Origin of the sequence: Bernardetia aquimarina, assembly GCF_042180575.1 — a bacterium.
Lineage (GTDB): Bacteria > Bacteroidota > Bacteroidia > Cytophagales > Bernardetiaceae > Bernardetia.
Genome location: NZ_CP170094.1, coordinates 1,557,130 through 1,614,800, shown reverse-complemented (window position 1 = coordinate 1,614,800; position 57,671 = coordinate 1,557,130). Strand labels below are relative to the sequence as shown.

49 protein-coding genes and 1 pseudogene (1 of these 50 running past the window's edge) are annotated in these 57,671 nt (G+C 31.9%); 32 read left to right on the top strand and 18 right to left on the bottom strand.

Annotated features, from left to right (window positions below; translation table 11 throughout):
• The first annotated feature begins 342 nt into the window (after nucleotides 1-342).
• The 12 genes from ACE193_RS06795 (at nucleotide 343) to ACE193_RS06740 (ending at nucleotide 12,580) form a co-directional block, all read left to right on the top strand.
• Complete coding sequence (locus ACE193_RS06795) at nucleotides 343-3,066, top strand: T9SS type A sorting domain-containing protein (RefSeq protein ID WP_375562252.1); 2,724 nt, start codon at nucleotides 343-345, stop codon at nucleotides 3,064-3,066.
• Between the two features lie 528 nt (nucleotides 3,067-3,594).
• Entirely contained in the window at nucleotides 3,595-4,224 is a 630-nt protein-coding gene (locus tag ACE193_RS06790) for a peroxiredoxin (protein ID WP_375562251.1), read from the top strand.
• A gap of 80 nt (nucleotides 4,225-4,304) precedes the next feature.
• The gene (locus ACE193_RS06785; RefSeq protein ID WP_375562250.1) at nucleotides 4,305-5,276 is read left to right on the top strand and encodes a hypothetical protein; all 972 of its coding nucleotides are present in this window, start codon (nucleotides 4,305-4,307) and stop codon (nucleotides 5,274-5,276) included.
• A gap of 81 nt (nucleotides 5,277-5,357) precedes the next feature.
• Nucleotides 5,358-5,627, top strand: a complete 270-nt coding sequence (locus ACE193_RS06780) for a hypothetical protein (RefSeq protein ID WP_375562249.1) — start codon at nucleotides 5,358-5,360, stop codon at nucleotides 5,625-5,627.
• Between the two features lie 20 nt (nucleotides 5,628-5,647).
• Nucleotides 5,648-6,580 carry a mechanosensitive ion channel family protein gene (locus tag ACE193_RS06775; RefSeq protein ID WP_375562248.1) on the top strand — a complete coding sequence of 311 codons (933 nt, stop codon included), beginning with the start codon at nucleotides 5,648-5,650 and terminating at the stop codon, nucleotides 6,578-6,580.
• 134 nt (nucleotides 6,581-6,714) lie between these two features.
• Entirely contained in the window at nucleotides 6,715-7,971 is a 1,257-nt protein-coding gene (locus ACE193_RS06770) for an ABC transporter permease (RefSeq protein ID WP_375562247.1), read from the top strand.
• 306 nt (nucleotides 7,972-8,277) lie between these two features.
• Complete coding sequence (locus ACE193_RS06765) at nucleotides 8,278-9,102, top strand: hypothetical protein (protein WP_375562246.1); 825 nt, start codon at nucleotides 8,278-8,280, stop codon at nucleotides 9,100-9,102.
• Between the two features lie 227 nt (nucleotides 9,103-9,329).
• On the top strand, nucleotides 9,330-9,806 hold the full coding sequence (gene greA, locus ACE193_RS06760; RefSeq protein WP_375562245.1) for a transcription elongation factor GreA: 477 nt from the start codon (nucleotides 9,330-9,332) through the stop codon (nucleotides 9,804-9,806).
• A gap of 51 nt (nucleotides 9,807-9,857) precedes the next feature.
• Nucleotides 9,858-10,247, top strand: coding sequence for an HIT family protein (locus ACE193_RS06755; protein ID WP_375562244.1), 390 nt, complete (start codon nucleotides 9,858-9,860; stop codon nucleotides 10,245-10,247).
• A 302-nt stretch (nucleotides 10,248-10,549) separates the two neighbouring features.
• Nucleotides 10,550-10,882 carry a tRNA-binding protein gene (locus ACE193_RS06750; RefSeq protein WP_375562243.1) on the top strand — a complete coding sequence of 111 codons (333 nt, stop codon included), beginning with the start codon at nucleotides 10,550-10,552 and terminating at the stop codon, nucleotides 10,880-10,882.
• A 59-nt stretch (nucleotides 10,883-10,941) separates the two neighbouring features.
• Nucleotides 10,942-11,361 carry a hypothetical protein gene (locus ACE193_RS06745; RefSeq protein WP_375562242.1) on the top strand — a complete coding sequence of 140 codons (420 nt, stop codon included), beginning with the start codon at nucleotides 10,942-10,944 and terminating at the stop codon, nucleotides 11,359-11,361.
• Nucleotides 11,339-12,580 carry a hypothetical protein gene (locus ACE193_RS06740; protein WP_375562241.1) on the top strand — a complete coding sequence of 414 codons (1,242 nt, stop codon included), beginning with the start codon at nucleotides 11,339-11,341 and terminating at the stop codon, nucleotides 12,578-12,580. The genes ACE193_RS06745 and ACE193_RS06740 overlap by 23 nt, the downstream gene beginning before the upstream one ends.
• Nucleotides 12,581-13,070: 490 nt before the next feature.
• On the opposite strand, the gene ACE193_RS06735 is transcribed toward ACE193_RS06740, so the two are convergent.
• Nucleotides 13,071-19,271 carry a M43 family zinc metalloprotease gene (locus ACE193_RS06735; RefSeq protein ID WP_375562240.1) on the bottom strand — a complete coding sequence of 2,067 codons (6,201 nt, stop codon included), beginning with the start codon at nucleotides 19,269-19,271 and terminating at the stop codon, nucleotides 13,071-13,073.
• Nucleotides 19,272-19,585: 314 nt separating this feature from the next.
• Nucleotides 19,586-21,277, bottom strand: coding sequence for an alkaline phosphatase PafA (pafA, locus tag ACE193_RS06730; RefSeq protein ID WP_375562239.1), 1,692 nt, complete (start codon nucleotides 21,275-21,277; stop codon nucleotides 19,586-19,588).
• A gap of 420 nt (nucleotides 21,278-21,697) precedes the next feature.
• Here pafA and ACE193_RS06725 point away from each other — a divergent pair, with 420 nt between their 5' ends.
• The 5 genes from ACE193_RS06725 (at nucleotide 21,698) to ACE193_RS06705 (ending at nucleotide 27,347) form a co-directional block, all read left to right on the top strand.
• Nucleotides 21,698-22,597 (top strand): hypothetical protein, encoded by a 900-nt coding sequence (locus ACE193_RS06725; RefSeq protein WP_375562238.1) that lies wholly within the window; start codon nucleotides 21,698-21,700, stop codon nucleotides 22,595-22,597.
• Complete coding sequence (locus tag ACE193_RS06720) at nucleotides 22,594-23,466, top strand: hypothetical protein (protein WP_375562237.1); 873 nt, start codon at nucleotides 22,594-22,596, stop codon at nucleotides 23,464-23,466. The genes ACE193_RS06725 and ACE193_RS06720 overlap by 4 nt, the downstream gene beginning before the upstream one ends.
• 145 nt (nucleotides 23,467-23,611) lie before the next feature.
• The gene (locus tag ACE193_RS06715; RefSeq protein WP_375563345.1) at nucleotides 23,612-24,535 is read left to right on the top strand and encodes a DUF58 domain-containing protein; all 924 of its coding nucleotides are present in this window, start codon (nucleotides 23,612-23,614) and stop codon (nucleotides 24,533-24,535) included.
• 396 nt (nucleotides 24,536-24,931) lie between these two features.
• The gene (locus ACE193_RS06710) at nucleotides 24,932-26,347 is read left to right on the top strand and encodes an ADP-ribose polymerase (RefSeq protein ID WP_375562236.1); all 1,416 of its coding nucleotides are present in this window, start codon (nucleotides 24,932-24,934) and stop codon (nucleotides 26,345-26,347) included.
• Between the two features lie 127 nt (nucleotides 26,348-26,474).
• On the top strand, nucleotides 26,475-27,347 hold the full coding sequence (locus ACE193_RS06705; protein ID WP_375562235.1) for a hypothetical protein: 873 nt from the start codon (nucleotides 26,475-26,477) through the stop codon (nucleotides 27,345-27,347).
• Between the two features lie 111 nt (nucleotides 27,348-27,458).
• On the opposite strand, the gene ACE193_RS06700 is transcribed toward ACE193_RS06705, so the two are convergent.
• Both ACE193_RS06700 and ACE193_RS06695 read right to left on the bottom strand, forming a co-directional pair.
• The gene (locus ACE193_RS06700) at nucleotides 27,459-27,632 is read right to left on the bottom strand and encodes a hypothetical protein (RefSeq protein ID WP_375562234.1); all 174 of its coding nucleotides are present in this window, start codon (nucleotides 27,630-27,632) and stop codon (nucleotides 27,459-27,461) included.
• Nucleotides 27,633-27,744: 112 nt separating this feature from the next.
• Complete coding sequence (locus ACE193_RS06695) at nucleotides 27,745-28,386, bottom strand: SAM-dependent methyltransferase (RefSeq protein WP_375562233.1); 642 nt, start codon at nucleotides 28,384-28,386, stop codon at nucleotides 27,745-27,747.
• A 446-nt stretch (nucleotides 28,387-28,832) separates the two neighbouring features.
• Between ACE193_RS06695 and pyrH the strand changes: the two genes are divergently transcribed.
• The 5 genes from pyrH (at nucleotide 28,833) to ACE193_RS06670 (ending at nucleotide 32,082) form a co-directional block, all read left to right on the top strand.
• Nucleotides 28,833-29,570, top strand: a complete 738-nt coding sequence (pyrH, locus tag ACE193_RS06690; RefSeq protein ID WP_375562232.1) for a UMP kinase — start codon at nucleotides 28,833-28,835, stop codon at nucleotides 29,568-29,570.
• Nucleotides 29,571-29,682: 112 nt separating this feature from the next.
• The gene (locus tag ACE193_RS06685) at nucleotides 29,683-29,967 is read left to right on the top strand and encodes a hypothetical protein (protein ID WP_375562231.1); all 285 of its coding nucleotides are present in this window, start codon (nucleotides 29,683-29,685) and stop codon (nucleotides 29,965-29,967) included.
• A 75-nt stretch (nucleotides 29,968-30,042) separates the two neighbouring features.
• A complete protein-coding gene (locus ACE193_RS06680) occupies nucleotides 30,043-30,366 on the top strand; it encodes a hypothetical protein (protein ID WP_375562230.1) in 324 nt (107 codons plus the stop codon).
• Between the two features lie 137 nt (nucleotides 30,367-30,503).
• The gene (locus tag ACE193_RS06675) at nucleotides 30,504-31,529 is read left to right on the top strand and encodes a CAP domain-containing protein (protein WP_375562229.1); all 1,026 of its coding nucleotides are present in this window, start codon (nucleotides 30,504-30,506) and stop codon (nucleotides 31,527-31,529) included.
• A gap of 55 nt (nucleotides 31,530-31,584) precedes the next feature.
• The gene (locus ACE193_RS06670; protein ID WP_375562228.1) at nucleotides 31,585-32,082 is read left to right on the top strand and encodes a hypothetical protein; all 498 of its coding nucleotides are present in this window, start codon (nucleotides 31,585-31,587) and stop codon (nucleotides 32,080-32,082) included.
• An 8-nt stretch (nucleotides 32,083-32,090) separates the two neighbouring features.
• Here ACE193_RS06670 and ACE193_RS06665 read toward each other — a convergent pair whose 3' ends face one another.
• From ACE193_RS06665 to ACE193_RS06640, 6 genes are all read right to left on the bottom strand, one after another.
• On the bottom strand, nucleotides 32,091-33,401 hold the full coding sequence (locus ACE193_RS06665) for a DEAD/DEAH box helicase (protein ID WP_375562227.1): 1,311 nt from the start codon (nucleotides 33,399-33,401) through the stop codon (nucleotides 32,091-32,093).
• A 126-nt stretch (nucleotides 33,402-33,527) separates the two neighbouring features.
• On the bottom strand, nucleotides 33,528-34,829 hold the full coding sequence (locus tag ACE193_RS06660) for a GlmU family protein (RefSeq protein WP_375562226.1): 1,302 nt from the start codon (nucleotides 34,827-34,829) through the stop codon (nucleotides 33,528-33,530).
• Nucleotides 34,830-34,961: 132 nt separating this feature from the next.
• Complete coding sequence (locus ACE193_RS06655) at nucleotides 34,962-35,714, bottom strand: DUF434 domain-containing protein (protein WP_375562225.1); 753 nt, start codon at nucleotides 35,712-35,714, stop codon at nucleotides 34,962-34,964.
• 109 nt (nucleotides 35,715-35,823) lie between these two features.
• Nucleotides 35,824-36,939, bottom strand: coding sequence for a DUF4837 family protein (locus tag ACE193_RS06650; protein ID WP_375562224.1), 1,116 nt, complete (start codon nucleotides 36,937-36,939; stop codon nucleotides 35,824-35,826).
• 216 nt (nucleotides 36,940-37,155) lie between these two features.
• Complete coding sequence (locus ACE193_RS06645; protein ID WP_375559008.1) at nucleotides 37,156-38,277, bottom strand: transposase; 1,122 nt, start codon at nucleotides 38,275-38,277, stop codon at nucleotides 37,156-37,158.
• Between the two features lie 286 nt (nucleotides 38,278-38,563).
• Entirely contained in the window at nucleotides 38,564-41,845 is a 3,282-nt protein-coding gene (locus ACE193_RS06640) for a WG repeat-containing protein (protein ID WP_375562223.1), read from the bottom strand.
• Nucleotides 41,846-42,024: 179 nt separating this feature from the next.
• Here ACE193_RS06640 and folB point away from each other — a divergent pair, with 179 nt between their 5' ends.
• On the top strand, nucleotides 42,025-42,390 hold the full coding sequence (gene folB / locus ACE193_RS06635; protein WP_375562222.1) for a dihydroneopterin aldolase: 366 nt from the start codon (nucleotides 42,025-42,027) through the stop codon (nucleotides 42,388-42,390).
• A gap of 11 nt (nucleotides 42,391-42,401) precedes the next feature.
• On the opposite strand, the gene ACE193_RS06630 is transcribed toward folB, so the two are convergent.
• Nucleotides 42,402-42,830 carry a DUF1801 domain-containing protein gene (locus ACE193_RS06630; RefSeq protein WP_375562221.1) on the bottom strand — a complete coding sequence of 143 codons (429 nt, stop codon included), beginning with the start codon at nucleotides 42,828-42,830 and terminating at the stop codon, nucleotides 42,402-42,404.
• Nucleotides 42,831-42,933: 103 nt separating this feature from the next.
• Complete coding sequence (gene frr, locus ACE193_RS06625; protein ID WP_375562220.1) at nucleotides 42,934-43,491, bottom strand: ribosome recycling factor; 558 nt, start codon at nucleotides 43,489-43,491, stop codon at nucleotides 42,934-42,936.
• Between the two features lie 289 nt (nucleotides 43,492-43,780).
• Here frr and ACE193_RS06620 point away from each other — a divergent pair, with 289 nt between their 5' ends.
• The 3 genes from ACE193_RS06620 to ACE193_RS06610 all read left to right on the top strand — a co-directional run bounded on the left by ACE193_RS06620 (nucleotide 43,781) and on the right by ACE193_RS06610 (nucleotide 45,322).
• Complete coding sequence (locus ACE193_RS06620) at nucleotides 43,781-44,218, top strand: GNAT family N-acetyltransferase (RefSeq protein WP_375562219.1); 438 nt, start codon at nucleotides 43,781-43,783, stop codon at nucleotides 44,216-44,218.
• 21 nt (nucleotides 44,219-44,239) lie between these two features.
• Nucleotides 44,240-44,812 (top strand): TetR/AcrR family transcriptional regulator, encoded by a 573-nt coding sequence (locus ACE193_RS06615; protein WP_375562218.1) that lies wholly within the window; start codon nucleotides 44,240-44,242, stop codon nucleotides 44,810-44,812.
• Nucleotides 44,813-44,875: 63 nt separating this feature from the next.
• A complete protein-coding gene (locus tag ACE193_RS06610; RefSeq protein WP_375562217.1) occupies nucleotides 44,876-45,322 on the top strand; it encodes a hypothetical protein in 447 nt (148 codons plus the stop codon).
• 122 nt (nucleotides 45,323-45,444) lie between these two features.
• Here the strand turns inward: ACE193_RS06610 and ACE193_RS06605 are convergent, their stop codons facing one another.
• The gene (locus tag ACE193_RS06605; RefSeq protein WP_375562216.1) at nucleotides 45,445-45,900 is read right to left on the bottom strand and encodes a peroxiredoxin; all 456 of its coding nucleotides are present in this window, start codon (nucleotides 45,898-45,900) and stop codon (nucleotides 45,445-45,447) included.
• A gap of 548 nt (nucleotides 45,901-46,448) precedes the next feature.
• Here ACE193_RS06605 and ACE193_RS06600 point away from each other — a divergent pair.
• A complete protein-coding gene (locus tag ACE193_RS06600) occupies nucleotides 46,449-47,264 on the top strand; it encodes a leucine-rich repeat domain-containing protein (RefSeq protein WP_375562215.1) in 816 nt (271 codons plus the stop codon).
• A gap of 93 nt (nucleotides 47,265-47,357) precedes the next feature.
• Here ACE193_RS06600 and ACE193_RS06595 read toward each other — a convergent pair whose 3' ends face one another.
• Nucleotides 47,358-47,618, bottom strand: coding sequence for a thiamine-binding protein (locus ACE193_RS06595; protein WP_375562214.1), 261 nt, complete (start codon nucleotides 47,616-47,618; stop codon nucleotides 47,358-47,360).
• Between the two features lie 66 nt (nucleotides 47,619-47,684).
• Here ACE193_RS06595 and ACE193_RS06590 point away from each other — a divergent pair, with 66 nt between their 5' ends.
• Nucleotides 47,685-49,310, top strand: a complete 1,626-nt coding sequence (locus tag ACE193_RS06590) for an AMP-binding protein (RefSeq protein WP_375562213.1) — start codon at nucleotides 47,685-47,687, stop codon at nucleotides 49,308-49,310.
• Nucleotides 49,311-49,316: 6 nt separating this feature from the next.
• On the opposite strand, the pseudogene ACE193_RS06585 reads toward ACE193_RS06590, so the two are convergent.
• The 4 genes and pseudogenes from ACE193_RS06585 to ggt all read right to left on the bottom strand — a co-directional run.
• Nucleotides 49,317-49,883: pseudogene (locus ACE193_RS06585) on the bottom strand (IS630 family transposase); the annotation flags it as partial.
• Between the two features lie 31 nt (nucleotides 49,884-49,914).
• On the bottom strand, nucleotides 49,915-50,358 hold the full coding sequence (locus tag ACE193_RS06580; protein ID WP_375558679.1) for a helix-turn-helix domain-containing protein: 444 nt from the start codon (nucleotides 50,356-50,358) through the stop codon (nucleotides 49,915-49,917).
• A gap of 171 nt (nucleotides 50,359-50,529) precedes the next feature.
• Nucleotides 50,530-51,120, bottom strand: coding sequence for a T9SS type A sorting domain-containing protein (locus ACE193_RS06575; protein ID WP_375562212.1), 591 nt, complete (start codon nucleotides 51,118-51,120; stop codon nucleotides 50,530-50,532).
• Nucleotides 51,121-51,754: 634 nt separating this feature from the next.
• On the bottom strand, nucleotides 51,755-53,596 hold the full coding sequence (gene ggt, locus ACE193_RS06570; protein WP_375562211.1) for a gamma-glutamyltransferase: 1,842 nt from the start codon (nucleotides 53,594-53,596) through the stop codon (nucleotides 51,755-51,757).
• A gap of 155 nt (nucleotides 53,597-53,751) precedes the next feature.
• Here ggt and ACE193_RS06565 point away from each other — a divergent pair, with 155 nt between their 5' ends.
• From ACE193_RS06565 to carA, 4 genes are all read left to right on the top strand, one after another.
• Nucleotides 53,752-54,345 (top strand): C40 family peptidase, encoded by a 594-nt coding sequence (locus tag ACE193_RS06565; RefSeq protein ID WP_375562210.1) that lies wholly within the window; start codon nucleotides 53,752-53,754, stop codon nucleotides 54,343-54,345.
• A 52-nt stretch (nucleotides 54,346-54,397) separates the two neighbouring features.
• Entirely contained in the window at nucleotides 54,398-54,814 is a 417-nt protein-coding gene (locus tag ACE193_RS06560; protein WP_375562209.1) for a hypothetical protein, read from the top strand.
• A 441-nt stretch (nucleotides 54,815-55,255) separates the two neighbouring features.
• Nucleotides 55,256-56,632 (top strand): cystathionine beta-synthase, encoded by a 1,377-nt coding sequence (locus tag ACE193_RS06555; RefSeq protein WP_375562208.1) that lies wholly within the window; start codon nucleotides 55,256-55,258, stop codon nucleotides 56,630-56,632.
• A 166-nt stretch (nucleotides 56,633-56,798) separates the two neighbouring features.
• On the top strand, nucleotides 56,799-57,671 hold the 5' portion of the coding sequence (gene carA, locus ACE193_RS06550) for a glutamine-hydrolyzing carbamoyl-phosphate synthase small subunit (RefSeq protein WP_375562207.1). Its footprint extends 237 nt past the window's final position; the window shows 873 of its 1,110 coding nt (coding positions 1-873); its start codon is at nucleotides 56,799-56,801; its stop codon lies off the right edge, out of view.

Sequence of the window (57,671 nt, the reverse complement as noted above, 5' to 3'; positions counted from 1 at the left end):
AATGTAAAGGTATAACAAATTGTAATAATTACAGCAATTATATAAATATTTTTTTTACTCCTTCCCCTCCTATCAAATCGTATGCCACTATAAAATCTAATTAAAAAGCCTTTAATAGCGTTATTTAAGGGGGTGGTAATTATTAGTAAAAAAATAATGCAAAAAAAGTGCTGTACTATTTGGAAGTGATTCTTTTATTTTGCTACCTTTGCAATGTAATATATAAGCAGTTTAATAAATCCTTATGGTATTGCAATTTTATTAATTTTTCATTAAATAAATTACAAATAGTCTTAATCAATCAAATACAGCCATTGATTAATCCTTTAAATTTTACAAACTATGACCCATCAAAAAACGGGCAACAGTACTGGTAATACTGCGCCCGCTGAATTTGTTCCTAGACAGAACACTTCAAATTCAGCAAACATCGTGCGAAAAGCTGTTTTATCGCTTTTCTTGTTATTTATTATGTGTACTTCTTATGCACAAAATACTATTTCTATTGTTTCTCCTACTGGTGCATATTATTGTGGTTCAGTTGTTACTTTAGAAGCTCCTCAAACAGGAAGTAATAATTTTTTTTCTTGGACTGCAGATGGAGGAGTTCGCTTACGAGAAGTAGGAACTACTGGAACAGGTACAAATGCTTTATTTGTAAATTCTGAAACAAAAGTAGAGGCTATTATTAATGGTGAAGGTGAGGTTAGAGTAATCTGTAGCTGTGGCATCTTCCCTCTTCCTATTACCCTCACTCCCTCTCCAGCCACACTAAACAATGTAACATTTAGTGCAACTACTCCTATCAATCAGCCTAACGGCATCCAAACTACAAAAGGATGGATTTGTTTAAGTAATGATGGTAGTACAGAAACGATTACACTTACTAACCCTAGTCCACTCAATATTTTTTGGGTAGTTTCTGGTGGTGCAGTAAAGGTAAGCGAAACGCAGTCTTCTGGTTCTTCTCCATTTACAGCAAGTGTAACTATTGCTACTTCTGGTGCAGGTGCTGGCAAGGGTTTCATCCGTGCTTTTGTATCTGATCCTTGTGGTACGCTTACATGTGATCCTGCTTTGGATATTGAGATTTTGAAAGACTTGCAGCCTAATGAAATTGCAGGTCCTACTTGTTTGCGTAATAATAACTTAGATGTCAATCCTATAACAAATATTGGAACAGTAGTATATAGTATTACAGATGAGTTTGCTGGCAATGCTATTTTTGATTGGGAACTTCTTCAAGGTGGTGTACCTGTTACTAATTCTAATTTTGGTATTCGTTCTCAGGTACTTTATGGCAACTCTGCTACTATTGAATATAGAAATGGAGTAATGCCAAGCGATTTGGGTAATTTTTCACTTAGAGTAACTAATGCTTGTGGTGGTAGTTTTACTAGAGATATTACTGTAAGTCCTGCTAAGCCTGTTTTAGCTCAAACTACATATTGTGTATCTAATGCAGTACCAACAGTAGAAACCATTACTCTTCCTGCCTTACTTAATGGACAGACTTATTCAGTAACCCCACAAGGGAGCGTAAACTGGACAACTTCATTAGTTGGCAATCAATTAACAGTTACTTTTGATGATGCCGTAAGTGGTGCTATTGAGGTAAGAGCAGCTAGTAGTAGTGATCCAGGGTGTACAAGTGAAGGTACACTTATCTACTTCAACCGTGAAGGTGGAACACCAACAATTACAGGTCCTACTTGTGTTACACGTAATACAACAGATGCTTTTTCATTTACAGCAAGTCCTTTTGGGCAATATACTTGGACGGTAAGTCCTGCACTTCCTGCTGATTTCGTTACGTCTAGTGGTGGTAATGTATTTACAGTAAGTCCTCCTGCTGGTGGAATCAATGTATCTGGTAGTTATACAGTTACGGCTACTTTAGCAGGTTGTTCTTCCGTTCAAAATGCTACTTTTGATTTTGAGATTGGACCAGAAAAACCGACTATTACAAATGGTCTTACTTGTTTGGGTTCTGGTGCAACTACTAACTATACTGTTACTTCTGCTGGAGCAGTTTATTATATTGCTACTGTTACTCCTAATGGTGGTAGTCCAGTAGTTTCTTCTCCTTTCCCGATTGCTACTCCATATAGTTATACAGGAACAAGCCAAGATGCGAGTATTTCTATTACATCTTATTCTTCAACAGGTTGTGCTTCTTTGCCTACTGTGATTGATGTAAAAGCAAAACCTTCTGTAACTGCTATTAATGCAGATAACTTATGTATTTCATTCGGAGAAACTCCTACTGTTACTTTTACAGCAGTTAGTACAGGAACTATAAGTGATTATACTTGGACTAAACCTGCTGGTTGGAATTTCCCAGCTGCAAATACAGGTGGGGTTTATGGAGGAAATGGCTACAATTTTATTACATTAAAATTAGATGCCAACACAGCTGGTGATGTATGTGTTACACCTAGCAATGGTACATGTTTAGGTGAACAGTTTTGTTTGAATATTCCTCGTAATGCATTAGCTATTACATTAGTACGCACAGGAGTTCCAAATACTCCTTTTAGTACAATCACAGCTACTGCAAATACAAATTTATTGATGGATTGGAGATATGGACAAGATCAAAGTCAAGTAACAAACTGTGGTGGAACACTATATGGTGCTTTGGCTACTGGTGCTGGTACTACCACTTCTTCTTATTTTTATGTAGCAAGTCCAAATCCAAATCCTTGGATTTCATTGAAGTTAGTTGATCCAGTTACAGGCTGTGAAAGATGTATTGTTGTTGAGTTAAGTAGTATTCCTACCACAACTACAAATTATAAAGTCGCTGCTGATTCAAAAATAAATACATCTATTGACTTGAATGTTTATCCAAATCCAGTAGAAAATATTTTAAATGTAAAAGTTTCTAAAGATGTGAAAGTTAGTCAAACGTATTTAGTAGATGCAAAAGGAATTGTTGTGTTTCAATCTACTGAAATGTCAAACACTCAAAAAATTGATGTATCTAAGTTTGCAAAAGGCATGTATTACCTAGCTATTGTTACTGATAAAGGAATACAAGGAAAGAAAATCATTATTGAATAATAATCCATTCCCTTAAAACTGGACTTATTATTCCTTTTGTAAAAACTACAAACCACCTATAAAATCAAACTAACTGATTTTTTAGGTGGTTTTTTAATTTCTTTTTTTAACAAAAAATCTTATACGAAATTATCTACTAAAAAGTTTTGAAATAAAATGAAGATTTTTTAGAAAAATAGATTATTTCGCTTAGTTTTTGTTATCTGATTGTTTTAAAAGCTGTCTTGCCAAATAATTTGGTGTCTTCATACCAAAAATACTCGTACCTTCATTTCAAAATTATTTTGTTCTAGTTGTATCTTTCAGCACAATGAATTATTTTCTTTCTTTTTTTAGAACTCTCATTTTCTTGACAGGTCAAATTGACAGGTCAAAAATAACACTATTAGGCTTTCCACATTACCACCAAATAATAAGTAACTGAGTTATTTTACAGAATCTATTTTTTTTCTTAACTCAAAGTTCTTAATTTTGCACTTTAGTTTTTTAAGACTAATTTTCTAATCATTTAAAAAAGAATCTTATACTATGAATTTAGTGAATAAACCTGCGCCTCGTTTTTCTGCACCTGCTGTAATTGAAGGCGAAGAAATCATTAACGACTTTTCATTAGACCAATATATTGGCAAAAAAAATGTAATTCTTTTCTTTTACCCTAAAGATTTTACATTTGTTTGTCCGACTGAAATTTTAGCTTTTCAAGAGAAATTATCTATTTTTGAATCTAAAGAAACTGCCATTGTAGGTTGTTCTACAGATACAGAAGAAACTCACCTTGCTTGGCTCATGACTCCAAAAAATAAAGGAGGAATTGAAGGTGTAACTTTTCCAATGGTAGCTGATACTGCCAAAACAATCGCTACAAATTATGGCGTTTTAGGTGGAGACTATACGTATGACGAAAACAACAACCTTATTTTTGAAGGCGCACCAATTTGTCTTCGTGGAACTTATCTAATCAATAAAGAAGGAATTATCAAACATATCTCTATCAATGATTTTCCTTTGGGACGTAATATTGACGAGTATATCCGTTTGGTAGATGCACTTCGTTATGTTGAGAAACATGGAGAAGTTTGTCCTGCAAACTGGGAAGAAGGTAAAGAAGCCATGAATGAAACTAGAGAAAGTGTAGCTAATTATTTAGGTAAACAATAATTTGTTGCTTTTCAAGTAAATTAAAAATCCTAACTTTATCTTTATTTAGATAAGTTAGGATTTTTTTGTAGAATTAATTTATGGCTAAATACATCATAAACACTGACCAATTTCATATTGTACTGATACTTTTATCGTGCTTTATAGCCTATTTTTTTCCTTTCGAACTTTTTTTATTGAGTTATGTCATTTTAGGAGCATTACATTATCTAACAGAACTGACTTGGTTACACGAAAAAAAATATTTTACCTCTTCTTCTACCTTCGAACTTATTGTTATTTTTAGTTGTGCCATAGTGGTTACTTTGCTTTATGTTACATCACAAATAGGAATTGAACATTTTTTTTCTTCTCCCAAATATGGTATCAATCTTATTTTTATAGCTTTTTTAATGGCTATTTCTGCTGTTACAATACCTAAAAAATGGGCGAAATTTCTGTTTTTTGTAGTGGGTTTGTTTGTAATATTTTTATTTCAAAATCATTTTTACTATCTATTTCTTATTGGTCTTCTACTTCCTACACTTATTCATGTTTTTGTGTTTACAGGAGTTTTTATGCTTGTAGGAATCAAGAAAAAGCCTACTTTTTGGTCAAAATTATGTTTTGCTGTTTTTTTGCTTGTCGGAATTAGTTTTTTTATTATTCCTAGTTTTTTTCCTTATTCAGTTTCAACACTAAGCAAAACTAATTATTTAATGAGTGGATTCTCTAATCTTAATATGATTCTGACTTCTTTTTTTGGAGAATATATACGTTATGATAGTGATTTACTTTTTGAGGCAGAGGTAGCACTACAAATTCAACGCTTTATTGCCTTTGCTTATACCTATCATTATCTCAACTGGTTTTCGAAAGTGCATATTATTGCTTGGCATAAAGTCAATAAATTATGGCTTAGTTTATCTATTTTGCTGTGGCTCATTGCATTAGGTATTTATTTTTATGATTTCAAAACAGGACTTTTGACACTTTATTTTTTGAGTATTTTGCATGTTTTGATGGAATTTCCGTTAAATATTCAATCTATTTCTATTTTGATAAAAAAATAAAATTACGTATATTCTAAAAAGAATTGCGTCATTTTTGTTACTACTTTTGCATTCAACTATTTAAAAATCAACCTTTTTATTATGAAAATTAATTTACTCCAAAAATATAGTTTATTTTCAATTATATTTGTAATCATTTTTACTTTATCAAGCTGTGGAGCATCCAAACGCTCTGATTGTCCTACTTATAGAGACTCTGATCCAAAAGTTATTTTTGGAGAAATGACATTAGAGGAAAGAATGGATCAGCAAGAAAAAGACTTACAAGTAAAATCAGATAGGCAGCGACGAAAAGAAGCTAAAAAACAAATCAAACGCTCTAAAAAAACAAAAAAAAGACGTAAAAAATAATTTTCAATCATTCATTTTCTATGGACGAATTAGACAATCAACTAGACCTACTCCATAAAGGCTATCAAGCCTTATCTACAAAACTGTTAGGTTGGTTTGAGACATTAGTTGCAATGTTGCCCAATTTTTTCTTGGCAATAATTGTAATAATTGTATTTTATTTTTTAGCAAAAGCTATCAAGGTAGGAATGAACCGTGCGCTTTCTCGCCTAGTCGATAACAAAAATATATTAGAACTAGCTGCTCAAGTTATATTCTACATTATCATGCTAGTCGGTAGTTTTGTGGCATTAGGTGTCCTAAATTTGGATAAGACAGTTACTTCCTTGCTGGCTGGTGCTGGTGTGATTGGTCTTGCTCTTAGTTTTGCTTTTCAAGATTTGGCAACTAATTTTATTTCAGGAGTTTTTCTTGCTGTACAAAAACCTCTACAAATTGGAGACCTTATCCAAACAAATGATTATATTGGTTATGTAAAAAAGATAGGTTTGAGAGCTATTGATATAGAAAATTTTGATGGACAATACGTAATTATTCCATCGAAAGAAGTTTTTCAAAATCCATTATTAAATTATAATCGTCTCAACCATCGAAGAGTGAATGTACCTGTCGGAGTTTCGTATGGAGATGATGTAGAAGTTGTTGAAAAATTATTATATGAAACGATTCGTAATTTGGATATTGCTAGAGATGATTTTGGTGATATACGTGTAGATTTTGATGGTTTTGGAGATAGTTCTGTTAATTTTATTGTTCGTTTTTGGATAAATAGATGTGACCAACCTTCCTATCACAAGGCTTATACAAGAGCAGGAATAGCTGTAAAAAAAGCATTTGATGCCAATGATATTACCATTCCTTTTCCTATCAGAACATTAGATTTTGGCATAAAAGGAGGCGAAAAGCTCACACAACAACTTGCCATTTTGGATAAATTAGATAAAGGGAACTAAAGTAAGAAGTATGAATTCAGAAGTAAATACTTGAAGTTTAAAATTATCTGTAATAAATCAACTTTATTCAAACTAATAGAATACTAAACTTAGTACTAGCCTCGTAATTCTACAAAAACAATTTTGAATAATTTATGAATCTTGCCCAAAATACTGCTGAAGCTCTGCGTGCTACTCGTGATAATTGGCTTCGTTCTCTTCTTACAATCTCTCTTATTGCTATCGGAATTACAGCTCTAGTGGGTATTTTGACGGCTATTGATGGTATCGAACAAAATATTAGCTCTGGGCTTTCTGATTTGGGAGCTAACTCTTTTGATGTCAAAGACAAAAATAATAGTATGCGTTCTCGTCGTCGTGGGATAGTAGAAAAAATTGAAAGTCCATTGAAATATAATGAGGTAATGGAGTTTGGGAAGCGTTTTGCTCAGAATGTAAGTTCGCAAGATGCTGTTACAATTTATACTAGGGTAGGTTTTGGAACAGAAATAAAATATCAATCTGAAAAAACAAATCCAAATTCGTCTGTCATTGGTATTGATGAAAATTATAATTTAGTCAATGGATTTGATATTAAAGAAGGACGAAATTTTTCACCTTTAGATATTCAGAGAGGAAGTCAGTTTGCTATTATTGGAAAAGAAATCAAAGAAACACTTTTTAAAGAAAGTTCGCCCATTGGAAAACGAATACTCGTAAAAGGATATGGATTTACAGTAATAGGACTTTTAGAAGAGGAAGGAGGAGTAGGGAGTTCTTCAAGTACAGATAGAAGTGTTTTGATTCCTTTGCCTATGGCAAATATTTTGGGAAATGACAGACAACTTTCTTATACAATTACGGTAGGTGTAAAAAATCCTACCCAAACTGAAGCCTTAATGGGAGAAGCAACAGGACTTATGCGAATAATTAGAGGTGATAAACTTACTCAAAAACCTTCTTTTGAAGTTTCTAGTAGTGAATCATTAGCTTCGTCATTGGGAGAAACAACAGGAATATTACGTATGGGAGGAGCTGGAATAGGATTTTTGACTTTACTAGGAGCATCCATCGGACTGATGAATATTATGTTAGTATCTGTTACGGAAAGAACACGAGAAATAGGAATCAGAAAAGCAATTGGAGCTTCTTCCAAACAAATTAGAAGGCAATTTTTAATCGAAGCTATCGTTATTTGCTTACTCGGTGGATTATTTGGCATTTTTTTGGGTATTACATTAGGAAACGTAGTCGCCAAATTCATAGGAAGTGCAGATGCTCAATTTATTATTCCTTGGCTTTGGATGGTTAGTGGAATCATAATTTGTATTTTAGTTGGATTAGCTGCTGGAGTTTATCCTGCTTATAAGGCTTCAAAATTAGATCCCATTGAATCTTTGCGTTATGAATAAAATTTGGAACAATCCTAAATTATAAATGGTTAGTAGTAAACTATTCTTCTATTTTTTACGCATTAGTTTTGCTTTTTTAACAAAAAAATGCCTTATTACATTATAAACCATAATATTGATAGGTTTATTTTTGATTATAATTTACAACAAATAATTAATCATTTACAATTAAAAGACTATCCTACATAAAAAACAATATATTTGTGAGAATTATCACTTAAATTACTTTTGTTTGATAAATTGCATTTATGCAATGCTACATTCACAAACATATTAGCACACTAATTTTACCTTTATTTTTATTAAATGAAAACTACAAAATACTTATTTTTTTTATCTTTAATAGCTCTTCTATTTTTTTGTAATGGATACGTTTGGGCTACTTCGCTCACTACACTAAAAGGCACAAAATGGTATTTGGAACGAATGACAGAACAAGATACAAGTGTTTCTTCCAAAGTTACCTCTAAATTATTCAAACAAGGAGCGCAACAAATTTCATTTGAGAAAGATGGAAAATATGATGCACGAAATTTATTAGGCTTAGATAGCTTAAAAGGTTTTTTTATCGAAACAAATCATACTTTAGTTTTGAGTAATGAAGCTGGAAATGCCTACTATTGGGTATTTGAGTTTCAAAACAAAACTTCAGACTCTCTAACGGTACAGTTTGTAAATTATTCTGCAAAGCCATCTGTCATTCATCTTACCTTTAAGCCAATGACAAAACAGCTTGAAGAAATGGTACTTGCACAAACCAATCAACCTAAATATGCTGATTTTAAAGGTGATTGGGAGTGGAATTTTGATGGAAAAAAAGTCTTCATTCAACTTAATCAAGTTGGAAAAGAAGTGTTGGGAACACATTGTTATGGCGTAGATTGTCAGCATAATTATTCCCTTTCTGGTACAGTAGAAGGCGATACAGCAACTCTACAAATAAAAGACCGTAATACATTAGAAATTTTGGGAGTTGGAAAACTTATTCGTTTATCTGATGGAACATTAAGTTGGCGATTAGATAAAAATGAAAAAGGAAAAATTGTAACTGTTGAAAAAGTACAACTCAATCAACCCAAAGCTATCGAAAAGAAAGAGAAAATAAAGATAGACGATAGTAAAAAATTATAATTGCTAAAAAAGGCAAATTAAACCAAATAAATTACATCAATTTCACTATATTTGTAATTACAGAAAACTAAAAACCAAAACTAGCAAAACACGTATAAATATAACAGGTTCACGCCAAACTTTTAATAGATTTGGTGTGTTCTTTTTTTTGGTAAAAAATTCCTTAATCAATGGATAAGGAAACATACTCATACACTTTGACAAATAAATCATAAATTTTCAGAATTATGGCAAACATATCATATTTTACAAAAGAGAAATACGACGAATTACAACAAGAACTCTTATATCTCAAAACGAAAGGAAGAGCAGAAATAGCAGAAGAAATTTCAGAAGCTAGGGATAAAGGCGACTTGAGAGAAAATGCAGAATATGATGCAGCAAAAGATGCACAAGGAATGCTTGAAATGAAAATAGCAAAACTAGAAACAACAATTAGTAATGCTCGTATTCTTGATGAATCTCAAATTGATACTTCAAAGGTTTCGATTCTTTCGAAAGTAAAAATTAGAAATTCTGCCAACAAAAAATTAGTTTTACAATATACGATTGTAGCTGAAGAAGAATCAGATTTGAAGCAAAACAAAATTTCTGTTCTTTCTCCTATTGGTAAAGGTCTTTTGGGTAAAAAAGTAGGTGAAATGGCAGAAGTAGAAGCTCCAAGAGGAAAAATGAAATTTGAAATTCTAGAAATTAGTAGGTAATTTTCATTTTTAGCTAATTTTCAAATTGTAATTTTTAATCCTAATTAATACATGTCTATTTTCACAAAAATCATAAACGGCGAAATTCCTTCTTATAAAATATTGGAAGACGAAAAGCATTTGGCTTTTTTGGATGTTCGTCCATTAAAAGAAGGACACGTTTTGTGTGTTCCTAAAAAAGAAAACGATTATATTTTTGACTTGACCGATTCAGAACTCTCTGATTTGATGGTTTTTTCAAAAAAAGTGGCTGTCGCACTCAAAAAATCTATTTCTTGTAATCGTATTGGAGTGGCTGTTGTTGGTTTGGAAGTACCACATACACATGTCCATTTAGTTCCGATTGATGAAATTGCAGATTTGAGTTTTGAGAAAAAGCGACCAGAATTTAGCCAAGAAGAATTCCAAAACACAGCAGAAAAAATTCGTCAGAATTTTTAATAATTACCAACAATAAACTCTATTTTATATTTTGCTCAAGCTATTTTTTGCACTTATCAATTCAACCTTAACGGTTATCAATCTAATTGGTATATTAAGAAATAGATTTTATACCTTTGAATATATCAAAACTAACTTAGTTTAAAAATATTTAAGATAGGTAGTAGTAAGTAAATAAAGAACGTTCGTTTGCTGTTTTCCAGTAAATGAGCGTTTCTTTTTTTTAGTTATTATTTTGTAAATTTGAGCTATATTATTTTGATATAAAGATAATTATCACCTATTTTCTAATTCCTAAAACTATGCTTTCTTATTCAGATTTTGAAAAAGTAGAAATGCGTGTCGGAACAATTTTAGAAGCTAAAGTTTTCGAAAAAGCACGCAAACCAGCTTATCAATTACGCATCGATTTTGGTAATTTTGGAATCAAAAAAACAAGCGCACAAATCACACAGAAATATCCCAATCCAGATATTTTGGTAGGAAAACAAATCATTGCAGTTACTAATTTCCCACCCAAACAGATTGCTAATTTTATGTCAGAGTGTTTGATTTTGGGAGTCATTGGAGATGAAGAAGGTGTAACTCTTCTTAGTACAGATTCGCCAGTTGAGAATGGACTTTTGATTAGTTAAGGTACAATTACGAATGCAAATCTCTGAATATAAATTTTTATTCCTAATAAAATAATGATATGAAGCTATTTGGAATTCTTTCTGCTATATTTTGTAATTTTTTGTTGCTCTTTTTATTTCGGTTTTTGTCTATTAATGTAGAAGGTTTTTCTTTTGTAGAGAATATTTCCATAAGTCAATATGTATTTTTTGTAGCTTTATTTTGTTGGTATTTATTGACTTTCAAAAAGGTAAATATTTATATCAATCATAGTTTATTTCTTGTTTTTATAATTATCTGTTTTGTTTATCTTCATTCTGTTTTAGTTCTTTCTATTAAAATGGAGGACTATGAATCTTTTTCTGAGTGGAATGCAGCTAGAGGATTGTCTGCGATTTATCTTATCCCTCTTGTATTTATTCTTTCTATTATAAAAGGTTTTGGTTATGATTATTTGATGAATAAAAGACAAAATAATGAAGACATTTCAGAATACTAAAAAAGAACAACCCAAAACCGAAAAAATAGCTATTCTTTCAGTCTTAAAACCTGTCAATGATATTCGTGCGTATCATAAAATAGCCAAATCAATTTCATATAATTCAGAAAATTCTAAGAAAGTAACTTTAATAGGTTTTGAAGCAAGTAGTAATTCTGAAAAAGAAAACACAAATTTGAATATTAACTTTATAGAATTATTCACTTCCAAAAAACATAAGAATCGTTTAGGCTTTTGGCGTTTTTTTGCTGGTTTTAAAGTTTTTAATCAGCTTTTAAAGCTCAAACCGAATACAATAATTGTTTGTGCAGTCGAAATTCTACCTTTTACATTATTTTTCAAATTTTTATTTAGCTTAAAATCAGAGTCAAAATCAAATTCGATAAAATTGGTTTATGATGTACAAGAAAATTATTCGTTTAATATTTTGTATCAAGACAATTACCCACTTTTTTTAAAGAAATCATTAGCTTTTTTGATTCAGTTTTTTGAAAAATTATCATCTTTTTTTATTGATTTATATCTTCTGGCAGAACGCTGTTATTTGGAAGAAATGCCTTATTTGAAAAATAAAAATTATGTTTTTTTGGAGAATAAATTTTTAATAGAAAATAATGAAAATCTCAATACTTTTGATTCTTATCATTCAGATTATTTAGCAACAAAGAAAATTAAATTTCTACTCTATGGTTCATTTTCAAAAACGTATGGAACTTTAGAAGGTATTTTATTTTTCAAAAAATTAGAAAAGGAATTACAAAAAAATGGTTTTTCTGCTACTTTAATTTTGGCTGGCTATTGTTCGGATTCTGTTTATTCTCAAAAAATAAATACATTGATAGAAAATGAAACTTCTATTTTGTTGATAAATGATTCTATTTCTTCGCCTGTTTCTCATACCATTTTATTACAGCAACTTCAAAAGACAGGTTTTGTAATTTTACCTTATTTATTCAATAAAAGCACTCAAAATTGTATTCCTACTAAATTTTATGAATGTTTGGGTTATCAAAAACCAATGCTTATTTCTGAGAATCCAAACTGGAAAAATTTTATTCAACCTTTAGAGGCTGGAATTTTTATTGATTTTGAGAATGAAAAACTAGAGGATGAAATACCAATTATTATACAGAAAATTCTTTCTCAAAAATTTTATACAAAAGCTATTGATGAAAAAATATGGAAATTTGATAGGGAAGTTTTGAAGAGAATAATTTAATTTTTGTAAACTGTTTATCTAGGTTAATCGCATCAAAAAACGAAATTTTGAAATTAGTAGGTTAAAGACTTGCCTTTGACTGTATTTGTATTTTGGATTATCTGACAGTTTTTGTGGAGTGGGTAATTTGTTCCGTAGGAACTTTATATTGGTAGAAAAATGAAAGACAAAAATTGTATTCTGTTCTGTTAGGAACTACATTTTGGTAGTATTTTTCACTACGTTTGTAAAATACTACCAAGATTAAATTCCTACAGAGTAAAAATCAAAATTTATTAGAATTAGTTTTATTATCAATGATTTTTACAAAAATTGTTAGATAACCTTATTTTTTTTAAACCTAGAAACTACTACTTAACAAATCAAAGGCAAGCCTTTGCACTACACATACACATTTAAAACAGACAAAAATGACCTACAAAAAAAGCAACCCTATTTCTAAGGTTGCTTTTTTTATTAAAATCACATTCTAAAAATGTGTTACAAATTATTATTTTTCAATAACAATTTTGCGAGTAACAACACCTTTTTCAGATTTGAATTGAAGTGTATAAAGAGCTGAAGCATATTTACTTAAATCTAATTGATACGAATTTGCATCTAAAGGTAAAGCAATCGTTTCCAATGTTCTTCCTAATTGGTCAGTCAAAACAAGAGTTACAGTTTCTGTATTTTGTCCTAGGTCAATTTGGAAAACACCACTTGCACTTGGATTTGGATAGATACGCAACGCCTTGATAAACTCATCTTCCACACCTACCACTACTGGAGGTGGAACATTGAAGCGTACAGTACGAGTGCGAACACTACAACCATTTTCATACGTTACTAAAGCAGAATACGAAGCACTTTCTGTTGGTGTAACTGTTGTTTGCCCTTCCAAAGAAGCATCATCTGTATCTTCTACTCTCCAAGTAATGTTAGAAATAGTACTTTCAGATTCTACAAAAAGAGTAGTTTCGGTAGTACGAAGATAAGCAGGCTCTACACTCAAACGTTCTACATTTATGGTAGAAGAAGTTGAACTACAACCATTTTGAGAAATAGTAATACTATAATCTCCACCACTTGTAACTGTAATTGAGCTTTCAGCATTTCTACGGATTACTCTTCCATTTCTACTCCAGTCATACGTTACACCACTAATTTGGTCTGTCGTAAGAGTTACCTCGTCGTCTGGACAGAATGTAGCTGATGAAGCTTCAATAGAAACAGAAGGCAAAGAAGTAACTACGACTTGAATTTCATCAGTAGCCGAACAACCATTTTCTGTAACTGTAAGTGTATATTCTCCAGATTGAGAAACAGATAGTTCTCTTTCAGAACCTACAACTGTATTATTAAATGTCCAAGAATAAGTTGCGTTTGCGACTTCTCTAGCTCTAAGTATTCCATTTTCACAGAATCCAGTACTTATTCCGTTTGCAATTTCGGCAGAAGGAGCATAATTAAGAGTAACATTACTAAATGTAGAAGTAGTAGAACAACCTGATTTAGCAATACGTACTTGATAATTTCCACTACGAGTAACAGAGAAAGTATTTGCATTTGAGTTTTCTATTGTAACACCATTCACTAGCCATGTATAAGTAGCATTATCTACTTGATTGGCTGTAAGAGTAGTAGTTGCATCACAACTACGAACACGAGAACCTTCCAAAATAGTAGCTTCAGTAGTAGGAATTACTACTGCCTCTACTCGTGTACGTGTACTTTCTAATCCTTGTTGACCAATTACACTAACATAATAAACTGTATTCTCACTAATTACAGGTGTTTGGTAGGTTGCATTTGCTGTTTGTGCTATTGCTGTCCCTCCAGTTTCTTCTGCATAAATATTGAATACAGAACCTGTTCCACCTAAGACAATCGTAGCAGAACCTGTTCCACAACTTGCTGTATTAGAAACAACTGTCGGAGCATCTGGAAAAGTACGTCCATTTGCTTGAGCAGCTTGAGATTGAACACCACCATTTGTAGCAACTAATCTGTATGAATAACGAGTATCTGCATTTAGTCCTGTATGTTGGAAAGTTGTTGTAGCTCCTGAATTTATTGTAGTAACTACTGTACTTCCTCTATAAAGAATATAACCTGTTGCACCATTTACGGCAGTCCAAGAAAGATTAATTTGTGAAGTAGAAACTCCTGTTGCAGTAAATCCAGTAGGTGTAGTTACTGTTGGAGTTCCACCTCCTCCTCCACCTGTTGGACAATCTATAACAACAACACTAGCTGTATCTGAACTTGTACAACTTCCAATAGTAACTGTATAAGTAACTATATATGTTCCTGCACCTCCTGCTGCAACAGCATCAAATGTTCCATTTGTTGAGTTTACATTTGTACCTGAATATACACCACCTGTTGGCAAGCCACCTGTAAGTGTTGCTGCTGTAGCTACAGCACATATATTAGGAGGATTAGTATAATCTGCTATTGGTGCATTACTGACTACTATATCCTGTGTAGCTGTAGAAGTACAACCACCTGTTGTAACAGAATAAGTAATTGTATGTGTGCCAATTCCTGCTGTTGTAGGGTTAAAGTTTCCACCTGTTACCCCTGTTCCTGTGTAAGTTCCACCTGCTGGCAAACCTCCACTAAGCACAAATGCTACATCACTTACACAAACATTTGAATTTGCAGTTGGTAAAGTAAATGTTACAGTAGGAGCTGCATTAATTGTAATGGTTGTTTCTGCGCTTGGACTATTTGGTTGCGTAGAAATTACTCGTACTCTATAAGCTGCACCAGTTGTTGCTGTACTTGGAATAGCTAATGAAATAGGGCTTGTACCAGATGCAGTAACAAGAGGTGTAGTAAATGAACCAGTAGCATCAGAAAGTTGAGCTGTAAATTCATTTGTACTTCCAAAAGTTCCTGAAGTAGTATAAGGAACAGAGATAGAAGTTCCTGCACAGTAAGTTGTTGGAGTAACTGTACCTAAAGTAACTGTTCCTGTAAATACATTACAAGCTGCTGGAGCAGTAAATAGAGCATTTGAAGTAAGCGTACAAGCTGCATTTCCAGAGAAAGAAGCTGTAACATCTACTGCATTGCCATCAGACTCTAAGTTAGTAAGAGTTACTGTTTGTGGACTTGTAGTTGTTGTGAACGTCTGTCCGTTTACTACTAAATTTCCACTAGGATTAGTATATGTAACTGTTACATTTGCTGTGTATTTATTATTTGTATCTACACAAGCTGTCTGACTTACATACGAAATAGCTGTAACACCACATTCACTAGGGTCGCCGATAGCTAAACCACCAGAAGCATTTCCATTTCCAAAACCATTATTGATAGTTGCTTTGGCTGCATGTTCGGTAGTTAAGTAAGCCGAACGAGTAAGTGCATGATCTGTGTTTGTAGTTCCATTTGCAATTGGTGTTGTTGGAGTAACTGCACTAATTGCTCCTCCTGTACGGTGCATTTTTGCATTTGTCGTCCAAGAAAGACCTGTTGCAGTTTCCCAACCTGTTTTTTCAGCATTAGTGTAATAAAGTGTAACATCTATATTTTGAGTAGAAGGGTTTGTAGGAGTAATTCGGAAAGACTTCTGAGTAAGTCCGTTTGCTGCTCCTGTTGAAGTATAAGCAACTTGTCCTGTTCCAATTCTATCAATAGCAACCGTAGTACAACCATAATCATGAGCTGTATTATTTTCTAACTTTGCCATTACTTTATCATTTGCACTAATGACATAAACTGTGCTATTAGCTCCTAGATAAACTTGCTTAGAAGCAAGAGCATTTTCTACTGGGAACTCTTGTAATCGACTTCCTGTCAATACAATATTATCTACTGTAAAAGGAGGACTTGTACCTACTGACCCATCATTATCCCATCTCCATACTAAATACAGAGTAGCTTGATTTTGACAAGCAGCAGGAAGAGTAACTGTATAAGCTGTAGAGTTTGGTTGTCCATAGAATGGAGTTGCGTTGGCAGGTGTTCCATTATTTGTACCATCTGCTGGTCCTGTAATAGCTGTAAAAGGTCCTGTTGGAGAAGTAGAATACATCAAACGCCCATAATCATAAGCAGTTCCTGTAACTTCGCCTTCTAACTTGAAATCAAAACTAAGTTGAAGATTTGTAGCACCAACTGTATTGATAGAAGGAGAAACCAAACGTCTTCTTGAAGTACTTGTAATAGTATAGGCTTGTGGTCTAGTCGTAGCATTATTTGTGATATATGCACTACGAGTCCCTGTCATTCCACCATTTTCTCCAAATACCCAGTTATTAGAACCATTTGCTGTTCCTACGGTGGCTATTGTCCAACCTCCAGAAACTGCACCAGCAGCATAACTTTCAAAGTTTTCAGAAAATAATGTTTGAGTAACATTTTGAGTAATGTCGTCATTATCATTTACTGTAAGTGTATGAATTGTATTTGTTCCTAAAATAGCTGCTGTACCTACTACTGATAAAGTAAGTTCTAAATTTTCAGCTACTTCTAGGGCATTATCATTAAATACTCTAACAACGACATTTTGAGAAGTTGTACTTGCTGCAGCAAAAGTAAGTGTAGGAGTTTGAAGTGTATAATCTTGTGCATTCATTGTTCCACCTGTTGCAGTTACATTGACAGTAACGGCAGTAGAAGGAGCAATAGTAACAGAAACAGGAATACTCAAATCTTGATATCCTCTACAATCTACTGTTCCAGAAGTTGAGTTTTCTGTAATTGTATTTGTAGTAGAAGTAAATTCTATTGTAGGACGAGCATCATAAATTTTCACGTTATCAATCCAAAGATTATTTCCATTTGCATTGACTGTAACAAATCGTACTTTGATACTCTGCCCAATATAAGCATTTAATGAAACAGACTCTCTGCGCCATTGATTAGCTGCTGTCGGAACAAATGCTGCTGTGGATGTTGTAGTAACTGTGGCAAGGTCTGTTCCTGTTTTAGAGTAAATAGGTGTAGTTACCCAAGTAGCCCCACAATCTGTTGAAACATCAATACGCAATGTTTCGCTTGTGCTTGTGTTTCTCTGACGATATGCTAAATCAAATTCTATACCTGCACTTGCAAGACCTGCAGTAGTTAGATTAATAGAAGGAGAAACTAGAATATCTTCTTGTCCTGCTCCTGTATAAGAATGGTGTCTTACCAATGCAGCCTTTGTACGTCCTCCATTCAGACCTACTAAAGTGGGAGAAGCATCAATCGTCCAAAGATTACAATCATTTCCTGGATTTAGAAGTTGCCAAGAAGGTGGTGGAAAATCATTACCTTCAAAATCAGCTAAAATTGGTAACGCTCCATTTCCTAACGTAAAAGAAGAGTTTGATAAATCAGAAGCTGTAAAAGGATCTGCTACTCCGTTTGGTAAAATAGTTCTTGCTTCAAAAGTATAAGTACCAAAAGTAACTCCTGTAATATTATTAAGTACTAAATCTGTAGTTCCTCCAGCAGGAACATTAAGTCCTGTAAAAACCTGTGAAGTATAAGCTCCTGTTGTTCCGATACGAGATTCAACTGTTACACTTGTAAGAGCAGTAGAACCATAATTTTTGATACGAACAGAAGGCGTAACCGTTCCACTACAAATATCTCCAAGAGGCGTAATTATATTCAAAACACCTGCATCACTAGGGTTTGGTGGAATAGAAGCTACTGAGTTGATAAGAGAAAAACGAGTAGTTTCTAAGATAGTACGCATACGAACTTTTTGGTCATTCGTAAAGATATTCATACAAGCATCCGTTGTATAATCCATATAGTTTTCAATCATATCAGGAAAATCTACAGGTGTGTCTGTACATGAGTTTGTTCCTGTTGGACAACCTCCATTAGAAGCTCCTGCTGTAGGAGTATCTGCACAAAAATCATCTGCTGTACAACCACCATCACCCCAAATGTGACGAAGTCCTAACCAGTGTCCAACTTCGTGAGTAGCTGTTCTACCCAAATCATAAGGTGCTGATGTACCTGGTGTAGTTTCTCCACCCACAGAACCTGTAGTCATAACAACTCCATCAGTAACTGAATTAGTAGTATTACAATCCATTCCACTTAAAGTAGTTTGAGGAAATTGAGCATATCCCAAAATTCCTCCACTAAGAGGTACACACCAAAAACTCATATAGACTGTTCCATCATAACCTTGAGTAGTTGTTGTATAAGGTTTTATAGTAGCATCAACGAAACCAGTAGCATAAGGAGGTGCACCCCAACCTTGAGTATTTCTATTGATACGGTTTACACCAATTTCTGTAAAAGCTGTTCCATTAGGTTGGCGTTGTGCTAAACGAAACTCAATTTTTGTATCTGCTCCAACAGGGTTGTTATTGAAACCATTTGTACCAGCATTACGACGAAAGTCATCAGTAAGTGTTTGTATTTGAGATTGAATACGAGCATACGAAATATTATCTCCTGTGCCAATAGGCTCTCCATTATGAATTACATGTACAACAACAGGAATAATATAAACCCCATCTACAATATGTGCATTCGGATTGCCTTGTTGTTTGTCTTTTATTAGTGGAGCAAGCATTTGCTCCATGTCGTCTAATGTTCCTAAATTGGGATTATTAGCTCTTAATTCAGTGTCATTTTCCATAGTAGCACATCGTACATAGCCGTTGTATTGAGCATAAGTAGTAGTACTTGATAGAGTTAAAAATGCAAACCAAATTACTCCCAATAGAGGTAGTAATATTCTCTTCATGTTATGTGTTTTAAAAATTGTGTAATAGTAGAATATAAGAAATAGGAACAATAAATTTGGTATTACATTCAAGTTAAGTCAAATTTATCAATCCAATAACAAAAGTATAATATTTTTTGGCTTATTCATAGAATTACTTTCATAAAATTGGGTTTTTTTCTGACTTTGCAATATTTAACCTCTTTTCAAATCATAATTTTTATAACTACTACCTTTATTGAAACAAACAGAATTAACAAAACCTCAAAACAAAAAAGCAATCTCTTTTCAGAAATTGCTTTTAAAAACTTTGCACTAATAATTCTTTCTATTTTCTATTCAAAAATTTCTATAATTGGATTTCCCACACAACCACTTGGCTGTTGAAGATGCAATAAAGAAGCTAATGTAGCAGCAATATCTGTAATTTCTACTCTACGATGTGTTTGTCCGTGTTTGATATTTTTACCAAAAAATAAAAGTGGTACTTGCGTGTCATACGTATAAGGTGTTCCGTGATTAGTACCTCCTTTTTTATAGTAGGAATCCATATAACCTGCTTGAAAAAGAAATGCTACATCTGGAGAAAGTATTGGATTAAACCCATTTTGAGTAAGCTGTAAAAATCCTGTTCTCTGAATTTGTTTGCTCAATTCTGTTGCTGTAATAGCTTGAGTAATTCCTTTTTGAGTAAGTAAAAATTCACTTGTTTTTTGTTGTGCTTCCTCTAAGGAAATATTTTTTTGAAGTAATAATTCTCTATTCAAAAAAACATCTTGGTCACCCAAAGAACTTACAAATTCGCCTTGTCCATAACTTTTTTCTAAAAAGTTATTTAACTCTACCTTCATAGAATCCCATTCCAAATAATCAGCATCAAACTGCAAATCATGTAAGTGTGATGGACTTGGTGCGCCTGCGTGGTCAGCCGTCAAGAAAAGTGTATATTCTCCTTCTCCTACATTCTTATCCAAAAACTCAAATAAAGCAGCCAGTTCTCTATCTAATCTCAAATAAGTATCTTCTATTTCTACCGAATAAATTCCATAACGATGTCCTACATAATCAGTAGCTGAAAAGCTAAGTGTCAAGAAATCAGTAACTTCATCTTTTCCCAGTTCTTCTTTCAAAATAGCTTCCTCTGCAAAGTCTTCTAAAAAACTATTTGCAGGAGCTGTAAACGGAAACTGTCTATATTTTTTTTCTTTATCATATTCATCTACAAAATAAGGAAAAGTTGCTTTTTTATCCTTTGTTGGCATTGCTTCATATTTGTTCTCATCGGCAAAACTTGCTGTATAATTTTCTATTGGAAGAAGTAACTCCCACCCTTTTTTCATGTACGCATCAGGTAGTTTTTTATCATTAAAATCATTGACCCATTGAGGCATTTTTTCAAAATAATAAGTACTACTAATCATCTTTCCAGAACTTGCATCATGCCAATATGCGCCATTTGGAATATGTCCTGCTGGCAAAATAGCACTTCTATCTTTTATAGAAATTCCAATCACTTTTCCTTTTTGATTGGTGGCTAATCGAAGCTCATCTGTAATTGTACTTGTTTTGAGGTTGCGAGGCGACATTTTACCAGCTTTCTCTTCTGGAGTTGCTGTTCCCAATCCTTTTACTGTACTGTCTTCTGTACAATAAAATCTTCTATTTTCGGTTCTACTGTACCAATTATTATTTATTATTCCATGATTGGTAGGAGTTGCTCCTGTAAAAATAGACGCATGACCAGGAGCTGTATTGGTAGGCGTATAATTGTAATGTGTATTTTCACAAGAAAAGCCATTATTCAATAATCTTTTAAATCCATTTTCAGAATATTGATTATAAAAACGATACAAATAATCATAACGCATTTGGTCGACTACAATTCCGACTACTAATTTTGGACGTGATTGTAAAGCATTTTTTTGATTATTATTATTATCAGAATTAGTTTGGCTAAATACTGATTGTGTAGAAAATAAATAACTCAGTAAGCAAAGTAAAACTGCTGCTTTTGTAGAAAAATTCATGTTGGTTGAGAGTAAAAGTATATAAATCTTATCAAGGCAACAAAGGTAGTTATTTTTATAGGGTGTTTGGATGGTAATAAGAAAAATCAAGGCATGTTCATAAAAAATAATTAAATTTGAAAATGCTTGTAATCAAATAAATTAACTATGCTGCTCCTTCGGAGTATAGCATTTTTTCAACTTTGATAGTAGTTTCACAAGGCTGTCAATATTTTTAAAAATAAGTCCTTTTGTGTTAAATTATTGTCAGAGTTATTTTGGATTACCAAAAAACTACTCACAAAGTTATTATGAACATGCCCTATAAGAAAAATTTAGTAAATAGGTTGCTAAGACAAAAGAAATGAAAATTCTGTAAATATAACTGATAGACAAAATCAATGGAGTTTTGATTTGTATTAATTTTACTATTTTTAGCTTATGAAAAAACGAAAACTAAATAAATCTACACTGCTTTTGGCTTTCTTTGCTGTGGCTCTTTGGTGTTTTTATTTGTGGAAAGAGAAGGAAAATCAAGCATTTATTGAGGAAACGCAAGGTATTATTATTGATTTTAATGAAAAAATAAGAAGAAGTAATTATTTTAATGATAATGTACAAAGAGCAAGAGGGAGTTGGGCTGACTCAATTGGTTTTGTAGATAAACTGCCTAAGTTTTCTATTGAGGATATTCCAAAAGAATACAATAACTATTTGAAAGCCATAAATGATTTTGAAACTGAATTTTTCTATGCAAGAAGATATTACGAAAACTTCAAATACAATGTTCTATATAGAAAAAAGTGTTTATCAGAAATAGAAAAGCAATTTCAACACATTATTAAATATTCAGACTTCGAAAAAGCAGATTTACACAAAGTAAATTGGCAAGAAACCAATGATGAAACGATTTGGCTAGATTTAGTTCAGCAAAGAAAAGAAGTGATACAAGTAGTAGATTCCATTTTTGAAGAGAATGAAAAGCAATTTCCTACTTCCTATGTTTCTAATAGTTTTGAGGGATATTCTACGCTCATTCCAAATTATGAAGCTCAAAAGATGCTCATAAAAGTATATTGGTTTCCTTCTGATACAAAATATTATACTGATTATGGAAAAACTCGTAGAAAATATATAAGCATAGACTATCGCTTCTTTCAATTTGGAGATTCTTTATACGACGAGGTCGCAAACCCTAGAACTTATCACATTTTTAATCAAAAAACAGATACTGTTCTATTTCCTATTTTTCCTAAAGAGAGATTAAAAAAAATGGACAAATTCGATAAAAATCAATTTAAAGTTCCTTTTAAAATTATTTCTAAAAAATTAAGCAAATGAAAAATAAAATTATAAACAGTTTATTGATTTTGATTTCTATTGTTGCTTTTGCTTTCATTTTGAAAAGCTATCTAAAAATAACAGTTTATCAAGACTTGCGAGATGATTACGAAGTAAAATATATGAATTTGAACCTTAAAGTTTCCAAGAGTTTAACTTCAGAAATGAATAGTTATGTAGTCAATGACAGAAATATGAATAAAGTAAACTCATTTACTCTTTTAGATGAAAATAGTATGCATCCACGTGATATACAGAACGTTGAAACAGCAAGAATTTTATATCCATTGGATTCAATTATAGAAAGTGATTTGTTAGGCAAAAATTGGCTTCAAAACAGAGATAAAATACGTTCGATTTTCTTGAAAGCATCAGAAGCAGATGACTCTTTAAAAAAATATAACACAGAACTTAGATATGACTTGGAGGAAATTTTTAAGAAAGACAAATTAAGCTTCTTCGAATGGGTTGGTTTATCTTATATTTCTATTGATTATAAAGGAATTTTAAACAGTAGAATGGGAAGTTTTTGTATGTGTTTTCCTAATTATAATATAATAGGTATTCCATCAAAGCAAATTGTGAATATAGGAGATACTGTTTTTATAGATTGGATAAGTTATATTGACACAGACTTTATTCCTCAAACTTATAATGTGACTTCTAATTATGAGAACTATCTTAATTTTGAAAGTGGTTACCATCATTGTCGTACATGTGGTAGAAGTGAAAATGCTTTTTTAGTCCAAGAATATCAAATCCCTTTCTCAGAAATAGAAAAGAATAAAAAATGGCGAAGTGTATTTTATTTTAGAAATGATAAATTAGAACAAGATTCTGTTGTTTTGGAGAGAGAATTGGAGTTTTGAGGTTTTTTATAGTTTATTTTTAAAATAAGATTGTATTTTTGAATGTATTACCTAACGCAAGATTCTATCTTGTGTTTACTGTTTCGCAAGCATCTGCTTGCAAAAAAGAATGTCCAAGCAAAATGCTTGAACAAGAAAATAAAAAATTATGCAAGAATTAGATATACAAGCCATTCGTCAGTTCGGAAATATAGAGTTTTTGGCTCGTCAAGTGGTAGAAGGATTCATTTCAGGACTTCATAAATCGCCTTATCACGGTTTTTCGGTAGAATTTGCCGAACACCGTCTTTATAATACAGGAGAAAGTACTCGTCATATTGACTGGAAAGTCTATGCACGTACCGACAAACTTTTTGTAAAACGCTACGAAGAAGAAACTAATCTAAGGGCGCAGCTTTTGATTGATGTTTCGCCTTCTATGTATTATCCACGAGAAGGAAAGTACGAAAATGGAAAAATTACCTTTTCGATTATGGCTGCTGCTTCCATTGCGTATATGCTTCAAAAACAGCGTGATGCTATCGGTGCGACTACTTTTTCGGATAAATTAGAACTCCAAACACCTATAAAAGCGACTTCAAAACATATTCATACGCTTTTTTTAGAGTTTCAAAGATTATTAAATGCACCAGCACCCAACAATAAAAAAACATCGACAGCAAAAGTATTACACGAAATAGCCGAGCGATTACACAAACGTTCGTTAGTCATTATTTTTAGTGATATGTTGGATAATATGAACGAAACCGACGACCTTTTTGCAGCTCTTCAACATTTAAAACACCGTCATCACGAAGTTTTATTATTTCATGTAAAAGATTCCAAAACAGAAACCGAATTTGATTTTGAAGACCGTCCGTATATTTTTACTGATGTAGAAACAGGCGAAAAAATCAAACTTCAACCAGCAGAAGTACGAGAGTATTATCGTGAGCAAACCAAAGCCAAAGAACAAGCTCTAAAACTAAAAAGTGGACAATATAAAATTGATTTTGTAGAGGTGGATATTCGTCAGCCAATGGACAGAATTTTATTGCCTTATTTGATAAAACGTGCGAAAATGAAGTAGTTTTTTCAGTTATCAGTGACCAGTAAAGTAGTTACCAGTTAATTTCAATACTTCTTATCATCTAAGTACTTGTATTTTAATTCTGAATTTTGAAATTAGACTTCTTACTTTATTTAAAATGTATTTGTCTTTATCCTGCCTTTCATCATATAAATCATTTACCAATCCTACTTATGTATTTCCATTAGCTACAAACTCCCAAAAGTTTGTAGCTTTTTTTGCTATTTTTTTTAGTCCTCATATAGTTTACGTCCTACTAAGTTAAATTTGTAGTATAAATAATTAGTAATTGCTATTAAATTTAGCATAAATTTCTTAACTTAGCTTTCAGAAAGAGCAATAGTAAGAATTTTGCTAAAAATACTATCACTCTTTTACACACCAAATTTACCTATTATGATTAAGCAACATTTTATTCCTGTTGGTTCTAATTTACCAAAACCAGCTATTACTCCTTTCAAAACAGCAAAATTAGTAATGGTAACGGCTGTAAATAACAATAAATACTATGAAATGCGACAGATTTCTGATGATATTTTTTCAGTTTCGTATGGAAGAGTAGGACAACGAGCAGCCGTAAATGAATATTCAATGTATCAATGGGAAAGCAAATACAGAGAAAAAGTACGGAAAGGCTACAAAGACGTAACCCATTTATTTAGAGAAGAATTAGAAAAAAAAGTATCAAAAAACAACTCAGTTCATTCTAATTATCAAAACTCCCATAACTTTTTAACTTCATGGTCGGCTATCAAAAACGGTCAAGTGCGTGAGCTTTTTCGTCATCTGACACGCTATGCACATCGTTCTTTGTCTCATAATTATGAAGTTTCGGCTGCTGATGTTACGATGGCACAAGTAGAAGAAGCACAAACTATTTTAGATAATCTGACTAAAAAAGTAGATTTTAAATCAAATAAAATAAGCAAAAAAGACTTAGAAAATTTTGATACAATCAGTTTTAATGCCCTTTTATTGGAGCTTTATAGTATTATTCCACGCAAAATGGAAAGCGTTCAGAATTACCTTTTAGAATATACAGCAGGAAAAATAGTTTCGAAACAGATTCTACAAAAAGCAAGAAAAATTCTAACAAATGAACAAGAAACGTTAGACGTAATGCGTGGCGAAGTAGAATTGAGATTGCAACAAGCAGCAAAAACACACATTGTCTCCTCAAGTAAAGGCACACAGTCGTGTGTCTCTCTTTTAGATGCATTAGGAGTTGAAGTCAATATTTTAGATAAAAAAAAGGCGAAAGATGCTATTCAAATCAAGCGTATCAAAAAAATGATGCAGGAAGAAGTAGGAAAGTTTGTAAATGCCTATTCTGTAAAAGACATTGCACAAGAACAGGTTTTTACTAAAAATCTAAAACAAAGCAAGTACAGAACAACAGATTTACTTTGGCATGGAAGCCGAAATGAAAATTGGCTTTCTATTCTCAAAACAGGTTTGATTTTGCGCCCAATAAATGCACTTATCACAGGAAAAATGTTTGGCTACGGACTTTATTTTGCTGATAAATGCCGAAAATCTTTGAATTATACTTCACTTGCAGGTTCTTTTTGGACAGGAGGAAATGATAAAAAAGCCTTTTTAGCCATCTATGAAGTACATACAGGCAGACAACTCAAAATCGAAGAATATGAAGATTGGTGTGCTAGTCTGACTTACGAAAACCTCAAAAAACAAAATTCAGAAGCTGATTCACTTTTTGCAAAAGGTGGAATTGACCTTTTCAATAATGAATTTATCATCTATAAAGAAAATCAATGTACGATTCGATACTTAGTCGAAGTGCATTATTGATATAATTCTAGCGCAAGATTCTATCTTGTGCTTGCTGTTTCGCAAGCATATGCTTGCAAAAAAGAACGTCCAAGCAGATGCTTGAACGATAAACCTAAAACTTCTCAACTCTAAATATAAACCTAAAATGAAAACACTCTCTTTGATTGACATACAACTTGTAGCACATGAGCATTTCAAAAAACGTGGTTTTACAACTACTTTAGATGTTAAAAATGAACTTCGAAAAAATGGTTTTCACGCCATTCAGTCGGAAGTTTCGCTTTGGATGGACGAACTTGCTACGGAAGAAGAATGGGATTATGAATGTAACGGAACATTCAGAATGTACTCTTTGGGTGACGACGAGCAGTATTCGGCTACACTTTATATGGTAAAAGGAAATGCGTTTTGGGAAGGCGAACTACATGGAAAAACCGTTTGGGTAACTCATGGCGCAATCGGTAGCACGATGCAAAGCCGAACAGTTCACGAACATACATTTCCTAAAAGTCGTATTGCGTGGGCAAATTGGAAACAGATTATTACTAGAAATTATCAACATGGTTTCAAATCATTAGATAATCCATTTATTGCTCGTCTGCGTTTGCGTTCGTTGTATCAAAATTATAGAATGCAAACTCCTGTTTCTTGTCTTGTTTCGTATAGAAATACAAAAAAATATATGGCAAAAGGCAATCAATGGATAGAAATGCAGGGAAATTATGTTTTGGGTTGGGAGCTTCCAAAACAAGAAAAAGAACTCAAAAGAATGCTTCGTAAAAAAGAATGGAACAGTGTTCAAGTAAATTTTCAGACTGTCCATGTGCATCACGAAGAAACTTCTCACAAAGAACCTTTATTGGTAGAAGACCTTTCACAGCCAATTATGGAAATTGATAATTCGAATATTTATGAAATAGAATTATCCTATCCAAATGGCGAAACACTTTATTTAAGTGCGTATGACTGGCAATGGGAGAGAGAACTCTTGCCTTTGGTGCGCTGGCTAACTCTTTAATAAAGTCAGAAGTATGAAGTTAGGGGGTAAGAAGTAAAGACAATAATTTTAGGATTAAATTTTATAAAGTAAAAACCGTTTTTAGAGCAATTCTGAAAACGGTTTTTGTGTTTATTTTTTCTCTAGTTCCAAGTCTGTTTTTCCATAATTGGGGTCATTACGAACATCATCTTTGTCAAGCATTCTATATTTTCGGTGACGCATATAATCCATAAAATAACCTGCTGCTGGGAAAAGCACAGACATTACTAAAATAAATGCAATCAATGCCATTGTACTACTCATAACTATATATTTTTGAATGGTGAATTATTAATGGTAAACTATGAACGAACTTCTTATACTTTGATAAATAATTGTGTAACCTAATGGTTTAATGTATTTCATTAACCATTCATCATTTACAATTAACCATTTCAAAAAAGAGTTCTGTTCCTTGTCTTGGTTTGATGCTATTGTAGCATCTTTTTAAATTTTTTATTTCAAAATAAGGTTCAAAAACATCTCTGTATTCGTTTATATTTCCTCCAAAAGGTGGACTATCTTGTTCTTCTCTGATTGGAAAATCAAATAAAAGTCCGATTAGTTTTCCTCTTTTTTTCAAAAGTTGATTCATTTTTTTTGCATAATCTGTTCTCAAACGTGGGTCTAAGGCACAAAAAAATGTTTGTTCGACAATCAAATCAAAGAAATTGAAGTATTCTGAATTTTGTCCTTCAAATTTAAAAAAATCATCTTGAATCAAATGTTCTTTCGGAAAAGTAGGACAACGTTTTGAAAACTCTTCTAAAGGCGACAAAGCCAAATCAATTACAAAAACATTTTTAAATCCTTTTTTATGTAAATATTCAGCTTCATGACTACTTCCTGCACCTGGAATAAGAATTTTTAGATTTTTATTTTCTTCTGACTTGTCTATTAATCTATCAAAATAAGCAACTAAAGGAGGACTAGCATAACCAATATCCCAAGGTGTATCCGAATCTTTATAGCGATTTTGCCAGTATGACGTATCAAAAGAGGTAGAAGAGGTGTTCATAAAAAAAAATGTGTGTGTTTGTAATGCAAAAATACGAATTTCTGAACAAAAAGTAGTACTGACTTTCTAGTCTGTGGAATTATCTCAAATTTTCCTTTTTTAGATTATAGAATTCTGATAAAAAAATCGTATTTTTGTAGTAATGTACCTAAAAATATCAATTCTAATAAACTGTCGTTTATGAAAATTTCAAAAACACATCTAATTAGCTTAAAGCACAAAACATCAAAATATGAAACTTTTGTAGTTTCTACATTTTCTATTTTCACTAGAAATATTTCCATTATTTAATAACCGTTTACTTTTTTTAAGATAAACGGTTTTTTTATGGAATTTGATTTGGTATTTTTTCAAGTTCTCAAAATAAAAGTTTTATAAAACATAAAAAAACAACTACCCAATAATTTTATAGATTTTAATTCTCCACTTTCATATTAGAAACCCTTATGTATAACTCAAACAACGCTTCAAATTATCGCTATCGTCGTATTTTATTAAAACTTAGTGGCGAGGCTCTTATGGGAAACCAACAATTCGGAATCGATGCCGAAAGATTAGAACAATATGCACTAGAAGTCAAAAAAGCAGTTGATGAAGGGCTGCAAGTAGCTATCGTAATTGGAGGTGGAAATATTTTTAGAGGAATGCAATCTCCTAAAATAGGCATTGACAGAGTACAGGGCGATTATATGGGAATGCTCGCTACTTCTATCAACGGAATGGCGTTGCAGTCTGCTCTTGAGCAAGTTGGTGTTTATACTCGTTTGCTTTCAGGCATCAAAATGGAACAGATTTGTGAGCCTTATGTACGTCGTCGTGCAATTCGTCATCTTGAAAAAGGACGTGTAGTTATTTTTGTAGCAGGTTTGGGAAGCCCTTATTTTACGACAGATTCGGCTGCTTCGCTTCGTGCTATCGAAATTGGTGCTGATGTAGTTTTGAAAGGAACACGAGTAGATGGCGTTTATTCTTCTGACCCAGAAAAAAATCCTGATGCTGTTCGTTACTCCAACCTTTCGTTCCAAGAAGTCTATAATAAAGGTTTGAATATTATGGATATGACAGCTTTTACACTTTGTAGAGAAAATAATTTGCCGATTATCGTTTTTGATATGAATGAAGAAGGTAATTTATTGAAAGTATTACACGGAGATGAAATTGGAACGTTGATTACGGAATACTAGAATTTTTTCAATTACGGATTACGGACTATGATTAATTATTATAGTTCGTTTTTTTGTCATCAAAATAACTAAGCCGAACTTAAATACTATAAAAATACAGAACTGATTGATAATGAATACAGGTACACTTATTATATCTATAAATAGAGCATCACTTTTTAATATCACAGTAAATACTAGATGCATTACATTTAGTTTAATTGATAAATGTATATATCTTAGAGTTATAACTTATAATCCTGTTGATGAGTATGAAAAAGACCTATATTTTAGTATTGGTGCTGAAGTAGAGGGAGACTTTGTAGATTTAAAATGCGAAGTAGAAATTGTTCAATCAAACTTAAGTATGACAGATATTACAAGAGGTAGGCATACGACATATGCTAGAGAGGAATAGTCTCTTAAATAACTTCTAAAAATAAAATTTCGATTATGAATACCAAATATTAATTCTCGTTTAAAAAGCTATTTTTTGAATGGTTTTTTAGTTTCTCTACTTGTTTATATTTCAGCAGGTGCATTATTTATTTTCTTACCTTTTCTTTTTAATTTGAGAATACTTGAAGATTTCAAAAAAAGAAAAGTGCCTTTTTTTGTAATAAGCATCTTTACAACTTTACTAGCCATTTTTCAAGTCTATTATATCGAAAGCATACAACAGGTATATGGCTGTTTGCATTTTGGCTCAACTCATTTTTCTTTAGGAAATAATACTTTTGTTTTGATTGTTCTTTCAGCTATGCTTTGGGAGATTGGGATTTATTTTAGTACAAACCATTCAAAACATAGAATATAGTGTTCAGAACATAAGATGTAGATTTAAAAAGAATGGAATTGTTATTGATATTGATTGAAATGAAAGCCTATCTGTTGTTCCATTTTATAGCACAAAATAGAGCTACTTACTTTATTAACTACATAAAAGAATCTATCATGAAAAAGCTGTTTTTCTACCTCGTTGTTCTGACTTTCTTTCTACCCTATTTAAGTACTGCACAAAATTACAATCCTAGCTCTTATAAGTTAGACGGAGTAGAGTTGTCGCAGAAAGAACAGAAGTTGTATAATCTAATTATGGATTATCGAAAGCAAAAAGGACTCCCCAGTATTCCACTTTCTAAATCCCTAACCTATGTAGCGCAAGTTCACGCATGGGACGTGGCAGTCAATAAGCCTAATGCTAGAAGTGGATGTAATATGCACAGTTGGTCTAGTGCTGGTTCTTGGTCGTCGTGTTGTTACACCAAAGACCATAAGCAAGCAAAATGTATGTGGAATAAGCCTAGAGAAATGACCAACTACAAAGGAAATGGTTATGAGATTTCTTATGGAGGAGGAGGTTCTATAACAGCAGAGGGCGCATTGAAAAGCTGGAAAAGTAGTGCTGGACACAATAATGTAATTATTAATAAAGAAATTTGGAAAAATTCTAACTGGCAATCTATCGGAATTGCTATATATAAAGGTTATGCTATGGTGTGGTTTGGAAAAGAGCAAGATGACCAAAAAGTAACTATTAGCTCAGATAATGGCTCTGGTACAAGTCCTAGTTTACCTTCAAATAACAATGTAGCAGGAACAGAAATGCAAATGGGAAATTCTATGATTACAAATCAACGTATTTATTCTCCCAATAAACAACATTATTTAGTTATGCAATCTGATGGAAACTTAGTAGTTTATACCAAAAATGACAAACCAACTTGGGCAACAGATACCTATGGAAAAGGAAATGGTTGTAGATTAGATATGCAAAATGATGGACATTTAGTGATTTATAATGCTAGTAATCGTGCTATTTGGGCATCAGGAACGCATAGTTCTCGTAATGCAAAATATGCACAAAGAGAATGGAAGCCTGTCAAAATGGTTTTTACTAATGGTGGCTTCGTAACGCTTATTAGCACAACTGGAAAAGTAGTTTGGACAAGCAAAAATAGCAAAGGCGAACGTCTTTAAAATCAAATTAGATTTTTTCTCAAACTTAAAAAGCTCATTTATTTCTTTAGAATAAATGAGCTTTTTTGAGCTAATATATATATTTTTGGACGTAGTACTCATAATTTATTTACTTAAAAAACACAAAATGACACAACTTTCAATCAGTACGGGAATCGGAGTAAGCATTTTTTATACGTTTTTTTTGGGTGGAATTTTCGCCTTATTTCTTTTTCTTCCGAAGGGCGAAACTACAAGCAAATATTTTTATTTTGTAATGATTGCAGTTCCTTTGCTATTATTTGGTATTTATTATTTTCTATTGTTTTGGACAACTTTCAAAACCGATAATAAGAAGCTAATTATTGAACAAAAAGCTCTTTTCAAAAATGAAGCAAAAGAGTTTGGAAATATAGAAAAGATAACCTTTTATCGTCGCAAAGGAAATTATGGTTTACAAATTGAATCTAAAAACGGAGAAAAACCAACTCAATATTTTGGCTTTTCGAAGAGTAATAAAAAAGAAATTCAGAGCTTTTTGGAAAAGACTAGTTTTGAGATTGAATACGAATAATTAATTCTTTATTTCTTAGGCTTTCTCTTCGAAGTACTCCTGTTTTTCTTCTTCCCTGCATCTTTCGGATTCAAGTATCTTTTTTTGTGGTGAAAAGCTCCTTTGTAGGTTGGGTCTTCTCGCTGCTTGATAAAATCTAAGGCTTTTATTAATTTTTGATTTTCTTCAAAAGGTGTTTCTGTAATATCTACTTCTGTTGGTATTCTTTCATTTGGAATCTTTTTTCCAATTAGTTTCTCAATTTTTTTGATATGATGAACATCTAAAACATTGGCAAAAGTAATCGCAATTCCTTCTTTTTCTGCTCGTCCTGTTCGCCCAATTCTGTGTACATAATCGTCGTACTGTTTCGGAACTTCAAAATTAATTACGTGGCTCACATCACTAACATCTAATCCTCGTGCAGCTACATCAGTTGCTACCAAAATACGAATATCTCCATTTTTGAAATCACTAAAGGCATTACTTCGTGTATTTTGGTCTTTGTTGCTATGAATTACTTTTACGCTATCATCAACTTTTCTACCCAAAAATTTATAGACATTATTAGCTACATCTTTCGTTCTTGTAAAGACAATTACTTTATTAAATTTCTCTTTATCCTTGAGTAAATAATCTAGTAAATTAATCTTCGTTCTGAAATTAGGAACTTCGTAATATTTTTGCTCAACAGTTTCAGCCGTAACCGAAATAGCCGAAATATTTATCTCTTCTGGAAACTCTAAAAAATCATGTGTCAATTTTACTACTTTCTCTGGCATTGTAGCCGAAAAGAGTGCGTTCTGACGCTTTTTGCTAGAAATAATCTCTAATAAACGATTGATTTGTGGCATAAAACCCATATCCAAAATACGGTCTGCTTCGTCCATTATCATCGTTTTGATTTGACGCAAATTCAGTTCATTTCGCTCATAAATATCCAATAATCTCCCCGGTGTTGCGATAATCAAATCCATTCCTTCACGAACTTGCTCAAGTTGTCTTTTTATACTTCCACTTCCTCCATATAAAGCAACGGCACGCAAATCTGTATATTTACTAAGCATCTCAAAATGTTCGTGAATCTGAATAACCAACTCACGAGTAGGTGCAAGAATCAATGCACGAGGATTTTCGCCTTGTGCATATTTTAGTTTCATCAAAAGAGGCAGCATAAAAGCAGCCGTTTTTCCTGTTCCTGTTTGTGCTACACCAATTACATCATGTCCTGCCAAAAGCAACGGAATTGCCTGTTCTTGAATTGGACTAGGTTTTTCATATCCAGCTTCTTCAATGGCATTAAGTAATTGTCTATTTAATTTAAAATCTTCGAAACTCATTTTTTATTCTTTATTTAACCATCGTTGAGGCTCAAATGCAGTCGTCAACGAGGTGTTTAATTTGTAATTTTCTAAAATAATTTTCATTTCCTAATTCCCAATCTACATTTCCCAATCTCTAAAATACTAGCTAAACATTGGATTTGATTCCCAAAATCTATAATTATCAGTATCTTCAAAAACGTGTTTCATGATTTTGCGTTCCGTTTCTGTAAACTCTACATCTCTACGGCTCATCATACGTTCAGCCGTTTTGAAAAGAGCGTCTAAGTGTGTTGTTACAAATTTAGTTTGATGATTGCCATTTCCCCACGCAAAAGAAGGAATAAATTTTGGTGGAAAGCCTTCTCCAAAAACATTTGCACCAGTTCCTACTACGGTTGCTGTATTAAACATCGTACAAATTCCTGATTTGCTATGGTCTCCCATTAAAAGTCCACAAAATTGCAATTCTGTTTTTTCGTAATTTTCTTCTGCATAATTCCAAATTCTGACTGTTCCGTAGTTATTTTTAAGGTTTGAGCAGTTGGTAGCTGCACCCAAATTGCACCATTCGCCGATTACTGCATTTCCTAAAAACCCGTCGTGTCCTTTATTAGAATATCCAAAAAATACGCAGTTGCTTACTTCGCCACCTATTTTACAGAATTTTCCGATTGTTGTATCGCCTCGCATATTTGAATTTGTATTGATTACAGAACCTTCTCCAAGCGCAAACGAACCACGAATAATTGCACCTTCTTCGATACTTGCATTTTTTCCAATATAGACTGCACCTTTTTCAGCATTCAAAATGGCAGCTCTTATAGTTGCTCCTTCTTCTACAAAAATGCGTTCTTCATTATATAAAACAGTATGTTTGTCTGTAATTTCTTGACTTTTACGACCTGTCGTAATCAAATCAAAGTCCTTTTCAATTTCTTGTTTATTAGCTCGGAAAATATCCCATGTTCTTTCTAAGAATTGAATATTTATTTTCTCTGTCTTTTGTTTGGCTACTTTCAAAGCAAAATCATAAAACTTATCTACACTTTTAAACTGTGTAAATGTTTTGAAGGCTATTAACTCTGTTCCATTTGCTGAATCTGAAAAAATAGCCGTTTCTAATGGAAGAGCTTCTAATTTTTTTAAAAACTCTAACGTTGGCAAAACTGCGCCATTGATATACAGATTTACAGTTTCTTTTTCTTCGAAATGAATAGGAAATTTTTCTTGTAAATAATCTTGTGTCAGAAATGAAAAAGTATGACTTTCAATTTCTGAATGATTTGTATTTTCTGTCGAATTTTTCACATATTCATTGAAATATGTTTCGAATTTTTCTTTAATTGTCAGAATTCCGACACGTAGGTCAGCCACAGGGCGAGTAAAAGTAAAAGGCAACAAATGGGTGCGAAGTGACGGAGAATCGAAAAAAATGATGTTCATGAATGAAAATGACAAGAAAAATGTATATAAATTAAAATATTTTTTGAATACTGCAAATTTACGTAAAAGTGAGTTAGAATTGTTATTTTTTTCCTGTTTAATTCTCTGACAGCTTAAAGTATCTTTATAATTCTATTTCCTAAAATCCAAAACCCAAGCTGAAGGAATATAATTTTTGACAATAAAACTACACAGGTTTATCCAATTTGAAGCATTTATGGTAATCCAAGCATCACAGGAAGCAACAATATGAGTTGAATTCTGACTCAATTCTACAATAGATTTATCAGCATGTTTTTCTAGCAGAATTTTCCAATTCCATTTTTTTTGTTCTGCCAAGTCTTCCATAATTTTTTTAAGTCTTCCACTATTTGAAATGGGCGAATCCAAAATCCAAATGGTTTCTTTTATTTCTAATTCTTCAATTACTTTTCCGATAAGTTCTAAAGCAGGAATTGTTTCTTCAACTTTTCTATACGTAGAATGAATACTGGCAATATCACGCATACAACCATCCAAACCAATAAAAAGAGGGGCATTTGATAGAGCGCATTCGGTTGTGATAAGCAAATTATAACCATCAATTACCAAAATAAAGTCAGAAGTATGATGTATGAAGTCAGAAGTAGAATCAATTTCTATTTCATTCTTTTTTCTTAATTCCAAACTTTCTTTTTCTGCGCTGGCCGCATTTATGGCTTTTCTTTGTCGGTCTGTAAGTGAAAATTTATCGCCTACCAATTTTAGAGATGCTTTTTGTGAATAGCCATTTGATAAAAGCCACGACAAATCAAAAACAGCTTGTTTTAGATTTTCAACATTTTTTTCAGTAAAAGCAGCATAATCTTTTGGGTTTGCACCTCTGTGTTTTTGAGAATTGGGCATTTTGATAAGTGTATTTTTGGTTTGAACGCAAAATACACCAATTACAATAGATATAAAATGTAATTGGTGTATTTCACTAATAATTAATCACTAACAACTAATCATTAAATTATGGTTCAAAAGTCCATAAAATACTTTCTACTTCACGGATATAATCACGTTTTTTGGAAGTAGGCGCAAAAATAAATCCTTCGATATAATACAATCTATTTTTCTTCTCATCGACAATTAAATAACCCAAAAAAGGACCTCCAGAAGTATTTGAAGTCAATTTCCAAAGCGCACGAATTTCTATTGCATACTTTCCTTTAAAGTTTATTTCTTGTGAAAAATAAGGCATTACATCTGTTTGGTCTGTTACATACGAACCTCTATCTGGGTCTTTCATATACTTTTCTCCTAACTCTCTTCGCCACGCCAAAACACTATCAGCATTTAATTGTCCTTGTGAAGAATAAGGTTTGTAAGCAACGAAAACATTTCTATCTCGTCCATTAGCATTGTCTATCATACGCAAAAATACAAAACCCGAATCTTGTTCATTTATATCTTTTGCCTCTTGATAACCATCTGGAATTCCCATCATAAAACCATGCTCCTTTTTATAACGTTCCATTCTTCCTGTCTGTTTTCCACCTCTAAAGGCTACTAAACGAGAACGTTCACGCTCTGTTTTATAAAAAATCTCACGTAGTTTTTCTTCATTTGCCTTCATGTGTTTGATAAGCTGCTCGTCATTTTTTCCAATCAGATAAACTACTTGTTGGTCTTTTGCATGTTCGTCTTGTTTTACAATCAAATAGGGTGTTGTATCGGCTTCTATTCTGTCCAAACTTTCTTTTGCAAATTTTTTGCGTAAAATATCGCTGTCATACGATTTGCTTTCTAACGACAAAACCACAAAAATAGAATGATATTCTTCCAATAAATCATTTACTTTCTTTGGTGCAGCATGATAAATTTTGAAAATTGGCTCGGCAGGTTGTGGAAATCCAGGCATGGGTGCCATATAAAGTTCACGAACGGCAGCTCCTAAATCTCCTTCCCATTTACTAGAATCCATTTGAAGCAAAATTTCGCCACGCCCACCCTTCGAAGGAGGTAAAAAGTCCTTGTATGAAAATACTTTTTCATCTTTATTATCACTTGAACAGGAAAATAAAAAAACTCCTGTCAATAGAAAAAAGGCTAAAAAGGCAAATTTGGTTATCGTCTGAAATTTCATTAATATATTGAATTGATTTTTAAAGTCTTGATTTTGTTCTTTGTCAAACAGCTAAGGGTTTGTTTAAAGGAAACACTATTATAACACGAAAGTAACAAAAATAGATGGAGTTTTCAGACTAATTAACATCAGAAGCAAAATAGAGGTTTTGAGTTTTTTTGAATTGGTAAGTTCTATATAATGTAAATACATTTACAGTACTGGACATGTGTTAATTTAGGTTGTATTTTGAGTTTTAGATTTTTGCACTAATTGGGTTATTATTTTTAATATTTTGTCTATAGAAGTAGCATAAAATACTACTTTTCCATATCCGATTCTAAAAACAGACTCGTAAAAGGATTCATTGTCTTTTTTTACTCTTTGTTTTGTTTTTACTCCTTCTAAGATACAGAGTAAAAAAGATGCAATTACTAATGCCATTAGAACACGAATTTTTCTTGGGTTTACCATTCCTAACTCCTCTAAATGAAATCCATTTGTTTTCAAATGTCTAAATAAACACTCTATTTTCCATCTGAGATAATAGATAGCACTAATTTTCTCCTTTGTTAAACGATATTTGTTGGTTAATAAAATGACAAACTTTTCACTTTCTTTTGCTGCTTGAGCATTATAAGAAATCACTATTTTTAGTTTTTTTGCAAAGTCAGTTTCAAATTCTTGGCTTACTAGTTTGCCTGATTTAGCTTTTTTAAGTAAGCTGTGGTATTTTTTAACTTCTAATTGATAATCTCCCTTACAAAGACGAATAATGTAAGTATATCCTTGTTCTTCTAAATACCTAAACCAAACTCTACCTTTATACTCTCTATCAGCTAAAATTGTAAATCTTTTTAAAAAAGGATATAACAATAAAGCCGATGCTAATAAACTTTTACGATGAGCAACAGTAGAACTACCTTTTCGTTCTAAATTGATCCAAAAAATAGGAATAGCCATTTTTCTATAAATAACACTTAAGACCAAAACATGATAGGTATATTCCCCTAATTGCCAAACACTACCATCCATAGCTAGATAGAAAATTTCTTTTTTTATGTCTTTTCTATTCAAAAAAGAGCCTATACTAAAAACTAGAATCAGCTTCCATAGTGTTTTTTGAACATAGACATCCAAAAAATAACGAGTAAGCCGTTTATAATGAGAATCAATTTGAACAGTAGGAGAATTTAAAAAAATACCTACTTGATTTTTTAATTTGTTTAGATTAACAGTTTCTTTTATCAGAATACAGCTAATAAGCAACAAAGTAGCGTGAACATAATGGATAGGAATATCTGAAAATTCCTTTGTATATTTGTTCAGCAGGACGGAATAGAGTTTTTTGGTTTTCACACTTCTAAATTAACTCTTTCTGTCCTTTTTTTGTCAAAAATTTAACTCATGTCCAGTACTATAAAATACATTAACTTATAATCTCTTTGCTTTGTTGTTTTTTGCTATTAATAAGAATTATTTTTTTTAAAAAAAAACCATTTTTATATTTATAAAAATGGTTTGTTTTAGCTTTTTCTCTTTGTCATCCTCAAAGATAATTAAGACGTTGTTAATACGATTAAGAAAGCTGAAATAGATTTAGCACTTGATTACTGACTTTATACATTTTACTTTTAGCTTAGTTTTACCAGTCTCCGTCACTTTCATCAAAAAAGTCTAATTCATTCTTTTGAGCTTCTTTTCTTCCACTTTTATTGATGTAATAACGTTCTCCGTCTTTTTCTACAAGTGCTTGTCCAGTTGTACCAAAACCCTCAGCAGAATCATAAATAAAAGGAATTATTATCTTTCCTGCTTTGCTTACATATCCCCATTTATCCCCTTTTCTGACAGCTATTGGTTCTTCTTCTGTTGTTCCTACATCATCGTATTCTGTACTGATTACTTCTTCTCCATCTTCATTTATAAATCCTTTTTTTCCATTTGCAGCTACTTCTAAAAGCCCACTAATAAAAACAGAACTGACAGAAGAGTAGCGATTTGGATTTATTTTCTGTTCTCCTTTTGTACGCAAATCTATAAAGCCGTATTGTAAAGTATTATTTTCTTTTTCTGCAATGATAATAATATTTTCATTGTTTGTAAAACGAATTTGGTCATATTTTATAGGAACAATTTCTTCTCCTTTATGATTTATCATGCCCCATTTCCCATTTTTCTTCACTTCTGCTTTTCCATTTTTGAAATTTCCTGCTTGTTCAAACTCAATAGGCAAAATTATTTTTGCATCTGTGCTGACATAGCCATTTTTACCATTCAAAGTAACTTTTGCATAACCTTCCGAAAAATTATCAATTTGGTCATAAATAATAGGAATAAGCATTTTTCCTTCCATATCAATAATTCCCCATTTTCCATTACGTTCTACTTTTGCATAGCCTGCAAGAGGTTCGATGTCTTCTCCAAAACTAGAGCTTTGAGGATAAATATAAAAGAAAGACTCTGCATTATCGTAGTCCATTGGGATAATAATCGTTTCAGTTTTGGTATTGAAAAAACCATATTTGCCTTCTTTTTTTACTCGTTTCATAATAGCATTATTTGCCATTAACATATAATCTACATCATCAAATCCATATTCAATGATTTCATTTTTACTATTTAAGTAATTCCAAGTGCCGTTTCGTTCTAAAAAAATTCTGTTTCTTCCTACTGTCGAACTTATTTTATCATACGCAAAAGGCATTATGTTTTCATTATCAACGTGCAACCCCATTTTTTGATTGGTTTCATCTTCTGTCCACATAAATGGTATTTCGTCCATATCAATAAAAATATCAGACGCAGAAGCTACTTGTAAATAACGATTTCCAAACTTATCAATCGATTGCCAATCATTACCATATCTTACCCAACCTTGCTCATCCAAAAATGGCAATGCACCATCATAATTAAATTCTATAAATGGAGTACCACTAATAGAAATATATCCCCATTTTCCATCTTTTTTTACGGCTGCAAATCCTTCTGAAAAAGAATAGGCTTCTTCGAATTTTGGAGAAATAAGCCAGTTGCCATCTGCTGATAAATATCCATATTTTGCTTTTTCTTTGTCATTTGTAGTATTTTCTAATGCTAAAGCGAGTCCGTTTTGGAATGATTCTACCATTTTATAACTTGGTTGGATAAGCCATTTTCCTTTTTTATCTATAAATCCCCATTTTCCATCTTTTTTTACGGCTGCAAATCCAGCAGAAAAAGGTTTTGCATCTTCATACTTTTTTCTTATTTTTTTTCCTTTTTCATTGAGAAATGTATAAGCTCCGTCGTGATATTTTGCAAGTGCAAAACCATCAGAGTAAGAATAAATATAATCCCAATTAAATTTGGTAATTGCTTTTCCTTCTCGTTTGATGATACCAAAGTTTCCATTGATGCGAGCTATTGCATTTCCTCTAAAAAAGCGTCCTATTTCATTGTAGGTAATAGGAATAGTCACTTTTCCATTAGAATTCATTAGTCCTACTTTTCCATCTTTATAAACCTTTAAATAATCATTACTTAGTTTTTCGATTTTATCAAAAGTGGGTTCTTGTAATATTTTCCCTGTTGGACTTATTGCTCCCCAGTGTTTGTTTTTCTTTACTAAAATTAGATTGTCTTTATAAAAAATATCAACTTCATCATATTGAGCAGGCGCAAGGATTTTTCCATTTTCTCCCATAAAACCATATTTATTTAGCTTTCTTATCCAAGCCAAATTTTTAGTGATAAAATGAATTTCATCGTACTCTAAAGGAACAATTAGGTCTCCTTTTGTATTGATTGCTCCCCAATGATCATTCTTTTTTACATGTGCAATTCCATATTCAAAATTATCGATTTCTTGATAAATAATAGGGGCAATGAGTGTTCCTTCCTTGTTTATTAATCCAAAAAGCTCATTTTGATATACTTTTGAAAGTCCATCAATAAAAGGTTCATAAATTGGGTAAGGCGATTTGAAAATTTCAATTCCTTTTTTATCAATAAAAAACCAATCTTTTCCTTTTCTTACTGCGCCTAATCCCTCTGAAAAATATTTTGCTTCATCATAAATAAAATCAACAACTGTTTCTCCTTTTTCATTGATATACCCCCATTTAGAAGTTCCATTTTTTGTACTTTCTTCTGTTCTGACTTCAGCCAAACCTTCATAGAAAAAAGGAATGTCTTTATAAATAATTTTTACTACTTCATTTCCCTTTTGGTCTATTTTACCCCAAAGTCCATTTTTTTGTACTAAAGCTGTCCCTTTTTCAAAATCTTTTGCATTTTCATAGATGAACGAAATTACTTCTTCTCCTTTTTTATTTATAAAACCATATTTACCCTCTTTTCTGACATAAGCTAATCCTTCTGAAAAGTTATAGGCATCTTCATAGACTAAATCAATCGCTAGATTTCCCTCTAAATCAACAAAACCCACACGATTATTTTTTTGTACTCTAGCCATTCCATTTTTGAAAGGATAGGTATAAGAATATTCGAAAGGCACAATAGATACATTTTGAATATCAATAAAACCTGCTCTTCCTTCCAAACGAGCCACAGCTCTACCTTCTTTGAATGCACCTAATTCTTGATAAATAATTGGAATAAATGAATTGTCATCTTCTGTAATATACCCCCAACGTCCGTTTTTTTTGACTCTAGCAATACTGATTAGATTATTTTCGGTGTTTTGTACTTGTTCGAAATCTAAGGCTTGAGAATAGTGAGCAGGAATAAGAATCATTCCCGTTTTTTTGTCTTTATAACCATATTTTTCAGTTTCTCCATTTTCACTACTTTGATGAAAAGGAACTAAATGCTGACCATATAAATCAGTAGAAAATATAATTAGGAAAGTACAAAAAACAAACAACAGAAGCAGTCGGCAATTAGAAAAAAAGCGATTGAAATAGGTATAAATATAGGTGTTCATGCAAGTAATGATTAGGCTCAAAGTAATTTCTTAGCACAAAGTAGGCAAATAATTAATCAAAGTTAAGAGTTAGTAGAACTAATTTATGGTAGTTTGGGCAAAGAAACAAATCTAAATAAGGTTTAGAGTTTAATTTTAGTGTAAATTTGCCTACTATAAAACGAATCAAATTTATAAAAATGGGAAAAATAGCCTTAGAAGAATTAGAATTTTTTGCCAAACATGGCGTACTCAAAGAAGAACAAATCATCGGAAATCGCTACCGAATTGATGTCGAAGTAGAAGCTGATTTAGAAAAAGCATCAAAAAGTGACAATGTAAAAGATACTGTCGACTACGGACATCTTTACAAAATCGTAGAACGAGAGGTAAATACACCAGCCAAACTTTTGGAACACCTAGCAGGAAACATTTTGAATGGAATATTAGACGAAATACCAAAAGTAGATAGTGCAAAAGTAATAGTACACAAATATAATGCACCTATTGGAGGTGTTTGTAAATGGTCAAAGGTTACTTTAGAGAGAAGTAGAAATAAAGAATAGTTTGGTCAGAATTACCCATTTTTTTTGTCTATAAAATGGGCAGCTTTCTGAATCATTTTACAAAAACTTTTTTCAAATAATTCAAATTCTTCGTTTTGAAGTTCTATTTCTTCTTCTGATAAGTTTTCCAAATCATCTTCATTTAGTATTGCTGGAAAATAAACATGCCGAATACGTTTGAGGGAAAGAGATTTTTGAGCAAATAAACCTTCTTTATCGTCTAAATTTATTCCGTCCATAAAACCAATAATCAGATTTTCTTTTGTCGGACGAAGATAAAGTAAAGGTTTTTTCTGATGATCATAAAAAGGCATTTTCCATTTTATAGATTCAGTTATAGTTGGTAGTTGTTCGAAGATAAGTTTACGCAAATAAAAAAGTTCGTTTTGATAATTTTCTTGGTTGAAAATATAGTTGCTGACATATTCTGATTGTTGCATACTTATTTTTGTTTTTTATCAAAAAAAGTCTTTTCTAAAACAAATTAGAAAAGACTTTGAAAGAGCATAAAATTAGAAATTTGTGTTTGTTTCTAACTTGGTTTTACACTGTTGTGATGTCTTTTTCTTTTGCTTCTAATAGTGTATCAATTTTTTTAGTATAATCATCAGTAAGTGCTTGTACTTTGTTTTCTGCACCTTTTATCATGTCTTCTGGTGCGCCTTCAATAGCACGCAAGGCATTATTTGTGTTTTTACGAGCATTACGAATACCTATTTTACCTTCTTCTGCTTCTGTTTTTGCTTGTTTTACAAGGTCTTGACGACGCTCACCTGAAAGAGATGGAACATTGATACGCACCAAATCAGCTTCTCCCATTGGATTGAAACCTAAGTTACTATCACGAATAGCACGAGTAATCTCGGCAACCATACTTTTTTCCCAAGGCTTAATCATTACCGTTTTTACATCAGGAATAGAAATATTTGCTACCTGAGCAAGTGGTGTTTGACTTCCATAATAATCTACCATAACACTATCAAACATAGAAGCTGTTGGTTTTCCTGCACGAATTTTCCCAAATTCTATAATGGTATGTTTAACGGCTTTTTCCATTTGTTCTTTTGCATCATCAAGATACATATTGATTTCCTCTTGCATAATTTCTATTGTTTTGAATGAATTTGAATAATTCTAAATAATTTTATATTCAGATTGTCCTTTTAGTAAATTAAATACCAAAACTACTAAATTACTCTAAAAAGATACTAACTATTTTGAGAAAAATTAGTTTTGTAATTAGCTTTCTACTTGGAGAATCATATAAACTTGTTAGAAAAGAACTATCTTGTTTTTCAAATATGGATTCAAGCCAAAAAAAATAGCTTCATTGTTGATTGTAGTGTTATTTAATTTTTAGTCTTATCTTTTTACTTTTTGCCTTATTTTTATGTTAGAATTTAGAGTTATCGAACACAATTCAAAAGATTATTGGGATACTGTTCATTTGAGAGAATTAGTTTTGCGTCAGCCATTAGGAATGCGTTTTTCTTCTGAAGAGTTAGAACTAGAAAATAATAGTTATCATATTGCAGCTTATGATGAGAATCAAAAAATAATTGGTGCTGCGATGTTTGTTCCTTTGTCTTCTACCAAACTAAAAATGCGACAAGTAGTAGTGGCAGATGATTGGCAAGGAAGAGGAATTGGAAAAGAACTCATTGAGTTTGCTGAAAATTTTGCTCAATCAAAAGGCTATAAAATTGTTGAAGCTAATGTAAGACAAAAAGCGATGGGATTTTATGAAAAGCTAAATTATCAAAAACAAGGAAAAGAATTTATGGAAGTGGGAGTTCCTCACATGAAAGTAGAAAAAAAATTGAATTAAGCAGCTAAAATGTAAGCTATAATGAATAAAATTCAACAACCTTGGATAGAAAAAGGATACCGAACATTTGCTTATGAGGGTGTCGAAAATCTCAAAATTGAACGTCTTTCAAAAGATGTAGAAAAAAATAAATCTTCTTTTTATCATCATTTTGCAGATTTGAAAATTTTCATCAGTAGATTGTTGGAATATCATTTGTTAAAAGCAGAGATTTTGGCAGAAAAAGAGGCAAATTGTGCTTCTTTAAAAGAATTAATTGAAATTATTATTGAACATAAAATTGACCTTCTATTTAGCCGACAGCTACGTATTCATAGACAAAATCCTGAATTTGAAGAGTGTTTTACCAAAACAAACCAAATCACTATGCCTGCATTTTTAAAAGTTTGGTCAGAAATATTAGAATTACAAGACAATTCTCATTTGTCAGAAATGATGCTTAAATTAAGTCTTGAAAATTTTTATCTGCAAATTACTGATGAAACTATAAATCATAACTGGTTGAATAATTATTTTGAGGAATTGAAAAAACTAACAAGAGAATTTAAACGAACATCAAAAATAAATATACCCAAATTGAACGGTAGCGTCTAAAATTTGACTGATTCTATCTCTAATTTTGTGTTATCAAATTACTCATTTAAACACAAAATTATCATGACAGAATCAACAAACAGTAAACTAACTTCTCCAAGTTTTCATAAATTTTGGCTCAAAATCACAGCGATAGTAGTAGGTTCTTTTGGCCCTATTTTCTTTTTGGGAACGATGACTTCAACCTCTGAACCTGCTCGTTTTACATTAGATTTATTGAGTTGGCCTATAGATGGGCTGACGACTTATACTTCTCCAGATGTACATTTTCTATCAGCACTTACAGGTGGTTTTCTTTTTGGCTGGGGTGTAATGATTTGGTGTCTTACGATATGGGTATATGAAAAAGCTCCCGAAGAAGTACGAAAAACAGTTTTAGTTGGTGTTTTATCGTGGTTTTTCTTAGATAGTGCTGGTTCGATTGCATCAGGAAATTTCTCAAATGCTTTTTTTAATATTCTAGTTTTGCTATTAGCAGTTGGTCCTTTATGGATTTCAGCAAAAAAATAGCATTTTCATAAACTCAATATTTTTGAGTAGAAACATCTTTGCGAAAATCCTAATAAATCAAAAATAGGTTAATCACAAAAAATATCTCAATTTAGTTGCGATTAACCTACTTTTCTAAGTACTTAAAACTGTTTAGTTAGGTTTTCTACAACTTCTCTAATTTTGCTTTTTCCAGAAGTAAGGTCGCTTTGAATATCCATAATTGTTTTATCTCCAGCCAAAACAAAGGTATTTCGTTTAGGAATAGAAACGATAGGAAGTAAAGAATCATAAAGTTTGGCTACTTTTCCTTTCGTATCTGCTAAGAGTTCGAAAGGTAAATTATATTCTTTTTTGAAACGATTGTGAGTTTCGATATCATCTTTACTAATTCCAATAACTGTAACTCCCAAATCTCTAAATGCTCCAAACTCATCTCTAAATGAACAAGCCTGTTCTGTACACACACTTGTAAAATCTTTTGGATAAAAATAAATGATACAAGGCTCATTGCCTACCGAATCATAAAGTGTAAATTCTTTGCCTGAAGTAGAGTCTAAAGTAAAGTTTGGTGCTTTTTCTCCAATTTTTAGTCCCATAAGTAGTTTTATTAAATTGTAAATGATAAATTATTTAGTTTCAAATTATCAAACTCGTTGGGTAAGGATTAGTTTAGAAAACACACAAGTTTTAATGTACCCTTGTTTGTATATTAAAAATAGCTGCTCGTAGTAATTTGTATTAAATTCTATAATCCTACCAACTGATAGTTCGGCAAAGCTAATTCTGAACCATAATAGATTACAAAAAAGAGTAAAAAAGAATCTACTAATTCCTCAAGTTAGATTTACATTTTAGATTCATCAACTCTTTTTGCATAATAATTGCAGACTAAGAATATAGTTGATAAATGGTATTTAGCTTGTTTTTTACTGTTTTATAAAAAACACGAAAATATATAAAATTTAGCATTGACTTTGATTAAACATGTGTAAAAATTATAGAATCGTTTAATCAAAATCGTTTAGTTTAATCGATATTTCAATTCACACTATTCAATTCATTGTTATTCATCACTAGATTTATTTCCGTTGTATGTAACAACTTTATTCACTCCTTTTTTAAGAATTTTAAAATATAATTATTTATGAAAAAATTGCTTTCTCTATTTCGCCTAAGCATTTTTTGTGGTGTATGTTTCTTCATGACTGCACAAGCCAATGCACAGCTCTCAACCAGTTGGTGGAACTCCCTTGACAAAAACTGGAAAAATGTTTTTATGACTAAATTTGGTGTAAGTGCTTCTCCTTCGGCTGCTGAATTAAACAAAATTTATGCTGCTGAAAAGTTAGATTGTAAAGATAGTGGACTAAGTACATTAGAGCCATTAGCAAGTTTGAAAAATCTGAAAATTCTTTGGTGTGATGGAAATTCAGGGATTTCTTCTTTAGATCCATTGAGAAATATTGTAGGACTCAAAGAATTAGATTGCTCAGGAACAGGGATAAGTGATTTAGAACCTCTGCGCTCAATGACAGGATTAAGCCGTTTGGATTGTTATGACACTCGTATTTCGAATCTTGCTCCTCTTAGTGGAATGCGTAAACTTAGAGTTTTGGATTTTTCGAATACACCTGTTAGTAATATTTTTCCATTAAAATATATAAAATCCCTAGAAGTGCTTTATATGGCTCGTACAAAAGTGGCTAGTCTTGCTCCTCTAAAAGACCTTACTAATTTGGGAGAACTTACTTTTTCAGAAACAAAAGTTTCTAGTATTGCTCCTCTTTCGAATCTTTTAAAACTCAGAGAAGTAGTTTTTGCAAAAACAGAAGTATCAGACCTTTCTCCACTTAGTAGAGCAAGTATGCTTTCTATTGTCTATTGTGAAAATACACGAGTAACTGAAAGTACTGCAAATGCGTTACAGAAAAAACAACCTGATTGCACAGTTTTTTTCTAAAATGAAAGTATGAATTTTTATTTGACTAAAACAAAAAGCCTTTATTCAATCAAGAATAAAGGCTTTTTTGATTATCAAAAAATATTGGTTTTATTATCCCTTATATTCATATTCACTCAAATCAGTTCCCAAAAATTTAACTACAACAGATGCTTTTTGGGTTTCAAAACAAGATTGAATAGCTTTTTCTAGGCTGGGCATTACTTCATTTAATTCTCCAAAAACTTGTGTACTGATACCATTTACTTTTATCTTTAGATTTTGGTTTTCGGAAAGTAATTTGATAAATGCTTTGACGGTTGGTTTGTAATTTTCTGTCAGTGGATAAACACTGACTTCGACGGAAACTATCATTCTTTGAGTAATTTAATGTAAAATACATGCAACTCACCCTTCAGAGTGAGAAAAATAAGTACAAAAATGGAAAATATCTGTCAATACTTTCTTGATTCTGCTCAAAAATTTCCCAATAGAATAGCTATTATTCATAAAAGTCAATCTATCACTTTTCAAGAGTTGGAGCAACGAGTAAAAGAAACTTCTCTTTATTTCTGTAAAATGGGAATTAAAGAAGGGTACAGAGTTTTGGTTTTTGTGCCGATGAGTATTGATTTATATGTAAATGTTCTGTCACTTTTTTATATAGGTGCAACGGCTGTTTTTTTAGACCAATTTTTGGATAGAAAAAAATTAGAAAGTTGTGCTAAAATAGCTAACTGCCAAGGTTTTATAGGAGTTTGGAAATCAAAGTTACTGTTTTTGCTTTCTAAGCAAATTCGCAATATTCCTATTCGTTTGGAAGTACGTAATGGTTTGGATAAATTGGAAAAGGAAATTGGAAAAAATTGGAGAGATATATATTTTGATGATAGATATTCAAAAAATTCTTCTCTGACAGCCTTGATAACTTTTACAACAGGAAGCACAGCAACACCAAAGGCTGCAAAACGAACACATAATTTTCTGAATGAACAATTTTTAGCTCTTTCAGAAGTTTTGGCAGATAATCAAATCAAGAGTAATAAGGGTTTTAAAACCGAACTTACTACACTTCCTATCGTTCTGTTATTAAATTTAGGGATTGGAAGTACTTCTGTGATTGCTGATTTTAAGAAAATTGAAAAAATGAAACCTCAAAAAATTCTATCTCAAATCAAAAAATATAAGATTGATAGAATGGTGGGTTCGCCTTTTTTTGTAAGAATGTTGAGTGAGTTTATAGAAAATGAAACACGAAAAAATAAAGTAAACAAAGCAGATTTTGATTCTTTAAAAGAAATTTTTGTTGGAGGTGCGCCTGTTTTTCAAGACGATGCTGAATATTTTGACAGTATTTTTTCAAATTCTAGTATCAAAATTGTTTATGGTTCAACAGAAGCAGAACCAATTAGTGTAGTTTCTACACTAGATTTTAAGCAAAAAAAGCAATCAAAAGGACTTTTTGTAGGAAAACCATATCATAAAACAAAAGTCAAAATCATTACTATAACAAATGAAATTATTTTTTGTGAAAATGAACAAAAATTAGACAAAATTACACAACCTCAAAATGAAATAGGAGAAATCATTGTAAGTGGTTTGCATGTTTTGGAAGAATACTTTTTTGATGAAAATGATAAGCAAAATAAGGAAGAAGCAAAACAAATCGTATTAAAAAATAAAATTTTTATTGATGGAGTCTGCTGGCACAGAACAGGCGATAGTGGTTTTTTGGATGATGAAAATAATTTGTTTCTGACAGGAAGATGTAATTCTTTGATTTATAAAAATAAAGAGGGAAAAGAACTTATCTATGCTCCTTTTTATTATGAAAGACTTCTTAATCAGATAGATGAGATAGAAATAGGAACACTGATTTTGAAAAATCATAAACTGACTTTTATAATAGAATTAAAAACAAGCTATCAAAAAAAGAATATTCAAAATGCTATTTCTCAGAAATTACAAAATGATTTTTTAGATATAGAACAAATTATTTTTATTAAAAAAATACCAAAGGATAAACGCCACTATTCAAAAATTGATTATTCAAAACTAAGTAGTTAGACATAATTATCGTAACAATTTTCCTTTATATATAGTAAAATCAATTTTATACTTTTTACTATTGTATTTTTTTAGAATATTTTTTACAGCTTGATGTAAGTCTTCTTTACTCGTGAAATCTTGAGGTCTTAACCACTCTATTTTGATTTTTCTCCATAGTGTTTCTATGGGATTCAAATGTGGACTGTAAGAAGGTAAGTAGAAAATAAGTACTCCTTTCTCTTCCCATTCCTCTATTTTCTCTTCTATTTCTTTAGAAATATGCCAAGGTCCATTATCTAACACTAGAACAGTCGTTTTTTCAATTGTTTCTACAAACTGATCTATACAATCAATGATAACTTTAGAATTAATGTTTTGGGTGCTTACAAAACTGCTTAGTTCTCCACGCAAGTTAAGCAATCCAAATACATTTAAATTACCTCCCTTACTACTTTTAATGCCTACTTGTTCTCCTATTCTACACCAACCATAAGGAACATTGGGTTCTAAATTGAAGGAAGACTCATCACAAAAACGCAAATCTATACAGCCTGCTAAAAATAAAAGAATGAGAAATTCTAAACTACGTTTTTTTTCTTCATATACAACAGGGTCAGGTTTCTTAACAGTTACTTTTCTGAAGCGTTTCCAACACCATTTTTTTTTTAAGCAACCTTTTTAAAGTCTTGACTGACATAGATTTACCCAATTCCTCTTCCAATTGAGAAACAACTACTTTCAAACTTTGAGGACTGGCTTCAACTAGAGATTCTACTTTATTCATTTCTTCTTCATTATCTATACGAAGAATAGGGCGACGACCTTGTCCTTTACTCGTCTCTAATCCTGCTATGCCCTCTTTTTCATACCGATTAAACCAACGAATAACTAATTGGCGAGTAACTTGATAAAAATCCATTATCTCACTAACCTTTTTTCCTTGATGGCTTAAAAGAATGTAATGACAACGAGTACGGAAAGTTGATGATTTACCTTCTTTCCAACCTTGCTCTAAGGAAGATACTTCCTCTATACTCAAACTAATAAAACGTTTTTTTCCTCTCATAAAACAAAGATAAAAAAAATATTTAATAATTTTGTCTAACTACTTATAACAAAGTAAAAAAAGCAACCTCAAAGAAGTTGCTTTTTGTTTTCATGAAGAGATAATTAATTACAATAATATTCTAAGGTAGAATCTGTAATTCAATATTTTATTTTTCTGACAAAACATATATTAGTCAATATAATAAGTTTCATAACTTGTCTTGTCTTGTCCAATGATTTGTAAAAAGTAAGTTCCTCGGTCTAAATCTTTAAGATTAAGTACACGCTCTTTACTTTCTTCGTTGATAGTTTCTTCGTATAAGATATTACCATCTATATCTGTAAGCGTTAATTTTACAGTTCCAAGGTTGTTTTCTACAGATGCAAAAACCTTTTTATTGGTTGCTTCTGGTGAAAAAGTAGCTATAAAATTATTTTTTAATGCACCTTTTACATTAACTGTTCTTTTTTCATTGTACGTTTCGCCTTTTATAAGGATTGTATAAGTTCCTTCGCCAATAGCAGTCATGTCATAGATACGTTGAATAAGAGCTTGTGAACCAAGTGCTTCTGAGAAAACAAGTTTCAAATCCGAATTATAAATCTTGACCTTGAGATTTTCTTGTTTCTCATTTTCAAATTTTAAAAGAAATTTGGTGCTATTTGGTAATGCTTCAACAGTTGCAATCATATTATCTTCATCAGCAAAAGCAGAAGTAAATGATGTAAAAGAAAGAGTAATAGCGAAAACTAAAGCGAAAATTGATTTTAATGAGTTCATAGTGAGTTGTTTTTATTAAGTGGCTTTTCAGAAAATCTGAAATAAATAGAAAAGTGTGAAAAAATATTGTTTTTAAATTAGTATTACATATTTGTTAGTTAGTGAGATTTGCTTGGTTTGTTCCGTCCGTGTTTCTCGTTCGGTGTTACAAATCTAACGGCTTATTTTGACACAGGTTTCAATTCAAAAATACGTTTTTGTGAACAAGCTATTTAACAAAAAAATGTGCAACCCAAAATAAAAGTAATTTATTTTAGTGTTTTTAAAAATTAAATTTTGTATTTGTTGTTTTTTTGTTAAAATAATTCTCTATTTCTGCTTTTTTATGTTAAATTCAAAATTTACTCTAAAACCAAATCATAATAAATCATAACGGCTAAAATGATATGCAACCCCCTATTTTAACAAAAATATAATTCTGTTTAATTAATATATTCAGAATATAATTCTGATTGAGAGTCTTTTTTTGCTGTTAATAATTTGTTAATTTTATAACTATTAAAAATAATTAAAAGAAAAAAGAAAAATAAATTTGATGAATTTTGGAGTATTTTATTGAAAAATGAACAATTTTTCAATAAAAAAAGCAACTTCGATTGAAGTTGCTTTATCAAACTAAAACTAAATTAAAAAATCAGTACCCTAAAGCTGTATCATCGCCACGCAAATAATCAGCAGCACCAACATAATTTCCATTTGGTAAAACTAAAATAGCATCTACATGTCCAAGTTGTTCTATTTTTTTGAGTTTATGTCCCAGTTTTTCCAACTTTATAATCACAGAATCAGATAAGTTTTCATAATATACTTCATCAGGCAACCATTGATGATGTACACGATTAGCATTTACAGCTTCTTGAATATTCATTTCAAAAATAGTTGTATTCAAAACGACTTGAAAAACAGTCGTAATAATTGTCGAACCACCAGGTGTTCCGACAATCATAAAGAGGTCATTTTTGCCTGTTTTTGGATTTTGTTTTTCTACTATTGTTGGTGTCATGGAGGAAAGCATTCTTTTATTTGCCTCAATTTTGTTTGCTTCTGCTCCCACAAGTCCAAACTGATTTGGAAAACCTGCTTTTATACTAAAATCGTCCATTTCATTATTCAAGAAAAAACCAGCACCAGAAACCATTACCTTTGAACCATAATTTCCATTGAGTGTTGTTGTGAGCGAAATTGCATTTCCATTTTTATCTGTAATCGAAAAATGAGTCGTTTCCATACTTTCAATTATAGTTACCTTTCCTTCTTTTATGCTATCAGAAGGCGTTTTTTTAAAAAGTGAAATGGTAGAATTTCGTTTTTTATTGTAAGAAGAATCTAAAAGCATTTTTTGAGGAACATCATAAAAATCTAGGTCACCAAGATAAGTAGCTCTATCAGCATACACTCTTCGTTCTAGTTCTGTAAGAATATGTAAAATCGGTGCAGAATTATATTTTATTGGTAATAGTTTTGGTGTAGAGCGATTTTGATTGATATAGTTTGTAGCTCCTTGCATAAGCTGTGCAAGTGCAATCCCACCACTTGAAGGAGGAGGCATCGATAAGATTGTATAAGCCGTTTTTGTATCAGAATTTGTCAAATAAATTGTTTGTGTTATTGGTTTTCTCCAAATAGGTTTGTAATCATCTAAATCTTTTTGTGTAATTATTCCTTTTCCTTTATTGATTTCTTTCAAAAGTAACTCGGCTGTTTTTCCTTTATAAAATCCATCTCGTTTATTATTTTTTATTCTTAAAAGTGTTTCGGCAAGTTGTTTTTGAATGATTGTATTTCCTGTTTGCCATTTTGGATTTATAAAAACACAATTTTGCTCATCATTCCATTTTCTAAACTCAGTTTGGTAATCATTTAATTTATTAGCTTCATTTTCTGTCAAAACAATTCCATTTTGAGCCAGTTGTATCGCAGGCTCAATCAATTCTTGCCAACTGATATTTTTAGAGCCATACTTTTCAAATAATTCTACCATTCCAGCCACACTTGCAGGAACTCCTACCGATAAATGCCCTTCTTGACTAAGATTTGGAAGAGGTTTTTGGGCTTTATCTAAATACATGTTGGTGGTAGCAGAAAAAGGCGCAGTTTCTCTAAAATCTAATGCCATAGATTCTCCATTTTTAAATCTCAAAATAGCAAAACCTCCTCCTCCGATATTTCCAGCACGAGGGTAAGCAACAGCCAAAGCAAATTTTACAGCAATGGCAGCATCAAAAGCATTTCCTCCTTTTTGAAGAATTTCTAAGCCAATTTGAGAAGCTAAAGGATGTGCTGTTACAACCATTCCATTTTTACCTTCAATTCCTTTTTCACTTGTTTCTACAAAAGGGTAAACAGATTTTAGTGAAGGACGTAATTCTGCTTTATCTAAATTTTTATTCGTAGTATTCGTTTTACAAGAGAAAAACAGAACAAAAAATGATAGAAAGAATAGCAATAGAGAGGAGTGAAAATTATTTTTAATCATTTTGAAATTTTATATTTGGTAGGTTAAAGGCTTGTCTTTGACAATGCAACAATAATGTATCGTATTTTATAAATGTAGCCATTTGATTTCTCAAATTCAATTTGTAAATTAGTATCTTTCTAAAAATAGTGCTTTCTAAAAAAACAACTACAATTATGAAAGGAATCGAATTTATACAAGAAAATGGAAAGACTGTAAAAGCAGTTATTGATTTAAGAGTCCATAAAGCACTTTTTGATGAAATTTTTGCTCGTTATCAAGCTGAAAGCTCTGCAAATTCAAATTCTACGGTTCATACACATTCAGAAGGACATCTTGCTGATAATGTATCAGGAACTAATAACAAAATTGCTCAAAAAGCTATCGAAGAAGCAAGAACTTACTTAGGAACACAGCACGTCATGGGAGGCGTTTCAAGAAATGGCTTGGATTGCTCTGGACTTACTCACATGGCTTTTAAAGAAGCAGGAATAGACCTTTCAAGAGATTCTCGTTCGCAGGCAGTAAGTGGTGTAGATATTTCTATCGATAATGTGGCAGCAGGAGATTTAGTGTTTTTTGCCACAGGAAGCGACCCAAACCGTATTAGCCACGTCGGAATTATTACTAAAACAGGAAATAGTAGAGATGACTTAGAATTTATTCATACTTCTACTTCAAGAGGAGTAGTAGAAGAGCCTTTGTTTCAGTATGATTATTGGCAGAAAGCCTATCGTCATGCTAGGCGTGTCATTAGTCCGTTAGTTTAAATAAAATATGAAGTTAGAGTTTAGAGTTAATAAAATTTTAATCACAACAACAATGGAAGAAACAATAAAAACACTTTATGAAGACTCTTTTTTAATAATTAAATTTGATGAACGAATCAAACTTATGTGTAGTTATTGGACAGAAAACACAAGCCATCTTAAAGAAGAAGAAATAAAGAGGTTGGTAACTCTATTTGTTAATTTTTTAGATGAATATACACCTGATTTGATCCTTTCTGATGATAGCAAGAGAAGCTCTGTTTATCCCATCGAACTTCAAGAATGGATAGGAAATACAATTGCAATGGGGGCTGCTCGTTCAAATACAAGCAAGTATGCAATTATTTTACCTCAAGATTTAGTTAGTTCTCTTTCGACAGAACAAACAGTTGAGGAGATAATTGATATACCTTTTGAATTAAAGTATTTTGAAGATGAAGAAAGTGCAAAAAAATGGTTTTTAGAGTAATTTAGAGTTTATAGAAAAATCAAATTTGTAGGAAACTGATTAAGTCAGCGAAGCTAAAAGGCTTGCCTTTTCCTGTACTGTTGTTTATAAATAAATTTAGAATCAACTATGGACTTTATCAAACAAATTTTTGACTATATCACCTATTTCATATATATTATGTGTGGAATTAGTACTTTAGTATTGGTTGCTTTCTACTTCTGTGAAGCAAAAAAAGGAAAATATAGTCAGTCATCTAAAAGAAAAAAAACAGATTATGAAAGATTTTAAAAGTGAACTTGATAAAAGAGATATTAGCTTGAAAAATTCAGATAAGAAAAAAAGAAATAATTGATTTTTTAAAGAAGTTCAATTTTACTAATTACTACGAACTGATTTTTTTTCCTAACTTTGCACCATTATAAACAAGACAAAAACACTCAAAAAACACAAAAAATAACTATGCGTTATTACAATCACATCATCGATACAGTTGGTAATACTCCACTTGTAAAACTAAACAGTGTAAATAAAGGAATCAAAGGAACAATTTTGGTAAAAGTAGAATATCTAAATCCAGGTAATTCTATGAAAGACCGTATTGGACTAAAAATGATTGAAGATGCCGAAAAAGCAGGATTACTCAAACCAGGTGGAACTGTCATTGAAGGAACTTCTGGAAATACAGGAATGGGATTAGCTCTTACTGCCATTGCAAAAGGTTATAAATGTATTTTTACGGTTTCAGATAAGCAATCACAAGAAAAAATAGATATTTTACGTGCTTTGGGTGCAGAAGTTATTGTTTGCCCTACAAATGTTTCACCTGAAGACCCTCGTTCGTATTATTCGATTGCAAAACGCAAAAATCAAGAAATAGAAAACTCATTCTATCCAAATCAGTACGATAACAAATCTAACCAACAAGCGCATTACGAAACTACTGCACCTGAAATTTGGAAAGATACAGATGGAAAAATTACGCATTATGTGGCAGGTGTAGGAACAGGTGGCTCTATGTGTGGAACATCAAGATATTTGAAAGAACAAAACCCTAATGTTGTTACTGTTGGTGTAGATTCGTATGGTTCTATTTTCAAAAAATTAAAAGAAACAGGCATTTTTGATGAAAAAGAAGTATATCCATATCTTACAGAAGGAATTGGAGAAGATATTTTGCCAGAAAATGTTAATATGGATTTGATAGATCATTTTGTAAAAGTTACTGATAAAGATAGTGCCATCATGACAAGAAGATTGGCTCGTGAAGAAGGTCTTTTTGTTGGTTGGTCGTGTGGTTCGGCTGTGTTTGGTGCATTGGAATATGCTAGAGAAAACCTAAAAGAAGATGATGTGATGGTTGTTATTTTGCCTGACCACGGAACTCGTTATTTGGGCAAAATCTACAATGATAACTGGATGAAAGACCACGGATTCTTAGAAAGAGAATTTTCTACGGCTGCTGATATTATTCAAAGCAAAAATGGTCATTCAGAACTTTTCGTTATCGATGAAGATATGAAAGTGGGAGAAGCTGTTCGCATGATGAACAAAGAAGGAATTTCTCAACTGCCTGTAAGTGACAAAAACAAAGAAAATATTGTAGGAAGTCTTGTAGATTCAAAAACGCTTGCAAAACTTATCGACAATCCTTCTTTGAAAGATATGCCAGTAAAAGACATTATGGACAGTCCATTTACGTTTGTAGCAATGAATAATACAGTTGATGTTCTTTCTTCGCTTATTAATAAAGATAATCCTGCACTTTTGGTGCGTGACGCAAACCAAAATGTACATATTATTACGCAACAAGATTTATTGATGGCTTTGGCTAAATAAAATTATTTTGGTAGGGAAAAGGCACGCCTTTTCTTAGATAATACTATAAATCCATTACTTTTTTGATTTTTCAAAATGGTAATGGATTTTTTTTGTACTTTTGCGTATTTGAATCTCATGAAATCTTAATCATCGTACAAACCTACAAAAGAACGAAGTTATTTTTATGGAAAATCACAAAAAAGCAGTTTTACTTCTCGCAGACGGAACAAAATACGAAGGCATCGCTATCGGAAAAATAGGCACAACAGGTGGCGAAATCTGTTTTAATACAGGAATGACAGGCTATCAAGAAATTTATACTGACCCTTCTTATTTTGGGCAAATTGTAGTCAATACAAGTTCTCATATCGGAAATTATGGAACAATAGATTCTGAAAACGAATCTGCAAATGTTAAGATAAATGGTCTTGTCGTTCGTAATTTTTCAGATATTCATTCTCGTTCTATGGCTGATAGTTCTCTTCAAAAGTACTTGGAAAATGCAGGCATTTCAGGAATTGCAGAAATTGACACTCGTGCTTTGGTACGTCATATTCGTGATAAAGGAGCAATGAATGCAGTTATTTCTTCGGAAGATTTGACAGATGAAGAACTGCAAAAAAGATTATCAGAAGTTCCTGATATGAATGGTTTAGAACTATCATCAAAAGTAACAACAAAAGAAACCTATACAGTTGGCGATGAAAATTCAGAAATAAGAGTAGCTGTTTTAGATTTGGGAATCAAAACAAATATCTTGAGAAGTTTGGCGCAAAGAGGGGTTTTTTGTAAAGTATTTCCTGCCAAAACTTCTGTAAAAGAATTGTTAGAATTTAATCCAACAGGTTTTTTTCTTTCTAATGGACCTGGTGATCCTGCTGCAATGGATTATGCTGTCAAGACAACAAAAGAACTTTTAGAGCTTGACAAACCAATCTTTGGAATCTGTCTCGGACACCAAATTTTAGCTCTTGCAGGTGGACTTTCTACTTACAAAATGTTTAACGGACACAGAGGACTAAATCATCCAGTTAAGAATTTGGAATTAGGAAACTGT

Coding starts and splice junctions, on each gene's coding strand:
- ACE193_RS06755 (WP_375562244.1), top strand. CDS start 9,858: ATGTCTATTTTCACAAAAATCATAAACGGCGAAATTCCTTCTTATAAA.
- ACE193_RS06725 (WP_375562238.1), top strand. CDS start 21,698: ATGAAAAAACGAAAACTAAATAAATCTACACTGCTTTTGGCTTTCTTT.
- pafA (WP_375562239.1), bottom strand. CDS start 21,277: ATGAATTTTTCTACAAAAGCAGCAGTTTTACTTTGCTTACTGAGTTAT.
- ggt (WP_375562211.1), bottom strand. CDS start 53,596: ATGATTAAAAATAATTTTCACTCCTCTCTATTGCTATTCTTTCTATCA.
- ACE193_RS06600 (WP_375562215.1), top strand. CDS start 46,449: ATGAAAAAATTGCTTTCTCTATTTCGCCTAAGCATTTTTTGTGGTGTA.
- ACE193_RS06650 (WP_375562224.1), bottom strand. CDS start 36,939: ATGAAATTTCAGACGATAACCAAATTTGCCTTTTTAGCCTTTTTTCTA.
- ACE193_RS06790 (WP_375562251.1), top strand. CDS start 3,595: ATGAATTTAGTGAATAAACCTGCGCCTCGTTTTTCTGCACCTGCTGTA.
- folB (WP_375562222.1), top strand. CDS start 42,025: ATGGGAAAAATAGCCTTAGAAGAATTAGAATTTTTTGCCAAACATGGC.
- ACE193_RS06640 (WP_375562223.1), bottom strand. CDS start 41,845: ATGAACACCTATATTTATACCTATTTCAATCGCTTTTTTTCTAATTGC.
- ACE193_RS06575 (WP_375562212.1), bottom strand. CDS start 51,120: ATGAACTCATTAAAATCAATTTTCGCTTTAGTTTTCGCTATTACTCTT.
- ACE193_RS06700 (WP_375562234.1), bottom strand. CDS start 27,632: ATGAGTAGTACAATGGCATTGATTGCATTTATTTTAGTAATGTCTGTG.
- ACE193_RS06555 (WP_375562208.1), top strand. CDS start 55,256: ATGCGTTATTACAATCACATCATCGATACAGTTGGTAATACTCCACTT.
- ACE193_RS06745 (WP_375562242.1), top strand. CDS start 10,942: ATGAAGCTATTTGGAATTCTTTCTGCTATATTTTGTAATTTTTTGTTG.
- ACE193_RS06615 (WP_375562218.1), top strand. CDS start 44,240: ATGAATAAAATTCAACAACCTTGGATAGAAAAAGGATACCGAACATTT.
- ACE193_RS06765 (WP_375562246.1), top strand. CDS start 8,278: ATGAAAACTACAAAATACTTATTTTTTTTATCTTTAATAGCTCTTCTA.
- ACE193_RS06795 (WP_375562252.1), top strand. CDS start 343: ATGACCCATCAAAAAACGGGCAACAGTACTGGTAATACTGCGCCCGCT.
- ACE193_RS06670 (WP_375562228.1), top strand. CDS start 31,585: ATGAGCTTTTTTGAGCTAATATATATATTTTTGGACGTAGTACTCATA.
- ACE193_RS06580 (WP_375558679.1), bottom strand. CDS start 50,358: ATGAGAGGAAAAAAACGTTTTATTAGTTTGAGTATAGAGGAAGTATCT.
- ACE193_RS06775 (WP_375562248.1), top strand. CDS start 5,648: ATGGACGAATTAGACAATCAACTAGACCTACTCCATAAAGGCTATCAA.
- ACE193_RS06660 (WP_375562226.1), bottom strand. CDS start 34,829: ATGAACATCATTTTTTTCGATTCTCCGTCACTTCGCACCCATTTGTTG.
- ACE193_RS06620 (WP_375562219.1), top strand. CDS start 43,781: ATGTTAGAATTTAGAGTTATCGAACACAATTCAAAAGATTATTGGGAT.
- ACE193_RS06720 (WP_375562237.1), top strand. CDS start 22,594: ATGAAAAATAAAATTATAAACAGTTTATTGATTTTGATTTCTATTGTT.
- ACE193_RS06785 (WP_375562250.1), top strand. CDS start 4,305: ATGGCTAAATACATCATAAACACTGACCAATTTCATATTGTACTGATA.
- ACE193_RS06590 (WP_375562213.1), top strand. CDS start 47,685: ATGGAAAATATCTGTCAATACTTTCTTGATTCTGCTCAAAAATTTCCC.
- frr (WP_375562220.1), bottom strand. CDS start 43,491: ATGCAAGAGGAAATCAATATGTATCTTGATGATGCAAAAGAACAAATG.
- ACE193_RS06780 (WP_375562249.1), top strand. CDS start 5,358: ATGAAAATTAATTTACTCCAAAAATATAGTTTATTTTCAATTATATTT.
- ACE193_RS06685 (WP_375562231.1), top strand. CDS start 29,683: ATGAATACAGGTACACTTATTATATCTATAAATAGAGCATCACTTTTT.
- ACE193_RS06560 (WP_375562209.1), top strand. CDS start 54,398: ATGGAAGAAACAATAAAAACACTTTATGAAGACTCTTTTTTAATAATT.
- greA (WP_375562245.1), top strand. CDS start 9,330: ATGGCAAACATATCATATTTTACAAAAGAGAAATACGACGAATTACAA.
- ACE193_RS06750 (WP_375562243.1), top strand. CDS start 10,550: ATGCTTTCTTATTCAGATTTTGAAAAAGTAGAAATGCGTGTCGGAACA.
- pyrH (WP_375562232.1), top strand. CDS start 28,833: ATGTATAACTCAAACAACGCTTCAAATTATCGCTATCGTCGTATTTTA.
- ACE193_RS06695 (WP_375562233.1), bottom strand. CDS start 28,386: ATGAACACCTCTTCTACCTCTTTTGATACGTCATACTGGCAAAATCGC.
- ACE193_RS06595 (WP_375562214.1), bottom strand. CDS start 47,618: ATGATAGTTTCCGTCGAAGTCAGTGTTTATCCACTGACAGAAAATTAC.
- ACE193_RS06770 (WP_375562247.1), top strand. CDS start 6,715: ATGAATCTTGCCCAAAATACTGCTGAAGCTCTGCGTGCTACTCGTGAT.
- ACE193_RS06665 (WP_375562227.1), bottom strand. CDS start 33,401: ATGAGTTTCGAAGATTTTAAATTAAATAGACAATTACTTAATGCCATT.
- ACE193_RS06675 (WP_375562229.1), top strand. CDS start 30,504: ATGAAAAAGCTGTTTTTCTACCTCGTTGTTCTGACTTTCTTTCTACCC.
- ACE193_RS06655 (WP_375562225.1), bottom strand. CDS start 35,714: ATGCCCAATTCTCAAAAACACAGAGGTGCAAACCCAAAAGATTATGCT.
- ACE193_RS06740 (WP_375562241.1), top strand. CDS start 11,339: ATGAAGACATTTCAGAATACTAAAAAAGAACAACCCAAAACCGAAAAA.
- ACE193_RS06735 (WP_375562240.1), bottom strand. CDS start 19,271: ATGAAGAGAATATTACTACCTCTATTGGGAGTAATTTGGTTTGCATTT.
- ACE193_RS06610 (WP_375562217.1), top strand. CDS start 44,876: ATGACAGAATCAACAAACAGTAAACTAACTTCTCCAAGTTTTCATAAA.
- ACE193_RS06605 (WP_375562216.1), bottom strand. CDS start 45,900: ATGGGACTAAAAATTGGAGAAAAAGCACCAAACTTTACTTTAGACTCT.
- ACE193_RS06705 (WP_375562235.1), top strand. CDS start 26,475: ATGAAAACACTCTCTTTGATTGACATACAACTTGTAGCACATGAGCAT.
- ACE193_RS06710 (WP_375562236.1), top strand. CDS start 24,932: ATGATTAAGCAACATTTTATTCCTGTTGGTTCTAATTTACCAAAACCA.
- ACE193_RS06565 (WP_375562210.1), top strand. CDS start 53,752: ATGAAAGGAATCGAATTTATACAAGAAAATGGAAAGACTGTAAAAGCA.
- ACE193_RS06630 (WP_375562221.1), bottom strand. CDS start 42,830: ATGCAACAATCAGAATATGTCAGCAACTATATTTTCAACCAAGAAAAT.